The sequence below is a fragment of the Ruminococcus sp. CAG:57 genome (assembly GCF_000435935.1).
Taxonomy (GTDB): Bacteria; Bacillota; Clostridia; order Oscillospirales; family Ruminococcaceae; genus Hominimerdicola; species Hominimerdicola aceti.
Genome location: NZ_FR890787.1, coordinates 40,935 through 84,685, shown reverse-complemented (window position 1 = coordinate 84,685; position 43,751 = coordinate 40,935). Strand labels below are relative to the sequence as shown.

At 44.2% G+C, this 43,751-nt stretch carries 44 protein-coding genes; 27 read left to right on the top strand and 17 right to left on the bottom strand.

Annotation, left to right across the window (positions count from 1 at the left end; all coding sequences use genetic code 11):
• The 4 genes from QVO88_RS11065 to QVO88_RS11050 form a co-directional block, all read right to left on the bottom strand.
• Positions 1-733: M15 family metallopeptidase (locus tag QVO88_RS11065; RefSeq protein ID WP_288178026.1), on the bottom strand; the 733-nt coding region annotated here is incomplete at its 3' end.
• Between the two features lie 95 nt (positions 734-828).
• On the bottom strand, positions 829-1,404 hold the full coding sequence (locus QVO88_RS11060; protein WP_022288520.1) for a hypothetical protein: 576 nt from the start codon (positions 1,402-1,404) through the stop codon (positions 829-831).
• A gap of 97 nt (positions 1,405-1,501) precedes the next feature.
• The gene (locus tag QVO88_RS11055) at positions 1,502-1,834 is read right to left on the bottom strand and encodes a zinc ribbon domain-containing protein (protein WP_022288519.1); all 333 of its coding nucleotides are present in this window, start codon (positions 1,832-1,834) and stop codon (positions 1,502-1,504) included.
• Complete coding sequence (locus QVO88_RS11050) at positions 1,818-2,579, bottom strand: serine/threonine-protein kinase (RefSeq protein ID WP_022288518.1); 762 nt, start codon at positions 2,577-2,579, stop codon at positions 1,818-1,820. Before QVO88_RS11050 ends, QVO88_RS11055 begins: the two co-directional genes overlap by 17 nt.
• Positions 2,580-2,639: 60 nt before the next feature.
• Here QVO88_RS11050 and QVO88_RS11045 point away from each other — a divergent pair, with 60 nt between their 5' ends.
• On the top strand, positions 2,640-3,059 hold the full coding sequence (locus QVO88_RS11045) for a hypothetical protein (protein WP_022288517.1): 420 nt from the start codon (positions 2,640-2,642) through the stop codon (positions 3,057-3,059).
• Positions 3,060-3,215: 156 nt separating this feature from the next.
• Here QVO88_RS11045 and QVO88_RS11040 read toward each other — a convergent pair whose 3' ends face one another.
• The 3 genes from QVO88_RS11040 to QVO88_RS11030 form a co-directional block, all read right to left on the bottom strand.
• Positions 3,216-5,255, bottom strand: coding sequence for a zinc ribbon domain-containing protein (locus QVO88_RS11040; protein WP_022288516.1), 2,040 nt, complete (start codon positions 5,253-5,255; stop codon positions 3,216-3,218).
• A gap of 203 nt (positions 5,256-5,458) precedes the next feature.
• Complete coding sequence (locus QVO88_RS11035) at positions 5,459-5,833, bottom strand: DUF4363 family protein (protein ID WP_022288515.1); 375 nt, start codon at positions 5,831-5,833, stop codon at positions 5,459-5,461.
• A 13-nt stretch (positions 5,834-5,846) separates the two neighbouring features.
• Complete coding sequence (locus QVO88_RS11030) at positions 5,847-6,533, bottom strand: DUF421 domain-containing protein (protein ID WP_022288514.1); 687 nt, start codon at positions 6,531-6,533, stop codon at positions 5,847-5,849.
• 110 nt (positions 6,534-6,643) lie between these two features.
• Here QVO88_RS11030 and QVO88_RS11025 point away from each other — a divergent pair, with 110 nt between their 5' ends.
• The 4 genes from QVO88_RS11025 (at position 6,644) to QVO88_RS11010 (ending at position 10,340) form a co-directional block, all read left to right on the top strand.
• On the top strand, positions 6,644-8,143 hold the full coding sequence (locus QVO88_RS11025) for a spore germination protein (RefSeq protein ID WP_022288513.1): 1,500 nt from the start codon (positions 6,644-6,646) through the stop codon (positions 8,141-8,143).
• Entirely contained in the window at positions 8,140-9,207 is a 1,068-nt protein-coding gene (locus QVO88_RS11020; RefSeq protein ID WP_022288512.1) for a GerAB/ArcD/ProY family transporter, read from the top strand. The genes QVO88_RS11025 and QVO88_RS11020 overlap by 4 nt, the downstream gene beginning before the upstream one ends.
• Positions 9,194-9,520, top strand: coding sequence for a hypothetical protein (locus QVO88_RS11015; protein ID WP_022288511.1), 327 nt, complete (start codon positions 9,194-9,196; stop codon positions 9,518-9,520). Before QVO88_RS11020 ends, QVO88_RS11015 begins: the two co-directional genes overlap by 14 nt.
• A 112-nt stretch (positions 9,521-9,632) precedes the next feature.
• Positions 9,633-10,340 (top strand): Ger(x)C family spore germination C-terminal domain-containing protein, encoded by a 708-nt coding sequence (locus QVO88_RS11010; protein ID WP_022288510.1) that lies wholly within the window; start codon positions 9,633-9,635, stop codon positions 10,338-10,340.
• Here the strand turns inward: QVO88_RS11010 and QVO88_RS11005 are convergent.
• The 4 genes from QVO88_RS11005 to QVO88_RS10990 are packed head-to-tail and all read right to left on the bottom strand — an operon-like array spanning position 10,321 to position 12,701.
• A complete protein-coding gene (locus tag QVO88_RS11005; RefSeq protein ID WP_022288509.1) occupies positions 10,321-11,166 on the bottom strand; it encodes an RluA family pseudouridine synthase in 846 nt (281 codons plus the stop codon). The genes QVO88_RS11010 and QVO88_RS11005 overlap by 20 nt on opposite strands.
• Entirely contained in the window at positions 11,163-11,693 is a 531-nt protein-coding gene (locus tag QVO88_RS11000) for a hypothetical protein (protein WP_288178025.1), read from the bottom strand. Before QVO88_RS11000 ends, QVO88_RS11005 begins: the two co-directional genes overlap by 4 nt.
• A 22-nt stretch (positions 11,694-11,715) precedes the next feature.
• The gene (locus QVO88_RS10995; protein ID WP_022288507.1) at positions 11,716-11,997 is read right to left on the bottom strand and encodes a hypothetical protein; all 282 of its coding nucleotides are present in this window, start codon (positions 11,995-11,997) and stop codon (positions 11,716-11,718) included.
• 44 nt (positions 11,998-12,041) lie between these two features.
• Positions 12,042-12,701 (bottom strand): histidine phosphatase family protein, encoded by a 660-nt coding sequence (locus QVO88_RS10990; RefSeq protein ID WP_022288506.1) that lies wholly within the window; start codon positions 12,699-12,701, stop codon positions 12,042-12,044.
• Between the two features lie 173 nt (positions 12,702-12,874).
• Between QVO88_RS10990 and QVO88_RS10985 the strand changes: the two genes are divergently transcribed.
• The 11 genes from QVO88_RS10985 to QVO88_RS10935 all read left to right on the top strand — a co-directional run bounded on the left by QVO88_RS10985 (position 12,875) and on the right by QVO88_RS10935 (position 24,071).
• Entirely contained in the window at positions 12,875-13,468 is a 594-nt protein-coding gene (locus tag QVO88_RS10985) for a helix-turn-helix transcriptional regulator (protein ID WP_022288505.1), read from the top strand.
• A gap of 75 nt (positions 13,469-13,543) precedes the next feature.
• A complete protein-coding gene (locus tag QVO88_RS10980) occupies positions 13,544-14,542 on the top strand; it encodes an FAD:protein FMN transferase (protein ID WP_022288504.1) in 999 nt (332 codons plus the stop codon).
• 27 nt (positions 14,543-14,569) lie between these two features.
• Positions 14,570-15,874, top strand: coding sequence for an electron transport complex subunit RsxC (rsxC, locus tag QVO88_RS10975; RefSeq protein WP_022288503.1), 1,305 nt, complete (start codon positions 14,570-14,572; stop codon positions 15,872-15,874).
• Positions 15,875-15,888: 14 nt separating this feature from the next.
• Complete coding sequence (locus QVO88_RS10970) at positions 15,889-16,830, top strand: RnfABCDGE type electron transport complex subunit D (RefSeq protein WP_022288502.1); 942 nt, start codon at positions 15,889-15,891, stop codon at positions 16,828-16,830.
• On the top strand, positions 16,827-17,387 hold the full coding sequence (locus QVO88_RS10965; protein WP_022288501.1) for an FMN-binding protein: 561 nt from the start codon (positions 16,827-16,829) through the stop codon (positions 17,385-17,387). The genes QVO88_RS10970 and QVO88_RS10965 overlap by 4 nt, the downstream gene beginning before the upstream one ends.
• Positions 17,380-18,063: an electron transport complex subunit RsxE gene (gene rsxE / locus QVO88_RS10960; protein WP_022288500.1), complete on the top strand. Its 684-nt coding sequence runs from the start codon at positions 17,380-17,382 to the stop codon at positions 18,061-18,063. The genes QVO88_RS10965 and rsxE overlap by 8 nt, the downstream gene beginning before the upstream one ends.
• 2 nt (positions 18,064-18,065) lie before the next feature.
• Positions 18,066-18,635 (top strand): electron transport complex protein RnfA, encoded by a 570-nt coding sequence (locus tag QVO88_RS10955; protein WP_022288499.1) that lies wholly within the window; start codon positions 18,066-18,068, stop codon positions 18,633-18,635.
• Between the two features lie 15 nt (positions 18,636-18,650).
• Positions 18,651-19,922 (top strand): 2-hydroxyacyl-CoA dehydratase, encoded by a 1,272-nt coding sequence (locus QVO88_RS10950; RefSeq protein ID WP_022288498.1) that lies wholly within the window; start codon positions 18,651-18,653, stop codon positions 19,920-19,922.
• A gap of 22 nt (positions 19,923-19,944) precedes the next feature.
• Positions 19,945-20,754, top strand: coding sequence for an RnfABCDGE type electron transport complex subunit B (locus tag QVO88_RS10945; RefSeq protein ID WP_022288497.1), 810 nt, complete (start codon positions 19,945-19,947; stop codon positions 20,752-20,754).
• 205 nt (positions 20,755-20,959) lie between these two features.
• Positions 20,960-23,743 (top strand): right-handed parallel beta-helix repeat-containing protein, encoded by a 2,784-nt coding sequence (locus QVO88_RS10940; protein WP_022288496.1) that lies wholly within the window; start codon positions 20,960-20,962, stop codon positions 23,741-23,743.
• A 79-nt stretch (positions 23,744-23,822) separates the two neighbouring features.
• Positions 23,823-24,071, top strand: coding sequence for a hypothetical protein (locus QVO88_RS10935; protein WP_022288495.1), 249 nt, complete (start codon positions 23,823-23,825; stop codon positions 24,069-24,071).
• 101 nt (positions 24,072-24,172) lie between these two features.
• Here the strand turns inward: QVO88_RS10935 and QVO88_RS10930 are convergent, their stop codons facing one another.
• Genes QVO88_RS10930 through QVO88_RS10920 form a run of 3 tightly spaced genes read right to left on the bottom strand, consistent with a single transcriptional unit; the run spans position 24,173 to position 28,301 of the window.
• On the bottom strand, positions 24,173-26,074 hold the full coding sequence (locus tag QVO88_RS10930) for an ABC transporter ATP-binding protein (protein WP_265290526.1): 1,902 nt from the start codon (positions 26,072-26,074) through the stop codon (positions 24,173-24,175).
• 12 nt (positions 26,075-26,086) lie between these two features.
• Positions 26,087-27,844: an ABC transporter ATP-binding protein gene (locus tag QVO88_RS10925; RefSeq protein WP_022288493.1), complete on the bottom strand. Its 1,758-nt coding sequence runs from the start codon at positions 27,842-27,844 to the stop codon at positions 26,087-26,089.
• Positions 27,845-27,869: 25 nt separating this feature from the next.
• Positions 27,870-28,301: a MarR family winged helix-turn-helix transcriptional regulator gene (locus tag QVO88_RS10920; RefSeq protein ID WP_022288492.1), complete on the bottom strand. Its 432-nt coding sequence runs from the start codon at positions 28,299-28,301 to the stop codon at positions 27,870-27,872.
• Positions 28,302-28,500: 199 nt separating this feature from the next.
• On the opposite strand from QVO88_RS10920, the gene QVO88_RS10915 reads away from it, so the two are divergent.
• A complete protein-coding gene (locus QVO88_RS10915) occupies positions 28,501-29,373 on the top strand; it encodes a LysR family transcriptional regulator (RefSeq protein ID WP_147340031.1) in 873 nt (290 codons plus the stop codon).
• 166 nt (positions 29,374-29,539) lie between these two features.
• Here the strand turns inward: QVO88_RS10915 and QVO88_RS10910 are convergent, their stop codons facing one another.
• Positions 29,540-30,274: a D-Ala-D-Ala carboxypeptidase VanY gene (locus tag QVO88_RS10910; RefSeq protein ID WP_022288490.1), complete on the bottom strand. Its 735-nt coding sequence runs from the start codon at positions 30,272-30,274 to the stop codon at positions 29,540-29,542.
• A 247-nt stretch (positions 30,275-30,521) separates the two neighbouring features.
• Between QVO88_RS10910 and QVO88_RS10905 the strand changes: the two genes are divergently transcribed.
• The 8 genes from QVO88_RS10905 to QVO88_RS10870 all read left to right on the top strand — a co-directional run bounded on the left by QVO88_RS10905 (position 30,522) and on the right by QVO88_RS10870 (position 36,873).
• The gene (locus tag QVO88_RS10905) at positions 30,522-31,244 is read left to right on the top strand and encodes a carboxymuconolactone decarboxylase family protein (protein WP_022288489.1); all 723 of its coding nucleotides are present in this window, start codon (positions 30,522-30,524) and stop codon (positions 31,242-31,244) included.
• Between the two features lie 15 nt (positions 31,245-31,259).
• The gene (locus QVO88_RS10900; protein WP_022288488.1) at positions 31,260-31,625 is read left to right on the top strand and encodes a MerR family transcriptional regulator; all 366 of its coding nucleotides are present in this window, start codon (positions 31,260-31,262) and stop codon (positions 31,623-31,625) included.
• Positions 31,626-31,787: 162 nt separating this feature from the next.
• Positions 31,788-32,624 carry a glycosyltransferase gene (locus tag QVO88_RS10895; RefSeq protein ID WP_022288487.1) on the top strand — a complete coding sequence of 279 codons (837 nt, stop codon included), beginning with the start codon at positions 31,788-31,790 and terminating at the stop codon, positions 32,622-32,624.
• Positions 32,624-33,748 carry a CDP-glycerol glycerophosphotransferase family protein gene (locus tag QVO88_RS10890; protein WP_022288486.1) on the top strand — a complete coding sequence of 375 codons (1,125 nt, stop codon included), beginning with the start codon at positions 32,624-32,626 and terminating at the stop codon, positions 33,746-33,748. Before QVO88_RS10895 ends, QVO88_RS10890 begins: the two co-directional genes overlap by 1 nt.
• Positions 33,749-33,753: 5 nt before the next feature.
• A complete protein-coding gene (locus tag QVO88_RS10885; protein WP_022288485.1) occupies positions 33,754-34,608 on the top strand; it encodes an ABC transporter permease in 855 nt (284 codons plus the stop codon).
• Between the two features lie 63 nt (positions 34,609-34,671).
• Positions 34,672-35,370 carry an ABC transporter ATP-binding protein gene (locus tag QVO88_RS10880; protein WP_243271200.1) on the top strand — a complete coding sequence of 233 codons (699 nt, stop codon included), beginning with the start codon at positions 34,672-34,674 and terminating at the stop codon, positions 35,368-35,370.
• Between the two features lie 177 nt (positions 35,371-35,547).
• A complete protein-coding gene (gene prmA / locus QVO88_RS10875; protein ID WP_022288483.1) occupies positions 35,548-36,513 on the top strand; it encodes a 50S ribosomal protein L11 methyltransferase in 966 nt (321 codons plus the stop codon).
• A gap of 21 nt (positions 36,514-36,534) precedes the next feature.
• Positions 36,535-36,873 carry a hypothetical protein gene (locus QVO88_RS10870; protein WP_022288482.1) on the top strand — a complete coding sequence of 113 codons (339 nt, stop codon included), beginning with the start codon at positions 36,535-36,537 and terminating at the stop codon, positions 36,871-36,873.
• 85 nt (positions 36,874-36,958) lie between these two features.
• Here QVO88_RS10870 and spoIVA read toward each other — a convergent pair whose 3' ends face one another.
• Both spoIVA and QVO88_RS10860 read right to left on the bottom strand, forming a co-directional pair.
• Positions 36,959-38,434 carry a stage IV sporulation protein A gene (gene spoIVA / locus QVO88_RS10865; protein WP_022288481.1) on the bottom strand — a complete coding sequence of 492 codons (1,476 nt, stop codon included), beginning with the start codon at positions 38,432-38,434 and terminating at the stop codon, positions 36,959-36,961.
• Between the two features lie 12 nt (positions 38,435-38,446).
• Positions 38,447-40,006: an SPOCS domain-containing protein gene (locus tag QVO88_RS10860; protein WP_022288480.1), complete on the bottom strand. Its 1,560-nt coding sequence runs from the start codon at positions 40,004-40,006 to the stop codon at positions 38,447-38,449.
• Between the two features lie 226 nt (positions 40,007-40,232).
• Between QVO88_RS10860 and QVO88_RS10855 the strand changes: the two genes are divergently transcribed.
• Together QVO88_RS10855 and QVO88_RS10850 are read left to right on the top strand one after the other, a co-directional pair.
• A complete protein-coding gene (locus QVO88_RS10855) occupies positions 40,233-41,021 on the top strand; it encodes a ZIP family metal transporter (RefSeq protein WP_022288479.1) in 789 nt (262 codons plus the stop codon).
• A 242-nt stretch (positions 41,022-41,263) separates the two neighbouring features.
• Positions 41,264-43,751: right-handed parallel beta-helix repeat-containing protein (locus tag QVO88_RS10850; RefSeq protein ID WP_288178024.1), on the top strand; the 2,488-nt coding region annotated here is incomplete at its 3' end.

The following is a 43,751-nucleotide window of genomic DNA, read 5'->3' as shown; positions in this document are numbered from 1 at the left end:
GGATAATGAAGCCGTACTCTGCACAGTGTTCAGCCAGCCAGTTGGCTTCGGGAGTACCTGCAAAGCTGTTCTCGGTGGTGTTCACATCAAAGGTCAGACCTGTCTGATGTTCCGAATGTCCCGGACGGGAAGATACCTCGTCTGCGGCTTCTGTGCCACGCTCTGCGGCATAGGAGTTGTAAAGATACTCCTGATCCTGATATGAACGATAGCTTGAATTTACAAAGAGTGTTATGCCGTCCTGAGCCGCCGCCGCTGCCATTTCGTCAAAGGCGTTCTGTGCAATTGTGCTTACGCCCGGTGCATAATCTGATGGCAGGGAGTAGGTCTTGTTCACTATAAGAATGCCGTCAACAAAGGTCATGCCGTTTGATTGCTCTATCTTATGCTTTGTTTCTTCTGCTTTGCTGTTGTCGGAGGTTTTCTTTTTGGTGGTGGTCTTAGCCTCAGCCTGCTTTGTGCTTTCGGTCTGTGATGATGAATCAGCCGCAGGCTTGTTGTCTGACTTTCCGCCACAGGCTTTCACTATCACAAAAATTATCACCAAAAGAATTGCTATGGCAATGATACGGTTTTTCATAACACGCCTGTGTTCTCTTGCACGCCTTTCGGCACGGCGCTTTTCCATTTCAATGCGCATTCTTTCGTATTCTTCGTCACGATAAGCGCTGTATTCGTCAGGCTGGCTATTAGTGCTTTGAGATAAATTCTCGTTATTAGTCTGATTATTCATAAATATCCTCTTTTTTTGTAATTTATTTTTTTACGCTTTGTGCTGCCTTTATTATATCACAGACACATAAAATATTCAAGTCGGATATTGTCGGCTTATTTCATAACATAAACATAGCATTGATATAGCGGCATAGATTCGTATTCATCATTATCTGGGTCATTCCACATATGGTCTTTTCTTTCCTGAACTATATCATCATGGAAAAAGCAAACACCAAGATATGTGTAATCTTCCAAGCCGTTGATCAGATTGTCACCGTAAGAGAGACCGAAGCTTGCATTATTTTTTAACCAAGTAAAAAGCTCTGTGTATGCCTCGTCATAGTCTGAAACACAGCTGTTGTTTGCTGTGAATTGTCGTATTTTGCTGTTGTTAGGCAGACCGACCTCAGAGAGATGTTCGTATACGTTGCCAATGCCTTGGCAGTAGTCATCCATTTGATACAGGCTCTTTTGCAGACATTCATCAAGCTGTCCGCTTGCACGGAGCGGTTTCAGACCATATTTCTCACGGAGAGGATTTACATAATCGAGCAGGTCAAGGGTCATCTGACTTGCACCATCAGGGGAGTAATATTCAGGCTCGACAGGCTCGTCCTGCTGAGTATCTTCTGTGTTTTCCTGGGGTATATCCTGCTGTATCTCAGGCTCTGTCACAGGCTCAGTCACTTTTTCTGTAGTGGAAGTGGTGGTGACTGCGGCGGCTTTTGACTCTGCTAATGCCGCCCCTTCTGCAATATCTGACGCAAGGGCAGCCTTGTCAGGCTCACGCTTTTTTTGTGGTAGTAGTCATGACAGTGGTGACGGGAGGCAGAGTAGTTGTCACAGGTGTATTTGTGGTGACTGTGGCAGTAGATCGAGGTGTGCTTTTTTTCACAGCCGTGGTCTTATCACTATTGTTATTATAAGTATACACCCCGAAAACAGTTGCGGATGCTAACGCCACAGCGATTATTGGTGTGGTTATTTTTGCTTTTAAAAACACTTTTTTGGGGGTAGCGAGAACTATTTCTTGCCTCTTGTTTATTTCGCTCATGCAGCCAAAGCAGAAAATGGAATCGTCATGAAGAATTCTTCCGCAATTAGGACATTTTTTCATATTTTAGTTTTCTCCTGATCTTACTAAGCACATTGTACAGCTCTTCCGCAGTGCTATATCTGTCGTCTGGATTGATAGAAAGGCATTTCTTTATAACTTTCAGAATTTTCTTGTTTTCGCACATTTTGACCGACGGGTGTTCACCTGTCAAAAGAACGTTCAGAAGCACTGCCAGAGAATAGAGATCTGTTCTTGCGTCAGATTGCTGCATACCGAATTGTTCAGGTGCGGCAAAGCCTACAGTTCCTAAAGTCTGGGTGTCAGAGCGTTGATTAGATTTATAAATTTTAGAAATATCAAAATCTATAATCTTGACATTATTGTCGTCACATATTATAATATTATCAGGCTTTATATCACGGTGAACGATGCCGCTGCTGTGAAGAGCATACAATCCCTGACATATGGAGCAGGTAATGTTCAGGGCATCGTGTTCTGCTAGTGTTTCGCCGTTTGCATAATCCGTAAGAGTCATGCCGTCGCAGAATTCTTCATAGATAGTATACGCTTCAGTGCTTTCGGAGATCTCGTAGATACGGCAAAGATATGGATTATTTATCAATGCGAGCCTTTGATATACAGAAACGTCAGCAGGCTTATAGATAATGTGCCGCACCATTTTTACACCTGTGTCACTCTCTAAAATGACTTTTTCGTGCTTGCTGTTTTTAAATAGATAGTTTTTGCAGTCGAACATTTTGTCGATCTGTTCTGTTTCAAAATCATATAAGCTTTTTTGTGACATATTTCTCATCTCCAATGTAAAAATGTAAAAAATAAATTATTATAGGAAGGAACTGGTGACATGAAAAAAACAACACAGCTTATGGAGGAGCTAAATGGAAGCGATGATATCAACAGTTTTCTAAGCAACAATAAGGATTCTCTTGACAGACAGGATTTTGCACGTTATCTTTGTGAGCTTGTGAAAAAGAAAAAGATGACAAAGATAGAGGTCATAAGAATATCCCAGCTAAATCAAATATATGGATATCAGATTTTTGCAGGAGCAAGACTTCCAAGCAAGGATAAGATAATCGCTATCGCACTTGCTATGAAGCTTGATGTTGATACCGTTCAGCGACTTCTGACCCTTGCGGGTGAAGCTCAGCTTTATCCTAAAAACACCCGTGATTGCATACTCATTGACGCAATAAACAAAGGCTATGATGTGGCAAAGCTCAACAAAGTGCTTTTTGAAAATGGTTCACAGTGCCTTAAATAACGATCGTTTCATAAAGCAGCTCCGGTTCTTCGGAGCTGCTTTTTTATTATCGTAACAAATATTATATCACATTTTGACAAGGTTTTCAAGAGTTGTCAGAACATAAAAACACACGCCGCAGAAAATTTCCGCGGCGTGTTTCTCACTATTTAACTCTTATGGAACGAGAGTTGTAGTTGTTGCCTTATCCTTTGCAGATGTAGTTGTTTCTGCTACAGAAGAATCGGTCTTTGCTGTTGTTGTGGTCGTAGTTGTTGCTTCGCTTGCTGCAGCCGATGAAGAATCGTCAGTTGCAGGCTTTGAAGCCGCACCAGCCTTAGTTGTTGTGTAACCCTCGGCTTCAATTACCTTTTTCTTGAAATCTGCTTCTTTGTTGTAGTAAGATGTTGAGAAGTAAGGCTCTTCAGTAAATGTTTCACCTGTTGCAACGATGTTTGAGCAGTAGATCGAAGCATAGAATGAAACTGCCTTTTTCTCCTTATCTGTCTTTACAGTTATCTTGTAAAGATTGTAGAGTGCATTTGTGTTCTCCCAAGAATCATAATTCTTCTTGTTTGTGAATGCAACATAAGTGTCAACGTAATCAAAAGACTCGATAGATGTTACCTTGCCGTCAAAGTCAGCAGGATATGGAGCGTAATGACCCTTTATATCCTTTCTCATGTCTTCAATCTTGTCGTCAAGATATGACTGATAGCTGTCCATAGCAGCCTTACCGTTGTCAGCTGTTACATATGCAGGGAATGTTTCGTCAACTGTTATTTCCTTAACATAAACAGTGTCGCCCCAATCGTTTGTTTCAGTTTTGCCGGAAAGTGTGATACCATTTCTTGCAAGTGAGGAATAAGGGCTGCAAGTTACCTTGAATGTGCCGCCGATGCCAATATAATCATCGCATGATACTGAGTAAGAAACATTGTCCTTAAGAGCAGCAGGGATAGACTCGTCCTTTACTGAGTAAGGCTTAACAAATGGAACACCGCCTGAGCATTCAAATTCAAGTCCCTCGAACGGGTCGATCTCCTGAGTTTTTTCAAGGCCCTCAACAGTGAAATCCTTTGTTACCTTGCCGTCCTTAACGTCGGCTGTTTTGTATGTATAATACTTGTCGTCATATTCAAACCAAGTCATGTCACCGCTTTCTTCTGCGCCATAAACGTCTATGTTAGCTGTAACAGTGTACTTGTCGCCGTTTTTCAGATCTGACTTGTAGTCATAATCATAGTAGATAAATGGATATGCTGAGTCATATGAAACGTCAGCAGAGCCGTTGCCGTCAAAGCCTGAGAACTTGACCTCAACGCCCTTGAAGAAGTCGATCTCCTCACCATTTTTAAGATCCTTTACAGTTACCTCAAACTCAGTGTTCTTTAGCTTTATGTTCTTGTCTTTGAGAGAATCCTCGTTGTACTTTACTGTGCATTTTACCTTGTCACCGTTTTTAAGATTCTTGTTTGCTTTCTTATCAAAAGTGATCTTCAGCTTATACTCACCATCGCTATTTGTTTTGAGAAGGGCATTTCTCATCTTCTTAGCTTCTGTAAAATCATCAGCTTTGTTAAATGCTTTTGTAAGAGTTTTCTTGTCAAGTGCAAAATACTTGCTTACCTTTGATGACTTGTCAGATGAGCTTGCATAGTCGGAAAGATCATCAAGGTCGCCAAGGTCAAGATCGGTCTCGTCAGCAAGGTCGCCGAGAGCGCTTGTAGCGTCTGCCATTGAATAGTAGCTCTTGTCATAGCAGTTAAGCTCTGCCTCAACATAGCCACAGCCGTCAATGCCCTTAAATTCAAACTTGAAAAGATCCTTTGCGTCGATCACCTGATATTTAAGAATGTTGCACAGAATGATGATCGCAACGATAACAATGATAAGAGCTGCAGCGGCGATAAGTGTTATCTTCTTGTGACCCTTTACCCATTCGCCAAGCTTAGCAAAAGGATTTGGCTTTGCAGCCGCAGGAGCTGCTGCCTGAGCGTAGTTGTTTGCTGGTTGTGCATACTGCTGGTCATACTGAGGAGCCTGCTGCTGTACAGGCTGAGCCTGCTGAACGGGTGCCTGAGCAGGTGCTGCCTGCTGTGTGGAAATGCCTGCTTCGGCTTCCATTTCGGCGATAGACGCACCGCAGCCGCCACAGAATTTTTCTTCTGGACCTATTGGCGCTCCGCACTTAGCACAAAACTTGATAGTGTTCATTTCATACCTCCATTGATACTTCTTTTCTAAACAGGATAAAATTTTTTATCCTATTCATACATTCTAAGTATAATATTAGCAGAAAGAAAAGTCAAGAAAAACTCGTTGAAACCGCCTTGTTCTGTATGATTTTTGTAGATTTGTACAATAACGCAAGAAAAAATCATACACTTTGATAACGTTTTAGACACAATTTTTCTACATTAAAAAACCGAATATAAATGGGGATACTGAGTGTGGTATATCTTCTCTGTCCATGAGCGTATGCTCTCGCACTCTGACAAAAATTCCTCAGAGCCCTTTTCCAATAGGGCTGGGAGCTTTGCCACTGCATAGGAGATATCATCGAGTGTGCAGGATTGTGCTATATATGATATTCTTACATAATATTTATTCCAGGCATTTTCGAGTTCTTCGAGCCGTTGGGCTGTGTCGCTGTCATCATTTCTGTAGCTGTTTTCAGCGGCGTTCACAAGGCTTATGAACTTATCGTTTTCTTTTTTTACCGCAAATACGGAGAACACTGACATGGCGGCTATGACAGTGAGGATAATAATGCAGGCGGTCAATCTTTTCATTGTGATTGCTCCTTTATACTTTTTTCTTGCCCTTGTCTTTTCTTATGGCAACTATCTGCCCTGAGGGGTCAGCGGTGCAGATGTAAACATCTTTCAGGGGCATACCCTTTTCTCCTAGCTTTTTCATGAGCCACTTTTCGTCCTTGCCGATAAGACCAAGGGCGGAGTATATTATCCTTCCGTTGTCGACAACGAGCTGTGGAGGGTCGGTCTGAGATCCTTTTATGCCCATTCCGCCATTGTTCACAGGTCTAAACTGTGCTTTCTGATAGACCGATATCTTGCCTGTTGTTTCCACCACCGCAAGCTGTACCTCGTTTATATCGAATATACCCATGCTTCTTAGGGACTCCAAAAGATCGTCTGCAGAAAAACGCAGGTCTTTGAGCTGTTTTTGATCTATGATCCCACGGGTTACGACTATTTTCGGAGAGCCGCATATGAGCTTTCTAAGCCCTCTGAATTTAAGCGAGCAGTGAGAGAGTATAACGTCAAGGCACACCAGCGTGAATATAGGCACTATGCCCATTGACATTGGTATAGTCATATCCTCGATAGGCAGGGTGGCGATGTTTGAAAGCAGAAGCGTTATAACAAGCTCCGAGGGCTGTAATTCGCCTATCTGCCTTTTGCCCATAAGGCGTATGCTTATGACAATGAGTATATAAAGTATTACGGCTCTGAAAAAAACTATCAGCATTTTGTTTTCCTCCAATATGGTCAAAGCTATTTTTTGCAGCTTTAATGCAGAATATTCTGATAACAGCCGCAGATAATAAATACAACAAAATTTCATGTAGGAGAAACAAAATGAATACACCCGATTTCAGAAACTACAAAAACGCTGAGATAGATAAGACCATTGACGCCGCCATGACTTCCCTTCGCACCATAACAGGCAATTCAATGGATCTTAACATAATGAATGTGAAGATATGCTCCGTAAGCTGTGCGTTGGTATCCATAGAGGGAATGATCTCAACGAGCGCAATGTCAGAGCTTATTTTCAGACCTATAATGGAGCTTTCTGCACAAAAGTCAAAGGGCAATGCAGAGCAGGTATTCGACTTCCTGACAAAAGAAAGCCTGCTTGCCGCCGAGAGAAAAACGGTCTTTAATTATGGTGACGTCATACAGTTTTTGTTTTCGGGCTTTGCGGTCATATTTGTGGAGGGGCTTTCAAAGGCTGTTGTTTACGGTATCCAAGGTTACGACAAGCGGTCGGTTTCTGAGCCTGCAAGCGAGCAGACTATAATGTGCGCACAGGATTCTTTTACGGAAACAATAAGAACTAATATTTCTCTTGTGCGCCGACGAATGAAAACACCATCGCTGAGGTTTGAGATGATGCAGATAGGAAAGCGTTCTTCCACCGACGTGTGCATGGTCTACATGAGCGACCGGGCAAGCTCAGACGCTGTGGACAGGCTGAGAAAACAGCTCAAAGGCATAAAGCTTGATACTGTTCTTACAAGCGGATATATCGAACCTTTTATCGACGAAGGCTTCGGTTCGTCAGTGTTTTCACAAATGGCTTATTCCGAAAGGCCTGATATGATATGCACAAGGCTAAATCAGGGCAGGATATGTGTTTTTGTGGACGGCACGCCATTTGTGCTTATTTGTCCTTCGCTTTTTGCGGAAAATTTTCAGACCATGGACGATTTTGCGGAAAAGCCTTTTTACGTCACCTTTATGCGGTGGCTGAAATATATTGCGTTCTTTCTAGCGGTGGCTTTTCCGGGTCTGTATGTTGCACTGGCGAGCTTTCACCCTGAGGTCTTCACATTGAAGCTTCTTCTGAATCTTGCAGTTTCAGAGGAGTCAACGCCTTATCCGTTGACAGTGGAGGTGCTTGTGCTAATGCTTCTATTTGAGATAATGAAAGAAGCAGGCTTGCGGCTTCCAAAGCCTGTGGGAAGCACTGTTTCTATAGTGGGCGGTCTTATCATAGGCGACGCTGCCGTAAAAAGCGGACTTGTGTCCGCCCCTCTGCTTATAGTGGTGGGGATAACCACAACATCATCGTTCGTTATACCGAGCCTTTATCAGCAGACGGCTATATTAAGGCTAGTGTATATCCTGGTGGGCGGTGGCTCGGGACTTTATGGCATTGCACTTTGCACTGTGCTTTTGATGATAAATATAAACTCCATGGACGACCTTGCAGTATCTTACACCGCGCCTGTTACGCCATTTTTCTCAAAGGGTATAAAGGACGTTATTTCAAGGCGGAGCTTTCGGTCATATGAGAAAACTCACAGCACCATTAAAGAATACAAGCTTGACGAAAAGGGGGGAAGCCAATGAAAAAGCTTACGCCAATGCAGTTTTTTGCAATGCTTATCTGTACAAGAGCCTTTTCAATGATGACATTTCTCCCTGAAAGCACCGCAAACGCTTTGGAGCTTATGCTTGGAACAGTGCTGTCTACAGTTTTTCAGATAGTTATGATATGCGGTATGGCGGCTTTCCACAAGCGTTTTCCTAATGATGACCCATGCACTCTTGTGGTGAGCCGTTCAAAGTGGGCAGGCAGGGGAGTTTGTACATTGTATCTTGCATATTTTCTTACAGTGTCATTTTATGTTATCGGCACCTTCACCTATTTTATGGATTATTATTTTTCTGATTATATACCACGGCTCATGATAGTTCTCAGCGTTGTCGCCTGCGGGATATATGTTGCAATGTCAGGCCTTGGGGTCATAGGAAAAACGGGAACAGTGCTTTTTGTACTTTTTCTCTTTGTGACATCTATCCTTGTTATAAGCTCTCTTGAAGATTTCACATTCGTTGATTTTCACCTTGCGGAAAGAAACGTTGGAAAAGGCATTTTTCATTCTGCTGTCAGCGAGCTTGCAAGAAGCTCTTATCTTGCAGTGATAGTTTTTCTTTTACCCTCAACAAAGGGCAATGCAGCAAAAACGTCTGTGTATTTTCTGCTCACAAGGCTTGCCCTTGTTGAAATAGTCTTAGGCTTTATCACAATGATACTTGGAGATTACACTCTTCTTGCAAAACTGCCATTCTTCGCACTTGCGGCATTTTCACGCACTGCCATAATAGAACGCTATGACGCCGCTGTTATGGGCGTGTGGGTAATGCTCTCGGTATATAAGCTGGGAGTATATTTCCATTGTTCAGGGAGATGCCTGAGATATGTTTTTCCTAAGCTCGGTTCTGGCTCGGGCGTGATAATAACAGCGGTGATTCCTGCGGCGGCAACGCTTTTCTGGCTCTTGCCTCACAAGTGGGAGAGCATCGCATACGCAGGGCTCAGCCCTATCCCACTCATATTTCTCGGAGGCGTAATACCGCTTCTATGCCTGATATTTGTGAAAAAGGGGGCGAGATCTGATGAAAAAGCGTAAGATACAGGTAGTTGTTGTGCTTTTTATCGCAGCAGTGACGCTGTTGTCTTCTTCTTTCGGCAGGCAGGTGGATATCGAGGAGCGTGTTCTTTGCCACGCCATGGGCGTTGACTATGAAAACGGGGAATACAATGTGTCATTGCAGGTCTTTAAGACCCAGAGTATGGGTTCTGACACTCCTCTTGATGTGAGCCAGTCCAATATACAGACTGTCAATTGCAAAGGCAGGAGTATCCGAGACGCCATTGAGGGCTGTCAGTATCAGCTAGGCAGGGAGATCTTTTTTTGGCCATCTTCAAATAATATGCTTTAATAAAAATATAGATCTTTCCTCTCCGGAGAAGCTGTTCTCTTTTGCTATAAAGGACAAAAATGTTTTTCTTGGAGTGGAGCTTTGCCTGGCGGAAAATACTGCAGAGGAGCTTATGAACGTTCAGCTGACAAGGGGAACGATGTCCTCAGAAAACTTCACACAGGTCATAAAAATGGGTGTGAAAAACGGCATAACGGTGGAGTGCCGCCTTATCGATCTGCTTTCCTGCATAAGATCACCGCAGTATATCGCTATGCCAGTTATCTCTATCAAACAACCGCTGGGAGATTTTGCGGAGAGCCATGAGGAAAAGTCAGCGGAACAGCAGGAGCCGCTTTTGGAAATAAAAAAGACCGCCCTTATACGAAAAGGTACGGTGCTTGAGAGTTATCTTTCCCACGCTGACGCATCAGGCTGTCTGTGGTTCACGGGAAAGGCAGAGCAGTATTATGATATGATCGAATATAATGGAAGCCCCATGGACGTTAGGATAACCTCTGACAGCCACAGCCTGAAGCTTGATAACGAGAATGGCAGGCTCGTATGCAGATTGAAGCTCACTGTTCTTGCACACAGTTCTCTTGATATCCGTGACGAGAAAAGCTCAGACCAGGTGGCGGCACTTGTGAAACAGCGCCTTGAAGAAAATATCACAGGGGTGTGGAACAAAGCCCTGTATGAGAACAGGACGGATATTTTTGATGTGTGGCGGCTTTTCCGTCACAAATATCCGCAAAGCTATCTAAAGTATGCCGACCGCCTTGATGAAGTGCTAGGCTCGGTGGAGCTTGAAACGGATATCACCTGTCGGGTGTCATAAGACAGAGCATATCCTCGGGAAGCGGTGCGGTAACAGTCACTATCCTGCCGTTTTCGGGGCTTTGAAAAGTCATTTTCTCGCAGTGGAGAGCCTGACGGCTTATAAGAGGGCTTGCCTCGCCATAAAGGTCATCACCCAGGAGAGGATAGCCCATAAAAGCCGAGTGTACTCTTATTTGATGCGTTCTGCCGGTTTCAAGAAAGAAGTCCACAAGAGAAAGATCTCCCAGCCTTTTGCGTACAAGATAATCCGTTGCGGAATATTGTCCGTCAGCCCTCACACAGCGTTTTATTATAGTTTCCTGCTCCCTTGCGATAGGCGCACAGATACGCCCACCGCAGTGGGGCAGGTCTTTTATTATTCCAACATAGGTCTTTTCAAAGCTTTTTTGGAGCATTGCGGCGCTTCGCTGACTTTTTGCCACAAGCACACAGCCGCTCGTGTTGCGGTCAAGGCGGTTGACAGGTCTAAAAGCGAGGCTTGGATAAAGTGCGGCAAAAAGATTTCCCAGCGTATCGTCACGATGCTTTATTGACGGGTGGCAGGGCATAAAAGGCGGCTTTGAGAACACCACCACCTCGCTGTCCTCATAGAGGATATCAGCTTTCAGGTCAGGATTAGGGTCAAGAGCTTCACCGTCACCCTCGTTTATCATGATGATGTCATTTTCATATACAAGGTCAACAGTGCGGATAAGGACGCCCTTTCTTGTCATGCCGTTTTCAGTGCGTTTGAGCCTTGTTATGAGCCTTTTTGAAAAGCCCCTTGAACGCAGTACACATTCAAGGGCTTTTTCATTTTCTTCTTTTGTTATTGTCACAGTCATTTGCTGTATTTCCTCCAGCGCTTTATCATTGACGGCATTTTGTCCTGCCAGTAGCTTCCCATTATATCCTGCAAAAACACTATATAGCTTAGTCTGAAATATGGATAGATGATAAAAACAGGATATACTAACAGAAGTGCGGGGATATACATAACAAAGCTCAGCAGGAACGAGATATATCTGCCATGCTGACCGTCCATGAGCCTTACAGAAAGATCGCAGGCGTCAAAAATGTTGGTGCGTGGGTTTAGAGTCATTATATATGGCGCAAGGGCAAGGGATATCCAGTAATGCACCATAAGTCCGAAAAACACAACAGACAGACCGAGTGAGAACATGAAACAAAGAAGACCTGCGGAGGTAAGCTCGCTGAGCTTGCATACCCAGCCCCAATAATACACGCTGTAGGTTGAGATAGCGAAAGGTACTGCGGAAAATAATTTCAGTGAATTAATTATAATGGAAGAAAACATGGTGTGGGAATAATATACATAGGAATGTGAGTTTATATACTGCCTCGATCCCACATAGCTGTCTGCTCTTGCAATATCAACAAAAAAATCTGCGGACAGTCCACATTTCAAAAGATGCAAAAGGTATAATGACAATGAGGTCAAGAAACCAGAATAGCCTTACGGAAACATGATCTTTTATTCCCTGCCACGAGAAAAAGTACTCCCAGCCAATGCGTTTGAAAAGCATAAAAAGGGCAAGCTCGCACAGACCAAGAAATACAAATACCGCAAACAAAAATGCCGTGAGCGATACGCAGTTTCCCATGTTCTGGCTTATATTTTTTCTTGCCGATAGTTTTATCTCTTTGTTTGTCAAGCCTTTTCCCCCCTCGTTTCTGTTTTTACTGTTTACTTATCCTCTTAGTCGGTATAATAATCCTCAACAGTGTAATCAGGCATTTCCTCATATTTTGGCGGATATGTTCCTATTACCTCGAAAGCGCTTGAACGCTGCCACATGGAAGCTGTCACCATGACTTCAAAGCCCTCGCCGAAATCGCAGGCATAGTCCATAGGCTTCCTTTTCGGAACGCCGAAGCCTGCCAGCATATTCATTATAAGACCTCCGTGGGTGCATACCGCAACATTTGTAAGACCCTCATACATCATATCGGAAATGATGATGTTCAGAGCTTCATAACAGCGGTTTATGACATCTCTTGTTGATTCACCGTTCGGTGGAGGATTGTCAAGTCCTCCTTTTATGAACTGCTCATAATCAGGGTCGTTCATAAGCTCATCAGCGGTCTTGTTCTCAAACTTGCCGAAGTCCATTTCACGAAGCTCGGGCATCTCAGCCACAAGTCTGTTAGGCTGGAGTATAGATATAGTCTGTTTGCACCTTTTTAAAGGCGAGGTGTAGACCTTCTGCACCGAAGGGTAATCGTACTTTTCTATCTTTTCATAAAGCTGGTCAGCACCCTCTCTGCACAGAGGCAAGTCGGTTGTACCGATATAACGTCCGTCAAGATTTGCCTGCGTCATTCCGTGACGGATAAATGCTATTCTGTAGCCTTTCATATTTAAAATACCTGCTTTCTTTTTCTTTTATGATAAGTGCTTTAAAACCTGCACAAATTTTTTTCACTTAAATACGTCATTTTATAGATTTTATATTTACAAATACATAAATTTATAGTATAATAGAATAATGGTTGAAAAACTAATATGATTTTATACATGGGAGATATTACATGAGCAATGACAGCAAAGATGAGCTGACTCTCAGGATAGGTGAGAAGCTTACCGCCGCGAGGATAGAAAGCGGCTATACACAAAGCCGTGCGGCTAGAGCAGTTGGCACCAGCCAGTCTTGCATATCAGCCGTTGAACACGGCAAAAAGCAGAACGTCAATATCATCATTGCTCTTATAAAGCTTTACGGCGCTTCCTATGAAGATGTGTTCGGTTTAGTCAAGGTCAGAGAAAAAAACTCTGCGTTAGGCTGTTTGGACGAGGGAAGCGAGCTGCTGAGGGAGCTTATAAAAGACAGCGGCATAAAGGGTCTTGAAACTCAGACGGACATGGCGGTGAAAATATGCACCTATATGCTTTTGAGAAAGCTTTACTCTGAAAATCCTCATAACTCCCACAAGCTTTTTGAGCTTGACACTGAGGAAACCATGGAACGCTGTGTAAAATATCTTTCCGCTCAGCCTAAAGACCTTGACAGGATCCTTGGTATGGCAGGAAAAAAGGTGAACAGGCTCGAGGTTTCAGTGGGAAAAAATCCTGAACTGAGGGCGTTTATCAAAGAGTGCGAACACATTTTGCTCGCTTGCACATAAGAATTTTGATACCGATGTTATCATACTTCGGATATTATAACACACTTTTCAACTAATTTCAAGTGAGGTATAAAAATGAAAAAGCCTGAAAGGCGGCTGTTTGTATCGGTAGCGTGTGCGGCGGCTCTTATGGTGTGCGGAGCGGTGATGATGCACTTAGATAAAAAGCCTGACGAGGCGACATTTTTCGCCATGGATTGCCCATGCACAGCCGCTGTATACGGTGGCGACGCTGAGGCGGTGAAGGACAGGATAAAGGCTTTGGAAAAGCTTTATTCGCCTTATGAGGAAGGCTCGGAGTTATCGCGGCTCAATGAGAGCGGCAGGCTTGAGCTTTCTGAGGAAACTGCACAGCTTATAGGAAAGAGCATAGAGCTTACAAAAAAATACGGCGGAGCGGATATTTCCGCAGGGGTGCTGACAGCACTTTGGAACGTTACTGGCGATGAGCCGAGAGTGCCTGAGCAAAGTGAGATACAGACTGCTCTTTCCGCTGTGGGATATGAGAATATAAAGATTTCAGGGAGCGAATGTGTCCTTGAAAACGGCACACAGATAGACGTGGGCTGTGACGGAAAGGGCTTTGCCCTTGACGAAGTGAAAAAGCTTTTGGATAGTGAAAAAGCCGATTGTGCGGTGGTGAGCTTTGGCTCGTCAACGCTTCTTTACGGGCAGAAGCCGGATAAAACAGATTTCAAGGTTGCGGTCACAGACCCTTTTGATAACGATAACACCTGCCTTAGCTTCACAAGCGGCGGTGGATTTGTTTCCACTTCTGGTGGATATGAGCGTTATTTTGAAGCACAGGGCAAAAAGTGGAGCCATATTTTTGACCTGACAACAGGCTATCCATGCGAAACAGACCTTGTTTCAGTCACTGTGATAGGGCAGAGCGGCATTGAAACCGATTTTCTGTCTACCTGCATTTTTATTGGCGGAAGCGGTGAGCTTGACAGGTGGCTCAGTGATGAAGATATAGAAGTTATTGCCATTGATGAAAATGGCGTAGTTTATTGCTCTGACAGTATAAAGAGCAGGATAAGTATAAGTGATGATAAATTCAGGTTTGAATAGTCATAAAGTATGATAAGGGGGAAAATTATGAAACTCAACAGCATTTTTCTTTCCCACAAAAAGGGGACGGAAAACAGCGAAACTATCGCCATGCCGCTGCCTGCAAGAGTGAAGATATCCATGTCACAGCACATGGGAGCACCTTGCGAGCCGACAGTTGCCAAGGGTGACAGAGTGCTTGTGGGACAGGTCATAGGCGAAAGCAACGCTTTTATGTCATGCCCTGTTCACTCGTCTGTGTCAGGCACAGTGGCGGCGATATCCGAACTGCTCACAGCAGGCGGAAAGGTGTGCAAAATGGTGGAGATCGACACCGACGGAGAGCAGGAGGTATCACCTGACGTAAAGCCGCCTGTTATAACAGACAAAGCGAGCCTTTGCGAAGCCGTAAGGCAGTCAGGTTGCTGCGGAATGGGCGGTGCAGGCTTCCCGACGCACATAAAGCTCAACTTTGACGAGAACAAATACAAGGTCGATACCCTTGTTATAAACGCCGCTGAGTGTGAGCCTTACATAACAAGCGACTACCGTGAGATGATGGAGAACGCTGACGATGTTATGTGCGGAATAAAGCTCGTGCGTGATATGCTGGGGCTTAAAAAGGTCGTTATCGGCATCGAGGACAACAAGCCACAGGCTATAAAGCTTATGCGTGAAAAGTCGGCTGATGATGAAAGTATCGAAGTAAAGGTGCTGAAGTCATGCTATCCTCAGGGTGCAGAAAAGGTGATAATATTCAACACCACGGGACGTGCAGTTGGCGAGGGTCAGCTTCCGTCAGATCAGGGCGTTATCGTAATGAACGTTACCACAGCAGGCTTTATCGGCGAGTATTCCAAAACAGGTATGCCACTCATATCAAAGCGTATAACTGTTGACGGTGACGTGGTATCTACTCCATGCAATGTGAAAGTACCTATAGGAACTTCTGCGGAGGATATACTGAAATTCGGTGACTGCGATAAAGAAAAGGTTAGAAAAGCCCTTTTTGGCGGTCCTATGATGGGAATGTGCCTTTATGAGCTTGACACCCCTGTGACAAAGACCACAAACGCCATTCTTGCATTTGGTGAAAAGGCTGATAAGAAAAAGGGCATCGAGGACAGGTGCGCACAGACAAACTGCATAAAGTGCGGAAGATGTATCTCTGCTTGTCCGCTGAATCTTATGCCTACAGAGCTTGAAAAGGCTTATGACAGGCGTGATAAGGAAGCTCTTATGAAGCTCAAGGTGGGTCTTTGCATGAACTGCGGTTCGTGTTCATACGTCTGTCCTGCAAAGAGAGATCTTGCAGAGAAAAATCAGCTTGCAAAAGCTTTCATAAGAACATAAGGAGGTAAGAAAATATGGAAAAAATGCTGGTAAGCCCTTCACCTCAGATAAGGGATAATATTTCTACCTCTAAGGTGATGACCCATGTGCTTGTGGCGCTTTGCCCTGCACTTGCAATGTCTGCCTACGTTTTCGGCGGACGTGCGCTTATGCTCACAGGCTTCTGCATGATAACGGCACTCATATGGGAAAGGCTTTGCAATCTTATAATGAAAAGGCCTGATTCCACAAAGGACGTTTCGGCACTTGTGACCGGTATGCTTTTGGCGTTCAATCTCCCTGTGACAATGCCTTATTGGCAGGCTGCTATCGGCACATTCGTTGCTATCGTTATAGTAAAGCAGCTTTTCGGCGGTCTGGGACAGAATTTTGCCAACCCTGCTATCGTGGGAAGAATAGTTCTTATGCTTGCTTTCACAGGCAACATGACCCATTGGGTAGTGCCTTTCTATGATCCTGACAATATCGTAACAGGTGCAACACCTCTTGCGGCGGCACATTCCGCCCCTGCCGATTATCTCGACCTTTTCCTTGGAAAAGTAGGCGGCTGTCTTGGCGAGGTGTCTGCGGCGGCATTGCTCATTGGCGGCATATACCTTATAATGATGAAGATAATCTCAGTACATACACCTCTTGCATTTATCGGCACAGTTTTCGTGTTCTCATATCTTTGCGGCGAGGACGGCATCTATCAGATACTTGCAGGCGGCGTAATGCTCGGTGCATTCTTCATGGCAACTGACTATGTTACAACTCCTGTTACAAAAACAGGCAAGGTGATATTCGGTATCGGCTGTGGTATCATCACTTGTGTGATTCGTTTCTTCGGCTCTTATCCTGAGGGCGTTTCATTCTCCATACTGCTTATGAATATACTTACACCATATATCGACATGATAACAAAAACAAAGCCTTTAGGGGCTATATCAAAGAAGAAGGAGGCGAAGTCTGAATGAAAGATAAAATAATGCCTCCATTGGTGCTGACTATAATATGTATAGTTGTCAGCGGACTTTTGGTGCTTGCCTATAATGCCACATATGTTGACAATACAGGTGTTCTTACAGACGATATGAAAAAGGGCTGTGAGGAGATATTCGGCAAGGGCGATTATGAGATAATGCTTGACGGCGAGGGTGACAGCAAGACGCCTGTTACGTTCGACACAGAGGGCGTGAACTCCATTATCACAGACAAGGATAACGGCAGATGCGTTATCGAGATAACTGAGGACGGCTATTCAAAGGGTGGACTTCATCTGCTTATTGGTATAAACAGCGAGGGAACTGTCGAGGGGATAGAATTTCTCTCTATAGGCGAAACTCCGGGTCTTGGCACAAAGGTGCAGGACGATAGTTTTCTTTCAAAGCTAAAGGGCTTTGGTGTTGACACTGATGAAAATTCTATCGACAATGTTACCGCTGCCACCTATTCTTCAAAGGGAATGAAATCTGCGTGCAAAAAGGCTGTGAAGCTTTTTGACGAGCATAAGGAGGAGATACTCAATGGCTGAGAAAAATTCTAATCTGTATGAATTTACAAAGGGTATCATAAAGCAAAACCCGACTCTTGTTACGCTTCTTGGTATGTGTCCGACGCTTGCGGTCACAACAATGGCGAAAAACGGTATCGGCATGGGACTTGCCACAACGTTCGTGCTTGTCTGCTCAAACTTTGTTATATCCCTTTTGAAAAACGTTATCCCAAAGGCTGTAAGACTGCCTTGTTTTATCGTAATAATCGCAGGCTTCGTTACTCTTATCGAGTTTCTTATGAAAGGCTATATACCTGAGCTTTACAGTGCATTAGGCGTATTCCTGTCCCTTATCACGGTAAACTGTATTATCCTTGGCAGAGCGGAGGCTTTTGCCAGCAAGAACAAGATATTCCCGTCCATACTTGACGGACTTGGAATGGGTCTTGGATTTACACTTTCACTTTTCACAATGGGTTCTATAAGAGAGATACTTGGCACAGGCTCATGGTTCGGCTTCAAGATACCTTTCCTGTGCGACGATCCTATGACAGTGTTCATCATGCCGGCAGGCGGATTTTTCGTGCTTGGCTGTCTTATCGCACTTGTGAACAAGATAGCGAACAAGAAGCCGCCAAAGGAGATTTCCTGCTCAGGCTGTCCGAATGCGGCTTTGTGCAAGGGTCAGTGCAGAACAGAGAGTGAGGAGGCATAAAAATGAGCTACATACTTATACTTATCGGCTGTGTGTTCGTAAATAACGTTGTGCTTTCTCAGTTCATGGGAATATGTCCTTTCCTTGGCGTATCAAAGCAGATGAAATCATCTGTGGGAATGGGCGCAGCAGTAATATTCGTTATGATATGCGCAACAGCTATCACATATCCTGTATACAGACTGCTTGAGCATTTCGGTATAGAGTATCTAAAAACAGTGGCGTTCATACTTGTTATAGCAATGTTCGTTCAGCTTGTTGAGATAGTCATGAAAAAGATGATGCCGCCTCTCTATAAGGCACTGGGCGTTTATCTGCCTCTTATCACAACCAACTGTGCAGTTCTCGGTGTTACTATCGGAAACATAGACAACGGCTATAATTTTCTTCAGTCCCTCACAAACGCACTTGGAACAGGACTTGCGTTTACTCTTGCCCTCTTGCTTTTCAGCGGAGTAAGAGCAAGGATAGAAAACTGCGATTTTCCTGAAACTTTCAAGGGCGTACCTGCAACGCTCATTGCGGCGTCTATCGTTTCGCTAAGCTTTATGGGCTTTTCGGGAATAATCTGATAATAATTTATCGATATGAAACGATCAAGGGTTGAATTTACAAAGCCGATGAAAAAGACCCACACTATATTGATACCATCAATGCTTGACTTCCACTTTCCGCTGCTTAAATATGCATTTCTTAGCGGTGGATATAAGTGCGACGTTATCGGGGTGAACGAATACAGTCGGTCACAAATGATAAACGCAGGCTGGGAATATTCAAATAATGATGTCTGCTTTCCCTGCAACCTCATAATAGGACAGTTCATATGTGCATTGAAAAGCGGCAAATATGACACCGCAAAAACAGCCCTGCTGCTGCCTCAAACAGGAGGAGGGTGCAGAGCGTGCAATTACATTATGCTGCTGCGAAAAGCTCTTTTGAAAGCCGGTCTGCAAAATGTTCCTGTGGTGTCACTTAATGTCAGCGGCGTTGAGAAACACAGCGGATTTTCCATAACGCCTAAAATGGTGCTGACGGCTTGTGCAGCGATCTATTACAGTGACTTGCTTTTGTATCTTTATAATGAGCTTTCACCCTATGAACTAAAAAAGGGTGAAACGCTTGATAAAGTCCGCCTATGGAACAGCAGGCTGTCACGGCTCTTTGAACATGGCAAAGCAGCCGATCCAATCTCAATGTGCGTCATATTCCGCAAGATATGCGAAAGCTTTGCTACAATAAATTGTGATAAAAGCAGATCGGTCAAAAAGGTCGCCGTAACAGGGGAGCTTTACATAAAATTCTGTGCTCTCGGCAACGGCGAAACGGAGAAATACCTCCGTGATCTCGGTTGTCAGATATATATGAGCGGCTTTGTTCCATACATAATGTACCTTGTCGATTCCTGTACAAATGATGATAACATTTACGGAAGAAAAACCTTGGCAGGTGTGGGAGCAAAAGTCCTTATTGCCTATATGAAAACGCTTTGGTGCAAAATGAATTCTGCACTTGTACAAAACGGTTTCGAGCCTATGGAAGACTATAGATCCTTGAAAAGCTACGGTGAAAACTTTGGCTGCCTTGGCGAAACAATGGGGGACGGCTGGCTTATCGGTGCAGAAATGTGTTCAGCGTTGAAGAACGGCTGCAAAGGTGTTGTGATGCTGTTGCCGTTTGGCTGCCTTGTGAGCCACACCTGTGCAAGAGGCATAATAAAGCGTATAAAAAAGCTCTACCCAGACAGCATCATAACGGCGGTCGATCACGATTCGGGAACAGCGGACGTTAATATCAAAAACCGCATTAAGATGACCCTTGATTTTATGGATAATAATATAATGAAACACAACAAAAACTGAAATTCTGAAAGAGGAGAATGATATGGAATATTTGATCCCTTTGGCTATATTTGCCGCTTTGGGCATATTGGCAGGCGTTCTGCTGACGGTGGCTTCAAAAGTTTTTGCCGTTGAGGTGGATGAGCGTGTCGACGCTATCGCAGAAGCGCTTCCGCAGGCAAACTGTGGCGCTTGTGGCTTTTCGGGCTGTGCAGACTATGCCGACGCTATCGTGAACAAAGGTGCAGAATGTAACCTTTGCCGTCCGGGAGGCGAGGCTGCTGCAAAGAAGATAGCCGAGATAATGGGCGTTGAAGTGACTGCAGCAGAGCCACAGGTGGCTTTCGTGCGCTGTTCGGGAGATTGCTCTCATACACCGCATAAATACGATTTTGACGGCATTCAGAGCTGTGCGGCGTGCAACAGGTTTTATGACGGAAGCAAGCTTTGCACAAGCGGCTGTTTAGGCTACGGCGATTGTATCAAGGTCTGCTCTCAGGGGGCAATATCTATCGTTGACGGCATTGCCGTTATCGACAAAGCAAAGTGCATGGGCTGTGGGCTTTGCGCAAAAGCCTGTCCAAATGGTCTTATCGCAGTGAGAAGGATCTCTCAGGCTGTGGATATCTGCTGTTCATCAAGAGATGTGGGCAGAGTGACAAGGTCTGTTTGTCCTAACGGCTGTATAGGCTGTAAGCTGTGCGAGAAAAACTGTCCGTCAGGTGCCGTTACAGTGCAGAACAACCACGCTGTTATCGACTATGACAAGTGTACAAACTGCGGAAAGTGTGCAGAGGTGTGCCGTGTCCACGCTATCAGGTCTATCATGGGCGAAAAAGTGGAAGTGCAGTAAAATATTTTGCTTTAAAGGCTCTCTTGACGTTTATGCGTCAGGGGAGCTTTTTTTGTGCCAAAAATACACAGCCAAATTTGTGCAGTGTTCACGAAAAGTTTAGCGTTTGTTGACAGATACTTATAAATGATTTATAATACTATTTGTACGAATAATTGTCAGCGGCAAGAAAAATATAGCCGAACTTTAAGGAGAACACAGCAGAATGAACATTAAAGACTACAGAATTATCAGTGAAAAAAACGTTTTCAGACGGATAGCGGCACTTTTGACAACGCTCTTGCTCGTTATCACAGTGATTCCCGAGGGCTTCTCTACGACTATAACATCGGTGGCAGAAGCGGCAGATACGGCTGTGACAGGTGCGTATTTTGATACAGACGGCATGGAAATCGTCACTTATAACGTGGTTGATGATTTCGGTGCAGACAACACAGGAAACGCTATGACCGGAAAGCAGATACAGCAGGCACTTGACGCTGCACAGGAAAATTCAGGACAGGGCATTTTCACAAAGGTCGTGATACCAAAGGGAACGTATCTTATTTCTTCTGCACTTGTGGTATACAGCGATACTTGGATATACTGTGAAGAGGGCGTTGAGATAAAAAGGTGCATTTCCTATGGACCTATGCTCAGGTGTGATAATAATGGTATCGGCGGCTATGACGGCGTTAAAAATGTTATCGTTGAGGGCGGGCTTTGGAACGGAAACACAGATCAGTGGCCAAATACCGCAGATTTTTCAAATATCAGATTTGCACATTGCAGAAATATTCTTCTGAAAGATATGCACGTCAAAAATAACGAGAACGGTCATCATATGGAGATAGGCGGTGCGGCTGACGTCACCATAGAGGGCTGTACTTTTACAGGATATACAGGCTACAGGAAAAAAGAAGCCATTCAGCTTGATTGCATGAACAACAGCAGAGTTTTTGCAGGCTATGCGCCTTTTGACGATACATCATGCGAAAATGTGGTCATAAAGAATAATCTTTTCTCAGGCATTTGCAGAGGTCTTGGTTCTCATTCCGCCACTCTGGGTATCTATTATACAGATATCCTTATTGAGGGCAACGTTTTTGAAAACCTCGACGATGTGGCAATGATAATGTACAATTATAAGAATTGTACCATAACAAATAACACTATCACAAACTGCGCAAGCGGTATAGACTTCAAGGCAATGTCCAGCCTGCCTAACAACAATTTCAATCCCCCTGTGGTGAAGTCTATGGAGGAAGCGGTTGACGGCTTTGAGGACGACGCAAACTCTGTTATTTCATCTAACACTATCTCTGTAAGCGGTGATGACGAATATGGCATTACAAGCGGCATACGCCTGACAGGGTATGAGGTCAAGGACAATGGTGTTATCCCTGACTATAATTTCAGAGTGGCAGGAGTAAAGATCCTCGAAAATCGAATCGAGAGCAACGGAACCACTATCGCACTTAATGACGCTGAGAATTGCAGTATCGAATCAAATATTCTCGTTACAAAGCAGGACGGTATTAATTACAAGGATAAAAATGGTCTTACTCTCAACGAGTGTGATAATATAAAGATAATAGATAACTATATTTCAGGCTCAGCCAGAAACGGTGCTTCCGTTACTGACAGCTCAGGGAATACCCTTGAGAACAATACCATAGAGAACGTTGGAATGAACGGAATAAATATCTACAACGGCTCTGAGAACAATATTGCAAGCTCAAACAGCGTAAATTCAGCGAAAAAGCATGGTATAGCAGTGGCTGCAAATTCTTCCGCTGTGATAAAGTCCAACAGCATTTCAAAGGCGGGGGACACGGGCATTCTTATTTATAACGGATCAAAGGGCGAGTGCTCAGGCAACAAAGTTAAAAATGCCGTGGGGCATGGTATCGTGTTCAGCAAGAACGCTTCTGGCAAGGCGGCTTCAAACACTGTTTCTGGCGCAGGCAAGCATGGATTGCTTGTTACAGACCGCTGCGGCAGTGTGGTTCTAAGCTCAAATAAGATATCAAACAGCAAGCAGAACGGCATTTGCGTGTCAAATTACAGCAGTTCTGTGAGTGTAAATTCAAACAGCATAAGTGGCTCAGGAAAAAGCGGCATAAGCGTAAGCTCTCACAGCAAGGCTTCGCTGAAAGACAACGCTGTGAACGGCTCAAAGTCTGCGGCAGTGTCAAAGAGCGCTGATTCTTCTATCAGCCTGCCGAAAGTATCAGGATTGTCTGTGAATTCTGTGAATAACACGGATATACAGATCAGCTTTTCTGGCAGATCAACTAACAAATGCGGCTATGAGATATACAGGAAAACAGGCGCAAAGGGAAAATACTCTGCCGTGGGGACGACTGCAAAAGGAAAGTTTACAGATGGATCTTTCAAGGCGAACACAGATTATTATTACAAAGTACGCTGTTATGAAACTGTGTCAGGCAAAAGGGTATACGGCGGATATTCCGCTGAGATAAAGGTAAGATCAGCAACGAAAAGATCTGTCGGGAAGGCGTCTGTCAAGGTGTCAGATCAGGTGTGGACAGGTAAGGCGCTGAAGCCTGCTGTCACTGTAAAGGACGGAAATGTCACCCTCAAAAAGGACAGGGACTATACTGTAAGCTACTCCGCAAACAAGGACATAGGCACTGCTAAGGTGACTGTCACAGGGAAGGGAAGCTACACAGGTAAGATAACAAAGACTTTCAAGATAAACCCACAGGGACAGAGCATTTCTGCCAAGGGCGACAAGAGCGGAAAGAAGATAGCGGTAACTCTTGCAAAGCACAGCTCAAATTCAGGCTATCAAGTGTCATATGCCGACAACAGCGGCTTTAAGAACAGCAAGTCCTTGTGGCTCAGCGGAAACTCAAAGAACAAAGGCACAATAAAAGGTCTTAAAAGCAAAAAGACATATTACGTCAAGGCAAGGGATTATAAGACAATTGGCAAGACCAAAGTGTACGGCAAGTGGTCGGCTGTGAAGAAGGTAAGTATTTAGGGCAAAAAATTTTCCAAGCCGATTGACAAGGCTCTTATAATGTGGTATAATTCAAGATATGACAAGGAAGGTGAATATAATGACCAATGTTGTAAAGGGCGATCAGGTAAAGGATTCATACGGCAAGATCTATGATGTTATCGAAGTTCATGAGCATAATGTTATGGTGCTTGAGCCGGGTAAACCATACTGGGAGCGTATCTGCATGGGACGTTTTGATTTCGACTCATATTTCAGAAGAGCAGATGAGCCTATGACAGATGATATGCCTCGTCCAATGGGCATCGATGAAGAAGATTTCGATGAGGACGAAGAGGAAGAAGAATAAGATTTATTGCGGTTGGCTTTTGTCAGCCGCATTTTTATTGCACAAAAACGCCACGGAGATATTCTCTCCGTGGCGTTTTTCTTTGGGCGGAATAGCCCCTTTTATGCTGTTTCTTCTGCGAAGTTTCCTGTGTAGAGCTGATAATACTTGCCCTTTTTGGCAATAAGCTCGTCATGTGTGCCACGCTCGATTATCCTGCCCTGCTCAAGTACCATTATGCAGTCTGAGTTTCTGACAGTTGAAAGTCTGTGGGCGATAACGAATGTTGTTCTGCCCTGCATGAGAGCGTCCATACCAGCCTGAACAAGACTCTCTGTTCTTGTGTCGATAGAAGAAGTAGCCTCGTCAAGGATAAGAACAGGAGGATCGCCGACTGCCGCTCTTGCAATGGCTATGAGCTGACGCTGACCCTGTGAAAGGTTTGAGCCGTCGCCTGTGAGAACAGTGTTGTAGCCGTCAGGAAGTCTTTCTATAAAGCCGTTTGCGTTTGCAAGTCTTGCGGCTGCCATACATTCCTCGTCGGTGGCGTCAAGGTTGCCGTAGCGGATATTTTCCATTACTGTGCCTGTGAAAAGGTGTGTGTCCTGCAAAACTATGCCGAGAGTTTTTCTCAGAGCAGGCTTCTTTATCTTTGTAATGTTTATTCCGTCATAGCGTATCTTGCCATCCTGAATGTCATAAAAGCGATTGATAAGATTTGTGATAGTTGTCTTTCCTGCGCCTGTTGAGCCAACAAAAGCTATCTTCTGACCAGGCTTTGCAAAAAGCTTTACGTCATGAAGAACTATCTTGCTGTCGTCATATCCGAAGTCAACACCGTCAAATACGACCTCGCCCTCCATTTTCTTGTAGTCAACAGTGCCGTCAGCCTGATGACGATGCTTCCAAGCCCATATGCCTGTACGCTCTTTGCATTCTTCAAGCTCACCATTCTGGTTGTATTTTGCATTAACGAACTCAACATAGCCCTCGTCTGTTTCAGGCTTCTGGTCGAGGAGGTCAAACACTCTGCTTGCGCCTGCGGTAGCCTGAACAACGAATGCCATTTGCTGGCTTATCTGTGTGATAGGCTGTGTGAAGTTCTTGTTAAGGGATACAAATGTTACGATAGTGCCGAGGGTAAGACCTGCATAGCCGTTTATGGCAAGGATAGCTCCCACAATGGCACAAAGCACATAGCTGAGGTTTCCGATATTTGCGTTTATCGGCATCATGATGTTTGCGTACTTGTTAGCTTCGTTTGCACTGACTCTCAGCTTGTCATTTATCTTTACAAAGTCTTCTATTGCCTTATCCTCGTGACAGAACACTTTTACTACTTTCTGTCCGTCAAGCATTTCTTCGATAAAGCCGTCAACTGCGCCAAGGTCACGCTGCTGAGCCGCAAAGTGCGCTCCTGACTTTGAAGCGAGATCGTTGGTCACCTTTACCATTACAAATGCCATTGCGATAGAGAGTATGGTAAGAGGAATGTTGAGGATTATCATGGAAACGAGGGTGGATATAAGTGTTGCAAGAGAGTTTATAAGCTGAGGTATGCTCTGGCTGATAAACTGTCTGAGAGTATCAACGTCATTTGTGTATACTGACATGATGTCGCCATGCGGGTGTGTGTCAAAATACTTGATAGGAAGTGTTTCCATGTTGAGAAACAGATCATCTCTTATGTTTCTCAGCGTACCCTGACCGATGTTTACCATTATCCTGTTGTATGCGTATGAAGCCGCAATGCCCACAACGTATACTACTGCAAGACCGCCGAGAGCCTTTGCAAGAGGTGAAAAATCATGGCTGGAGGTCTTTAGCATCGGTGTGATGTAGTCATCAACAAGTGACTGCATGAACATCATTCCCGCAAGTGTGGTGACAGCCTGAATAAGTATGCACGCCACAACTATTATAAATGAGAATTTATAGTTTTTGAGCATATATTTCATTACTCTGCCGAGGACTTTCATCTGGTCGCCTGACATTTTAGGCTTGCCGCCCATTTCTTTATTCATTGGCTTAGGCATTTAAGCTTCCTCCTTTCCTGCTGACTGAACGTCGAAATCTCCGCCGCCCTTTACCTGAGATTCATATATCTCACGGTATATCTCGTTTGTTTCAACAAGCTTTTCGTGTGTGTCAAAGCCGTTTACTCTGCCACCGTCAAGAACTATTATCCTGTCGGCGTCCTGGACGCTTGAGATCCTCTGTGCGATAATGAACTTTGTTGTGCCTGGGATAGACTTTGCGAATGCCGCTCTTATCTTTGCGTCTGTTGCAGTGTCTACTGCGCTTGTGGAGTCGTCAAGGATAAGAACCTTTGGCTTTTTCAGAAGCGCTCTTGCAATACAAAGTCGCTGCTTCTGTCCGCCTGATACGTTTGTACCGCCCTGCTCGATATAAGTTTCATACTTTTCAGGAAAGCGTTCAATGAACTCGTCAACGCAGGCAGCCTCACAGGCTTCGATACATTCGGCGTCTGTGGCGTTTTCGTTGCCCCAGCGTAGGTTGTCAAGGATAGTGCCTGAGAAAAGCACGTTTTTCTGCAATACTACAGAAACCTGATCTCTCAGATATTCCATATCGTAATCTCTTACGTCCTTGCCGCCAACGCATACAGAACCTTCGTCAACGTCATAAAGACGGCTGATAAGATTTACAAGGCTTGTTTTTCCGCAGCCTGTTGAGCCTATGATGCCGATAGTTTCGCCAGACTTGATGTGCAGGTCGATATTGTTAAGCACCATTTTTCCGCTTCCATGCTTGTATGAGAAGCTTACATTGTTGAAGTCAACAGAGCCGTCTTTCATATCCTTTGCCGGGTTCTCACCGTTGTGAAGATCAGGTGTTTCCTTGAGTATCTCTGAGATACGTCTGATACTTGCTGTACTCATTGATATCATAACGAATATCGTAGAGAGCATCATAAGTGACATCATGGCGGAGATAACATATGTGAAAACAGATGAAAGCTCGCCTGTTTTCATCGTGCCTGCAACAACATTCTTTGCGCCAAGCCAGCTTATGAGCATTATGCAGGAGTAGATAACGAACATCATAACAGGGCTGTTCAGTGCGATAAGGCTCTCAGCCTTTACGAACATCTTATAGAGATTGCCTGAGGCTTTCTTGAATTTCTTCTGCTCGAAGTCCTCTCTTACATATGCCTTTACAACTCTGATAGCCGATACGTTTTCCTGTATGCTTGCGTTAAGTTCGTCATACTTTTTGAAAGCCTCTGTGAAAACTTTCATCGTCTTTTTAACGATGATTCCAAGAACTATGCCAAGAAGAACGATAGCTGCAAGGAATATGGTGCTCATTGAGCCGCTTACTGCAAAGCACATTGCCATTGAGCAGATGAGCATCAGCGGCGCTCTCACTGCGATACGGATTATCATTTGGTATGCGTTCTGAACGTTTGTAACGTCAGTTGTCATTCTTGTTACAAGACCTGCGGTGCTGAACTTGTCGATGTTTGAGAACGAATAGGTCTGCACCTTGCGGTAGATAGCTTCACGAAGATTGCAGGCAAAGCCTGATGAAGCAGAAGCCGCATATTTTCCTGCAAGAAAGCCCGAAAGCAGGCTGACCATTGCCGCCACTACCATTACGCCACCGAAAATATAAACGTTTGTCATGTTGCCCTTTTCAATGCCGTCGTCGATTATCTTCGCCATTATAAAAGGCAGAAGCATTTCCATAAAGACCTCAAGTGCTGTGAAAACAGGGGTCAGAATGGAGTCCTTCTTGTACTGTTTGATCTGTGCTAGTATTTCTTTCAAGCCAGATCCCTCCTCTCGCTTATTTTTATATTGTATTGTCTATCATTTTTTTCTGGAGCCGTTCCATTTCGTCAAGCTCCTGATCTGTGAAATTACGGAAAGCCATTGTTTCTATCTTTTTAAGACAGTCGCAAATGTCCTGCTGGAGGGTATAGGCTTTCTCGGTTGCTATTATCTTCTTGTGACGCTCGTCATCATCACTGCCCTCATAGGAGAGATATCCTCCTGCACGGAGCTTTTTTATAAGCCCTGATACCGTCGCACGGGAAATATTCAGATCGTGGTGTATCGCTGTTGAGAAAACAGGCTCGCCATTATGTTCCATTATGTACATAAGCACATGGCTCTGAGCGGCGGTTATACCCTTGCCTGCGAGCATGGTGTTTATCTCGCATTCTATTTTCAGATGAATGTATTTGGAATACCGCAGGATGTTCTTTTTTCTGTTATCCGCCAAATTGTTCGCCTCCTTACATTTTTGCGCCTAACATTTTGCTTTAATTAATAATATCACATTTTTACTTGAAAGTGAAATACAAATATGTTATAATTAATAAAAGAATTTTATAGATTGCTATCAAATTTAATTTTTATTAAGAATTGTTTACCAAACGAAACAATTTGCGGAAATAAACAAACATAAAGGGGCGGTTTTTGTGAATACTGTACAATTGGAGTGCTTTTTGGCTGTGGCGCAGTATCTTAACTTTTCCAAGGCGGCGGAATCTGTGAGCATCACTCAGCCTGCGGTGAGCCACCAGATAGGTTCTTTGGAGGACGAACTAGGGGTGAAGCTTTTCGTGCGAACGAGCAAGAGCGTTTCGCTCACAAGAGAGGGTATAATGTTTATTTCAGACGCAGAGCAGATACTTAAAATAGCAGGCTCAGCAAAATTCAGGCTGTCAGAAAAGCTTGAGGACGAACCTGTGAGGATAAGCATAGGCTGTCACAATCAGGCGGAGCTGAACGTTTTGACTCCTGCCCTAAGAGAAATGTCCAGGCTTTATGATGATCTTTTGCCGTATATAGATCTTACTCCGTTCAAGTCTATAGACAATCAGCTCAAAGATCAGAAGATACAGCTTCTTCTGTCATTTAAAAGTCCTCATAAACAGCCTTTTGACTATGTGGAGCTTTGCCGCTGTCAGTTTATGTGCCTTTGCCAGAAAGATCACCCTCTTGCAAAGGCGGATAGCCTTGATGTGGACGATATCTCAGGCAGACCTATTTTTATAGAGCGCCACACCTGTCCTGACGAGATATTTGCCTTGCAGCACAGGATACTTGCGAACGGCAAGGTGGATAAGATAATATTCTGTGGAGATTATGAAAGCGCAGTTGCAATGGCGGAAGCGGGGCTGGGGTTTATGATTTTCCCCGCCATAGAGGACGCTTACAAAGGTCCGCTAAAAGCGATACCAATAAAAGGCGTGAAAGAGATATCTTTCGGTGTCTATTATCTCAGGTCGCAGCTTGAAAAGCAGGCAAAGGATATGCTTGGGATACTCAAAAATCAGTTTGCAAAATAAAAGCACTGTATCGGTGGGTGATACAGCGCTGTGAATGTTGCAAAGAAAATAATTAGTGGGCGACCTCAGGTCGCCCATACATAAAATCGCATATCAATAAGTGGTAGGGGCGAACAGCGTTCGCCCGCAGTATTACATATCAAACAATGGGTACATAATTTCATTTTTATGACACATTCTGTAAATATTCTTCAAGGCAGAGGTTATTTTCATACATTTCCTTTGCCGCCTTTTCGCCAACATATCTGTAGTGCCATTCTTCTGGAATAATACCGGTAATATCTTGCTTTTCGGCTGTGTAACGCTCTATAAAGCCATATTTGTAGCTGTTTTTGGCGAGCCAATCCCATACTTCCTGATTTGTAACTCTGCTGTCACCGCTTGCGATATCGACACACAGACCAAGCTCGTGTTCGCTTGTGCCGGGCATTGCCACCCATTCTTCCGCATAGGCTTTCGCCTTTTTGTCGCTGTAGCCTATTTTCTGATAGTGTTCATATTTGCTCTTAAGTATGTCCTGCTGATCCTCTGCGGTGCGGAACGATGATGTGATAGTTGGATATATCCCCTGCGAGCGTGCGTCATCAAACATTTTCTGAAGCTGTGGGTAAATGCGGCAGTCCACTGCCTGACCATTGTCAAGGGCGGTGAGTATCACTGAGCAATTCTCGCATATAGGCGTGTCATTGTTCACCAATGTGAGCTGCCAGTCCTGCCGGGCTTTATACTCTGCAAGCTGAGATGAAGTCACGCTGTCGTCATAGGTGTATTCCACTGATGCAGGTGTGGATTGCTTCTTGGGCTTCATATCAGGAATGTAATATCTGTATATAAGCAATGCCACAACCAAAATAATAATTGCAGTGGCAATTACGATATGCTTTTTGTTTTTATTTGTCATAATGACCGCTCCTTTGCTTTTACTGTATCAATGATACCATACTAAAGAAGCTTTCGCACGAGTATTAGCTTAACTGTTTCATAAGATTTTCTTAATGTGTCGGACTAGCATTAAGCTATTGTCGGTGATAACAAATTTTGCATGACGATTTGTGCATATCGACGATTTTATAGAAAAGGTCTTGACTTGGAGCTAACTCCAGGTGGTAAAATGTAATCAATAAATAAAACTCTAGGAGGTAATTACCATGGCAGTAAAACAGACAGCAGGCAGAAATAGTCTTGGCGACCTTGCTCCTAAATTTGCAGAGCTTAATGATGACGTTCTTTTCGGCGAGGTATGGTCAAGAGAGGACAAGCTCTCACTGAGAGACCGTTGTATCGTTACGGTAACAGCTCTTATGGCAAAGGGCATTACAGACAATTCTATCAAATATCATATCGAGAATGCTAAAAATCACGGAGTAACAAAGACTGAAATGGTGGAGATCATCACTCACGCTGCATTCTATGTTGGCTGGCCTAACGCTTGGGCTGTCTTTCCAATGGTAAGGGAAGCGTATGCTGAGGAAAAGGACGGCTGCTCAGATTCACTTTTCGGTCTTGGCGAGCCTAATGTGAACTTTGCTCAGTATTTTATAGGTAACAGCTATCTTAAACCGCTGAATGTCAAGGGCGTAGGCGTGTTCAACGTTACCTTTGAGCCAAAGTGCAGAAATAACTGGCATATCCACCACAAGGGCGGACAGATACTTCTTTGTACAGATGGCGAGGGCTGGTATCAGGAATGGGGTCAGCCTGCAAGAAAGCTACACCCTGGTGATGTTGTTTACATTGCTCCGGAGATAAAGCATTGGCACGGTGCAACAAAGGACGAGTGGTTCACGCACGTTGCTCTTGAGATACCTGCCGAGGGCGCATCGAACGAGTGGTGCGAGCCTGTTTCAGACGAGCAGTATAATGCACTTTAATAGAGAGGTAAAGCTATGACTATTTCTGAAGTTAGTGAGAAATATGGGCTTACACCCGATACACTGAGATACTATGAGCGTATAGGACTTATTCCGCCTGTGCCGAGAACGAGAAGCGGTCTTAGGGACTATGATGAAAGTTCATGCAATTGGATAGAGTTCATAAAGTGCATGAGAGGCGCAGGTCTGCAAATAGAGGCCCTTATCGAGTATGTTGCTTTGTATCAGCAGGGCGACAGCACTATCGAGGCAAGAAAAAATCTGCTTATCGAGCAGAGAAAAGATCTCCTTGAAAAGCAGGCTGAGATAGCTGCGACTATCGACAGACTCAACTATAAGATAGACAATTATGAAAAGATATGCGCTAAGGTCATAAAGTGACGGATAAGGTCATGATACAAAGGACGGCAGTAAAATGCCGCCCTTTTTGTGTTGTTTTAACAGCCCCGCCTGCGTTGACAAACAGCGGTTTTAATGGTATAATGGAATAGCTTACAGATTTGTGGGGATAATTTTGACAGAATGAAAAAAGGACGGTGCGCTATGGTAGTGAAAAATGTGGAGTTGCCTGAATACAGCGTGCTTATGTCTGTTTATGCAGGAGAGAAGCCTGAACATCTCAGGGCAAGTATCGAGAGTATGCTGTCACAGACCTATGTGACGAACGATTTTGTGCTTGTGTGCGATGGAAAGCTCACAAAAGAGCTTGACGAGGTAGTAGACTACTATGAGGAGAATTACGAGTGCTTTCACCCCATAAGGCTCAAGGAGAATGTTGGCACAGGAAGATGCGCTAACAGAGGTATAGACGCCTGCAAAAATGAGTATATAGTCAAAATGGACTCTGACGATATCGCTAAGCCTGACCGCTGTGAAAGGTCGCTTTATGCTTTGGCGAAGCACCCTGAGATAGATATGCTTGGGGCTTATATAGACGAGTTCGACAGTCAGACGGGCGAAGTGATAGCCACAAAGAAAACGCCATTGACCAATAAAGAAATACACAAATATGCAAGGCGGAGAAATCCGTTCAATAATCAGACCCTTGTTTATAAGAAATCCCGTGCTTTGAGCGTGGGAGGTTACAGCAATATAAAACGCTGTGAGGACTATGAGTTCGTGGTGAAAATGCTTGCGGACGGCGCAAGGGGAATAAATCTTGACAAAACGCTTGTGATGTACAGAGTTACGGCGAACAATTATGAGAGAAGAAGAAACTGGGCGAACACAAAGTCCTTTGTGAATGTCAGGTGGAAGATATTCCGTATGGGATATTCAAATCTGTGGGACTTTATTGTTCCATGCACTTTTCAGTTTTTCATTTTCATAATGCCGAAATCGCTGACAGGCAAGATATATAAGAGGTTTCTTAGGGGATAATGGAGAGCCGCAAACGTATAATAAGACAGCACATAAAATCAGCACTGCAAAAAACGCTTTTGCCGCTGTGCTACAAGTTGTCAAAGAAAAAGGATATAGACAAAAAGCTCGTTATCCTTGCAGACCTTAACAGCGTTTCTACTCCTGAGAGCATGGAGCTTATAAAAGCGGAGCTTCAAAGCCGTGGCTATAAGGTCAGGGAGATGTACTGCGACCTTTCAAGCTGTGGAATGGTCTCGGGGCTTAAATATATGATGAGCTTTATGAAAGCTTACGCAAATGCAAGGGCTGTGTTCATATGCAACTATTTTGTGCCTGTGACTTCCTGCAAAAAGCGTGAGGAAACGACAGTGATTCAGCTTTGGCATTCCTGCGGAGCATTGAAAAAGTTCGGCTATGACAGCGAGGAGGATATATCTTCCCATTTCAAAGGCTCTGTTACAAGGAATTTTGACCTTATCACTGTGAGCAGTAAAGAGTGCGTAAAGGCTTTTGTGTCTGCGTTCAGGCTGAAAGAAGATATCGTAAAGCCCCTTGGCGTCAGCCGTACGGACGTGTTCTTTGATGAAAGCTACAACGAGCAGTGCAGACGTGAGTTTTTTGAGAGATATCCCGACTATAAGGGCAAGAAGATAGTGCTTTATGCGCCGACGTTCAGGGGGAATGCTTTGGATTGTCATTGCGTGGGCGAGGAGTATGCCGCAGAGCTTGAAAAAAAGCTTGGGGAGGCTTGGAAAGTCATTATAAAAATGCACCCCAGACTTCACAGCGGGCTGACTAACTGCGATATTGCTACAAACAGGCTCATGCCTGTGGCAGATGTGCTTGTGACGGACTATTCGTCGCTTGTGTTCGAGTATGCACTGTATAAAAAGCCGTGGGTGATATTTGCCCCTGATATTGAGAGCTACAGCAAGGGCAGGAGCTTTTATCTTGATTATAAAATAGATATGCCTGCGCCTTTGGTGACGGAGGGAGAGAAGCTTGCACAAGCTGTGCTTGACAGTGAAAAGAGCTTTGACCGTGAGGGCGTGGAGCGTTTCACAGAAAAATATATGTCTGCCTGCGACGGCAGGTCAACGGAAAGAATAATCGACAGCGCTTTGGAAAAAGAGCGTTTTTGACGGAGATGATAAAAATAGAAGGAAAAAAGTTTGATTGGTTCGGGCTTACCCAGATATTGAAAGAGCATAAGGGAAAGCTCAGACAGATAAGAATGTTGTCGGTGAACGAGCTGAAAAAGAAGTATAAGGGCGCGGCGTTAGGTCCGATTTGGGCGCTTATAAAGCCGACCTTTACCCTTTTTATACTGTGGTTCGCCTTTGAGATAGGTTTAAAAAGAAACGGTGGAGTGCATTTCATTAACGGAAAGTATACTCAGTTCGTTTTCATGCTCACCGGCTATGTGCCGTGGTTTTATATTTCAGAATGTATCGTTGGAGGATCGAGGTCAATAAGAAGCAACAAGCAGTTTGTAACAAAGCTGTCCTTCCCTGTTTCAAATATCATGACCTTTACCTCACTTTCGGGACTTTATATCCACATTTTGCTGTGTGCTATAATGTATGTGGTGTTGCTGTGTCTGGGCTTTGGACCGAGTATTTACAATCTTCAGTTTATCTATTATGCGCTGATGATGTATTTTTTCTTCCTTGTGCTTTCGTGGATGACTGCTCCTCTCAGTGCGTTCAGCAAGGATTTTGAAAACCTTATAAACTCTGTTATAACAGGACTTTTCTGGCTTTCAGGTATATTCTGGAACACATATGATATCTCACCTTTGTGGCTGAGAAAGCTCATGTATTTCAACCCTATAAACTATTTTGTAAACGGCTATAGAAAGAGCTTTCTTACAGACACGTTTATTTTTGATTCTAACTATACCACCGAAACTATGGTGTTCTATGCGGAGTTTATCTTTATGATATTCCTCGGAGCGCACACCTATAAGAAGTTCAGGAAGATACTTCCTGACGTTCTGTAACAAAGGCTGAAAGGAACTGACTTTTAAATGGAAAATCAAGCGACTGAGCCAATTATTGAATTTTTGGACGTAAAAAAAGAATACTTTTTATATAAAAACGAAAAGGCACGCTTTAAGGCTATTTTCACAAAAAACAGGGGAGTAAAGAAGCACCCTGCCCTTAAAGGCGTGAGCTTCAAGATATACCCAGGCGAGTCTGTGGGAATTATCGGAAAGAACGGTGCAGGAAAATCGACCATTCTGAAAATGATAACAGGCGTAAGCTTTCCAAACAGTGGCACTATCACTGTAAGAGGAAAGGTTGCCGCATTGCTTGAGCTTACAGCAGGCTTTTCACTGGATATGACGGGTATGGAAAATATCTATCTAAAGGGCTATCTACTCGGTCTTAATGACGATCAGATAAAGGAGATAGAGCAGGATATAATTGATTTTGCAGATCTTGGAGAGTATATCGACCAACCTGTAAGAACATATTCAAGCGGAATGAAAATGCGTCTTGGCTTTGCTATCAATATAAATATCAAGCCTGATATCCTCGTTGTTGACGAGGCACTGAGCGTTGGCGACGCAGACTTTCAGAAGAAGTGCCGTGACAAGATAAATGATGTTATCTCCACTGGTGTAACGGTACTGTTCGTTTCCCACTCACGCAAGGCTATCGAGGAAACTTGTACAAGGGCGATATTCCTAAAAGACGGCAAGGTGCAGGTGGACGGCACTGTTGAGGAAGCCTTTGACGCTTACGATAAGAAAAAATGATCATGAAAGCTTTTCGTTTTTTGACGGGAAGCTTTTTGTTTACTCTTGTTATAGTTGATATTTGATAAGTGTATACAATTATCAATATTTAATTTTGTATAATAAATCATAGTCAAAAAGCTTTACAAAATCGCAAAAATGTGTTATAATAAGATATTATCGAAAGGAATTGATATTATGAATTGGGTTGAAATGGATATATATACCACAACAGAAGGCATCGAAGCAGTAACGGGAAGTCTGCTTGGAATGGGTATAAACGGCTTTGTTATCAAGGACGCAAAGGATTTTCAGGACTTTCTTGATGATAAGGACGGCAACTGGGATTATATAGATGATGACCTTATGGGACTAAAAAACTGTGAAACTACGGTGACAGTTTATCTCCCTGAGAACGCTCAGGGTCTTGAAAATCTTGAAGCTATGAAGCTGGAGCTTAAAGCGCTCAAAAAGCGTGACGTGAACAATGAGTTCGGCAGGCTTGAATATGAGCTTAAAAACGTTAAGGAAGAGGACTGGGCGAACAACTGGAAGCAGTATTTCAAGCCCCTTTGCGTTGGCGAAAAGCTTCTTATAAAGCCGTCATGGGAAAAGGTCGCTGAGGGTGAAAAGAGAAAGATACTGGAAATAGACCCTGCCTCATCTTTCGGCACAGGTCAGCATAACACAACCCAGCTTTGTCTGGAGCTTGTGGAGAAAAATCTCCATGAGGGCGACAGGATACTTGACCTTGGGTGCGGAAGCGGAATACTTTCTATCGGCGCATTGCTCCTTGGTGCTGAAAGTGCAACAGCGGTGGACGTTGACGAAAATTCTGTTAAGATAGCAAAGGAAAATGCAGAGAAAAACCATATAAGCGCAGAAAAGTATACAGCTTACTGCGGAAATATCATAGACGATAAGGCTCTGGTGGAGCAGATAGGCACAGGCTATGACCTGCTTTGTGCAAATATCGTGGCAGATGTTCTTATAGGCATGAGCGGGATTTTCGGCGGATTTATCAAAGACGGCGGAACGCTCATAGTTTCAGGTATAATCGACCAGAGAAAAGATGAGGTGCTTGACAGGCTTAAAGCAGAGGGCTTTGAGCTTATTGAGATAAGAGAAAAAGAAGACTGGGTGGCTGCGTCATTCAGGAAATAAGAGATGAAAGGACGGATCAAAATGCAGTTATTGTTTTTGGTTATCAAGAGAATCGAGTTAGTAGACGAAATCATGCGTTCGCTGGCACAGGCAGGCATAAGAGGAGGAACGGTCATTGACAGCGTGGGAATGGCGAAATCTATTTCTACAATGGATAATCTGCCTATGATCGGCGTTCTGAGATCTATTCTCAGCGGCGAGGATGCTGCACAAAAGGGCAAGACAATTTTCGTTGCCGTTGCAGACGATCAGGTAGATGTTGCAAGAAAGGCGATAACTGATGTTACAGGCGACCTTTCACAGCCTAATGCAGGCGTGCTTTTCGGTGTGCCGATCAGCTTTGCAGAGGGAGTAAATTAACACTTTATACAAGATAAAAAGCGTTGCACTTTTCACAGTGTAACGCTTTTTTTGGTGGATCAGTTTATTTTCATTTATGAAACTCTTAGAGAATAAAACAGATAAGTCCCGAACAGCCCTCGTTTATCATGCGCTCGATAGTTTCCTTTATCTTCATGCGTGCGTCCTCAGGAAGCTTTGAAAGCTTTGTGTGCAGACCCTCGCTCACAAGCTCGTGGAGTGACTTGCCGAAAATGTTTGACTCCCATATCTTTTCAGGCGATTCCTCAAAATCGTTGAGCATATAAAGCACAAGCTCCTCAGATTGCTTTTCCGAGCCGACGATAGGTGCTACCTCGGTGTTGATAGTGGTTTTCAGCAGGTGAATAGCTGGTGCGGCGGCTTTGAGCCTTACACCGTATTTTCCACCCTGCTTTATTATCTCAGGCTCATCAAGGGTCAGCTCGTTCATTTCAGGCATAACTATTCCGTAGCCTGTTTTCTCCATTTCATCAAGGGCAGAGCTGAATTTCGAGAAACGTTCTTTTATCTTCACAAGTTCCAAAATTCTCGGCATAAGGTCGTTTTCGTCCTTTATCTCAAGCCCTGTGGCTTCGCCTATTATCCTGAAAAACAGCGCAGGGTCAAGTTCCACCTTTATGACAGCCGAGCCTTTTCCAAGGTCTATCTCAGCCACCGAGCCTGAGGACACCTGCTCACAGCAGCATATCTTTTCGGCACAGTCTGAAATGTCACGAAGATTTGTCACGGCTGAAGCCGCTTCCTTGATATGTCCGAAAACCGCTTCTTTCAGCCAGTGACCCTTGTCAAGAGAGTTTATCCATGAGGGCATTGAGATGTTTATCTCTTTCACAGGGAAAGAGTATAGCAGAAGCGTAAGTATCTCTTTTATCTCTTTTTCCGAAAGCTCCAAACAGTTTATAGGCATAACTGTAGTGCCATATTTGTCGGAAAGCTGTTCGCAAAGGTCTTTTGTCTGCTGAGAGTAAGGCTCAGTGGTGTTCATAAGCACCACAAACGGCTTGCCTATCTGCTTCAGCTCGTCGATTATACGCTCCTCACATTCCTCGTATTCTTCTCGTGGAAGGTCGGTGATACTGCCGTCTGTCGTCACCACAAGACCTATGGTGGAATGTTCTGTTATGACCTTTTGCGTTCCCACCTCAGCCGCCATGTTGAAAGGCACTTCCGTGTCAAACCACGGTGTGACCACCATTCTCGGGGCTTCATTCTCAATGTAGCCTATGGCGCTTGGGATTATGTAGCCCACACAGTCTATCATTCGCACGTTGAAGCTTGCTCCGCCCTCTAGGGTGATGTTTACAGCCTCCTCAGGAATGAACTTAGGCTCAGTGGTCATGATAGTCTTGCCTGCGGAGGACTGGGGCAGCTCGTCAATGGCACGCTCCTTGCGGTAGTCGCTTTCAATGTTCGGTATAACGAACTGCTCCATGAACTGCTTTATAAAGGTGGATTTTCCCGTGCGGACAGGACCTACCACGCCTATATAGATATCGCCCCCCGTCCGTGTGGCAATGTCGGTGTAAATATCGTTTTTCATGTGTCTGTCCTCCTAGTTCATTAATGGGATAAGCAACATTCCCTGTTTTGATATTTTATCGTCGGTAAGCTCGTTTTCTTCAAGTATGGCGGTTATGGAAGTTGAATACTTTTTCGCTATCTCCCAGATATCGTCGCTCTCATTGCAGTAGCATATTTTCAGAGCGTATTTGTCATTTTTCTCTTTCGGCTTATCTGTGAGTACCCTAAGCTCTGATATCATAGTCCCTGTCTGTTGAATAGTCATTTCTCCGCCTATCTTGATATCGGCTTTAAGCTCCGCTGTTGTTTCGTCTGCAAGATAGTATGTGCAGTTTTCTATGCACAGGTCAGGGGATATGGATATCTCACCATTGACATTCTCCGGAATGGGTATCTCATGCTCAAAAGGCGAATCGTTTTCAAGATAAAGGGGAGTGCCGTCCTCGTTCCTGCCGATAATACAGAACGTCACGCTTCCTGAAATGATAAAGGCTTTCTTTTCCTCGTCAAGCCTTGATGTCACATTGGAAAGGGTCGCCCAACTGTCGTGAACACAGCGTATCTCACCCTCCTGGCAGGAAAGCTTTGCAGTAACACTGTGGCTGTCAGATAACTTTATGCTTTCGCTGTCAAGTTTGCTTTCACACCTTTCAGCCTCGCACTCAAAGCAGGTGGAGTATGCGTCTGTGACGATCTCACAGGTGGAAATCTTTTTGGCAACGCAGTTCACAAGAAGCACAAGCTCACATTCAAGTGTGCCAGAATCGTCAGATTTCGGTATGATATCACACCCCGCAGGGGTTATCCTCACGTCTGCGGTGAAAGTATCGTCAATGCCGTCTATGTCGATTATCTGTGAGAACGGCAGAGTAAACCGCATTGTTTCGGCTGTTTCTTCTCCATCGGTAGTTACGCAGGAGTAAAGCATCATTATCTCAGCGTCGCCCTTTGTCACAAGCTTGCCTGCTATCATCTTGTGTTCCTGTGGGATAATGCGGCAATCTGTCCGCAGGATAGTGCCAACAGGGGCTTTTGCCGCAGAAAGCTGCAATTCCTCTATTAGTGTGATACGTTTTGCAGCGGTAAGACGTTTTGCTGGGTATGTAACAGCCGCCTTTTTTAGCTGAATGCCGCAGCCGAATGCGTCTGTGACTATAGGCACAGTTACTTCGCCCGTTACCTTTGCGTGGATAGTCACAGCCCCCCTGATATCAAGTCTGCGCTGATTTACCACACGGCAGTTGACATAATCGCATTTTGGCGTGAGCCATATCATAGGGTCACCGCAATCCCCTTGCAGGTCGAAAGACTTTGTGTAGTTCATTTTCTGCTCGATGCAGTTTATCCGCTTGTCGTTCTGGCTGATGTAAAGCACTCTTATGAGCACTGCCATGTCAAAGCTGAGCTTTCCGCCGTTTATGGAATGGCTCTGTACTGTTGGCATGATAACGCATTTTAGTACCCTGAAAATATCGGGATAATAGTCGGGCAGCAGAAAATCCTTTTCCACAGCCTGCTCGCAGGAGGCGTCAAGGATAGTCCGTGTCATTGACAGCATCTCTCTGTTAAGCTTAAGATCCATAGTGTTCATCTTGTCTGTTTCCTCCTAAAAATAAACTGATCATACGATCGTAAAGGGCTTGTAATGCCCTGCTGAGAACATTATATTCACTTGGGACGGGTCATATTCTGAAAATCTCAGACAAATTTAATGTATTTTGTCGTCAGAGGCTTTTTCACACAGCGTAAAGGCTTTTCATAGACTAAGATATGTCATTGTATCTGACATAATACTGTCTGAAAGGAAACATAATAGTATGAATGGTCTACTTTGGGCTGCGGCAGGCACGGGCTTTACATTCTCTATGACGACGTTAGGTGCGGCTGTGGTCTTTTTCATGAGAAAAGAGGGGCAGAGCGAAAAGGTGCAGAAAGCCTTTTTAGGCTTTGCCGCAGGCGTTATGATAGCCGCAAGCGTGTGGAGCTTGCTTATCCCTGCCATAAACGAGGCGGAAGCTCTCGGCAGGATAGGCTGGATACCTGCCGCAGGCGGCTTTGCGCTAGGCGTGCTGTTTCTTATGGGGCTTGACAAGGCAATGCCTTATTTTTTACCTGAGCCTGAAAGGGAAGAGGGCGTCCGCAGGGGGCTAAAGCGTTCGGGAATGCTTATTTTCGCTATCACACTGCACAATATCCCGGAGGGCATGGCAGTAGGTCTTGCCTTTGCACTGGCGGCACATAATGACAGCTCGGTACTGCTGGCTTCTGCTATCGCACTTGCCATAGGCATGGGAATACAGAACTTTCCGGAGGGGGCGGCTATCGCACTGCCGCTGAGGCAATCGGGCATGGGCAGGGCGAAAGCATTCGGCCTTGGCACTCTTTCAGGAATTGTTGAGCCTGTTTTCGGACTTCTCACCGTTCTTGCCGCAGGTGCTATCCAACCGCTTCTTCCGTGGCTTCTTGCCTTTGCCGCAGGAGCAATGCTCTATGTGGTGGTGGAGGAGCTTATCCCCGAAGCACATCTGGGGGAAGGTCACATGGGAACAGTTGGCGTAATGCTAGGCTTCTTGCTTATGATGATACTTGATGTGGCGCTAGGATAAAAAGGCATATTTGTTAAAAACTGCGGTGAAATTTTTTACCGCAGTTTTTTTGTTGTGATAACGCACAAGTATCATGCGTTGACTTTGTGAGTTATTGCTTTCGTCTTTTTGACGTTTTTCGGTTGACAAACGGGGCATGATTTGGTATAATTGAATATGTGTAAAATATGTTCTGCTAAAAAGATAAAAAGAACAAAAAGAGAGCAGCGATAACCCTAAGACAACGAAAGGACAGATGAGAATTGACAAAGATAACTCGCACCTTTATTGCCTCTGCAGCGGCGTGTTTATTCGCCATTATGCTTATGACAGTAAGGTGCTTTGCTTATGATTATTCCACTATCACCGGCACAAAAGCCAGTGGAGCGGAAATAAGCGGATATTCGGGAGCGCTTGAAGTGAATGTTGTTGACTTCGGCGCAGACAAAAAGGGAAAGAAAGACTCCTCAAAGGCGATACAGAAAGCCCTTGACTATGCCATTGACAACGGCTCCAACTCTGTGCAGATAAAGGTCGTTGTGCCGAAAGGAAAATACAGGATAGACAAGCTTTTGGAGATATATTCAAACACTTGGCTGTATCTTGAGGACGGAGCGACTATTGTCAGAAATTTTGACAAGGGCTGTATGATAAAGAACGCTCAGGCAAACGGTGCAGGCGGATATGGCAGCGAGAGAAATATCGTTATCGAGGGCGGCTGTTGGGACGGCAACCCTTCGTCTACTTCAAGACCATTTTCTAATATGAGATTTGGTCACATGAAAAACCTTTGGATAAAGAACGTTGAGATAAAAAACAATTACAATGGTCATCATGTTGAGATAGGCGGTGTAAAGGGCATCACTATCGAGGATTGCGATTTTCATGGTTATACGGGAACATTTCAGAAAGAGGCTATACAGCTGGATACCATAAGTAACAGTGATGTTTTCCCGGCGTATGAGCCTTTTGATGATACCCCTTGCGACAATGCTGTAATAAAGAACAACAAATTCCATGACCTTATAAGAGGTCTTGGCTCACATTCAGCTTGTCTTGGTGTATATTATACTAATACACTTATATCAGGCAACTCATTTTATAATATGAGCGGAACAGCTATCGTACTTATTAATCATAAAAAATGTATAATCGAAAACAATACTATGAAAAACGTTGGCTGTGCCATAGATTTCAAGTACATGACCGATTATGAAAATGCAAATTTCCATGTGCCTAATTCAGGATATGCAGGTATAAAGGATCGTCTTGACGATAATGCCAATACCATAATAAGAAACAACGACATAACCGTTGTGGGTACATATTATTATCCCCAGCCGTATGCTATCCAGATATTCGGCAAGAAGCTTGAAAAGTCATACTCACACCCTGATTACAATTACACTGTAAAGGGCGTGAAGATAGTAGACAACACTATAAAAACAGCTGGTTCGGCAGTAAGGCTCACGGACGTTTCGGGAATTTTCATAGGTTCTAACGATATAAGCTATGACTATGACAGATATAATTATTCCATGGATCTTATATGGCTCAGCGAATCGTCACAGGTGACTGTGACCAAAAATAAGCTTACAGGCACAAAGCAGAACAGCGTTTATATAAGCGGTGGTTCAGGCAATGAGGTAAGCTCAAATACCATTAAAAAGCCGGGCGTGTCGGGAGTTTATGTTTCAGGCGGTTCTGATAAAAATACCATATCAGGCAATACTATAACCTCAGCAGACTCCAACGGCATAAAGATAACCAAAGAATCTAAGGCAGATGTGAGAAAAAACACTGTTAAGAAGTCTAAAAATCACGGACTTATATTCACTGGCGGAAGCGGTAAGGCTTCTGACAATATCCTTGAAGAAAACGGTCTTAGCGGTTTTATGGCTGACAACAGCGCTTCTGTGGAGTTTTTCAACAACACCTGCAATAAAAATAAAGGCTACGGAATAAAAGCTAATAAGAAATCTCAGGTTAAAATAAGCGGAAACAGCTTTGCTGACAACAGCAAGGGCGATGTTTACGTCACAGGCAGTGCGGCAGTGCTTCTGAACGCACCTGATAACGTAAAGTCGCAGGATATCTGCTCTGATAAGCTCACTTTAACATGGGACGAGGTGTCGCAGGCTGACGGCTATTATGTTTACAGAAAGACCGACGCTGAGGACGCAGAGTTTGAGCAGATAGCAACTGTAACAGACGGCACTTCATTTACAGACTATGGACTTGTTCCAAAAACAAGATATGTTTATAAAGTGAAAGCTTTTCTTGACACTGTTGACAGTGTCCAAGAGGGAAGCGACAGTGCGGATATGAGCATAAAAACAAAGCTCACTATTCGGGGTTGTACCACAAATATGCGTGGCTCTATGTCATACACTGGCAAGGAGAGAACGCAGATATTTGACGTTTTTGTAGACGGAGAAACGCTTATTCCTGACGTTGATTACAGAACAGTTTACTCTGACAACGTGAACATTGGAACTGCAAAGGTGACGGTTATAGGCATTGGTCAGTATTGCGACTCGGCTGATTTTCAGTTTGACATAACACTAAAGTCTGACAATGTGATGGTCATAAAGCCGCAGGAGCTTAACAGCAAGTCTATCGTTATGGGCAAGCCTACAATGAAAGCACAGGGCTATGAGGTAGCAGAAGCGGTCAAGGATAAGCTTGACCACACATCTCACAGAGAGCCTGCCATAGTGGTGAACTACAATTCACCTGCACAGGTAATCG

Excerpts from the sequence above, each read along its gene's own strand:
- QVO88_RS10905 (WP_022288489.1), top strand. The coding sequence starts at position 30,522 with ATGGCAGTAAAACAGACAGCAGGCAGAAATAGTCTTGGCGACCTTGCT.
- QVO88_RS10860 (WP_022288480.1), bottom strand. The coding sequence starts at position 40,006 with ATGAACACTATGGATCTTAAGCTTAACAGAGAGATGCTGTCAATGACA.
- QVO88_RS11020 (WP_022288512.1), top strand. The coding sequence starts at position 8,140 with ATGAAAAAGCTTACGCCAATGCAGTTTTTTGCAATGCTTATCTGTACA.
- prmA (WP_022288483.1), top strand. The coding sequence starts at position 35,548 with ATGAATTGGGTTGAAATGGATATATATACCACAACAGAAGGCATCGAA.
- QVO88_RS10895 (WP_022288487.1), top strand. The coding sequence starts at position 31,788 with ATGGTAGTGAAAAATGTGGAGTTGCCTGAATACAGCGTGCTTATGTCT.
- QVO88_RS10965 (WP_022288501.1), top strand. The coding sequence starts at position 16,827 with ATGAAAGATAAAATAATGCCTCCATTGGTGCTGACTATAATATGTATA.
- QVO88_RS10900 (WP_022288488.1), top strand. The coding sequence starts at position 31,260 with ATGACTATTTCTGAAGTTAGTGAGAAATATGGGCTTACACCCGATACA.
- QVO88_RS11035 (WP_022288515.1), bottom strand. The coding sequence starts at position 5,833 with ATGAAAAGATTGACCGCCTGCATTATTATCCTCACTGTCATAGCCGCC.
- QVO88_RS10885 (WP_022288485.1), top strand. The coding sequence starts at position 33,754 with ATGATAAAAATAGAAGGAAAAAAGTTTGATTGGTTCGGGCTTACCCAG.
- QVO88_RS10985 (WP_022288505.1), top strand. The coding sequence starts at position 12,875 with ATGAGCAATGACAGCAAAGATGAGCTGACTCTCAGGATAGGTGAGAAG.
- QVO88_RS10890 (WP_022288486.1), top strand. The coding sequence starts at position 32,624 with ATGGAGAGCCGCAAACGTATAATAAGACAGCACATAAAATCAGCACTG.
- spoIVA (WP_022288481.1), bottom strand. The coding sequence starts at position 38,434 with ATGAAAAACGATATTTACACCGACATTGCCACACGGACGGGGGGCGAT.
- QVO88_RS10870 (WP_022288482.1), top strand. The coding sequence starts at position 36,535 with ATGCAGTTATTGTTTTTGGTTATCAAGAGAATCGAGTTAGTAGACGAA.
- QVO88_RS11015 (WP_022288511.1), top strand. The coding sequence starts at position 9,194 with ATGAAAAAGCGTAAGATACAGGTAGTTGTTGTGCTTTTTATCGCAGCA.
- QVO88_RS10910 (WP_022288490.1), bottom strand. The coding sequence starts at position 30,274 with ATGACAAATAAAAACAAAAAGCATATCGTAATTGCCACTGCAATTATT.
- QVO88_RS10955 (WP_022288499.1), top strand. The coding sequence starts at position 18,066 with ATGAGCTACATACTTATACTTATCGGCTGTGTGTTCGTAAATAACGTT.
- QVO88_RS10970 (WP_022288502.1), top strand. The coding sequence starts at position 15,889 with ATGGAAAAAATGCTGGTAAGCCCTTCACCTCAGATAAGGGATAATATT.
- QVO88_RS10945 (WP_022288497.1), top strand. The coding sequence starts at position 19,945 with ATGGAATATTTGATCCCTTTGGCTATATTTGCCGCTTTGGGCATATTG.
- QVO88_RS11010 (WP_022288510.1), top strand. The coding sequence starts at position 9,633 with ATGAACGTTCAGCTGACAAGGGGAACGATGTCCTCAGAAAACTTCACA.
- QVO88_RS11025 (WP_022288513.1), top strand. The coding sequence starts at position 6,644 with ATGAATACACCCGATTTCAGAAACTACAAAAACGCTGAGATAGATAAG.
- QVO88_RS10940 (WP_022288496.1), top strand. The coding sequence starts at position 20,960 with ATGAACATTAAAGACTACAGAATTATCAGTGAAAAAAACGTTTTCAGA.
- QVO88_RS11045 (WP_022288517.1), top strand. The coding sequence starts at position 2,640 with ATGAAAAAAACAACACAGCTTATGGAGGAGCTAAATGGAAGCGATGAT.
- QVO88_RS11030 (WP_022288514.1), bottom strand. The coding sequence starts at position 6,533 with ATGCTGATAGTTTTTTTCAGAGCCGTAATACTTTATATACTCATTGTC.
- QVO88_RS10990 (WP_022288506.1), bottom strand. The coding sequence starts at position 12,701 with ATGAAAGGCTACAGAATAGCATTTATCCGTCACGGAATGACGCAGGCA.
- QVO88_RS11040 (WP_022288516.1), bottom strand. The coding sequence starts at position 5,255 with ATGAACACTATCAAGTTTTGTGCTAAGTGCGGAGCGCCAATAGGTCCA.
- QVO88_RS11050 (WP_022288518.1), bottom strand. The coding sequence starts at position 2,579 with ATGTCACAAAAAAGCTTATATGATTTTGAAACAGAACAGATCGACAAA.
- rsxC (WP_022288503.1), top strand. The coding sequence starts at position 14,570 with ATGAAACTCAACAGCATTTTTCTTTCCCACAAAAAGGGGACGGAAAAC.
- QVO88_RS10950 (WP_022288498.1), top strand. The coding sequence starts at position 18,651 with ATGAAACGATCAAGGGTTGAATTTACAAAGCCGATGAAAAAGACCCAC.
- rsxE (WP_022288500.1), top strand. The coding sequence starts at position 17,380 with ATGGCTGAGAAAAATTCTAATCTGTATGAATTTACAAAGGGTATCATA.
- QVO88_RS10855 (WP_022288479.1), top strand. The coding sequence starts at position 40,233 with ATGAATGGTCTACTTTGGGCTGCGGCAGGCACGGGCTTTACATTCTCT.
- QVO88_RS10980 (WP_022288504.1), top strand. The coding sequence starts at position 13,544 with ATGAAAAAGCCTGAAAGGCGGCTGTTTGTATCGGTAGCGTGTGCGGCG.
- QVO88_RS10930 (WP_265290526.1), bottom strand. The coding sequence starts at position 26,074 with ATGAATAAAGAAATGGGCGGCAAGCCTAAAATGTCAGGCGACCAGATG.
- QVO88_RS10935 (WP_022288495.1), top strand. The coding sequence starts at position 23,823 with ATGACCAATGTTGTAAAGGGCGATCAGGTAAAGGATTCATACGGCAAG.
- QVO88_RS11005 (WP_022288509.1), bottom strand. The coding sequence starts at position 11,166 with ATGACTGTGACAATAACAAAAGAAGAAAATGAAAAAGCCCTTGAATGT.
- QVO88_RS11055 (WP_022288519.1), bottom strand. The coding sequence starts at position 1,834 with ATGAAAAAATGTCCTAATTGCGGAAGAATTCTTCATGACGATTCCATT.